52 protein-coding genes, 1 tRNA gene and 1 pseudogene (1 of these 54 cut by a window edge) are annotated in these 50,445 nt (G+C 66.3%); 19 read left to right on the top strand and 35 right to left on the bottom strand.

Annotation, left to right across the window (positions count from 1 at the left end; translation table 11 throughout):
* Both LC066_RS17160 and LC066_RS17155 read left to right on the top strand, forming a co-directional pair.
* Positions 1-104 (top strand): annotated as a pseudogene (locus LC066_RS17160) (IS5/IS1182 family transposase); the annotation flags it as partial.
* A gap of 917 nt (positions 105-1,021) precedes the next feature.
* On the top strand, positions 1,022-2,011 hold the full coding sequence (locus tag LC066_RS17155; RefSeq protein WP_224901505.1) for a Gfo/Idh/MocA family protein: 990 nt from the start codon (positions 1,022-1,024) through the stop codon (positions 2,009-2,011).
* A gap of 165 nt (positions 2,012-2,176) precedes the next feature.
* On the opposite strand, the gene LC066_RS17150 is transcribed toward LC066_RS17155, so the two are convergent.
* From LC066_RS17150 to LC066_RS17135, 4 genes are all read right to left on the bottom strand, one after another.
* On the bottom strand, positions 2,177-3,670 hold the full coding sequence (locus LC066_RS17150; protein WP_224901502.1) for a M81 family metallopeptidase: 1,494 nt from the start codon (positions 3,668-3,670) through the stop codon (positions 2,177-2,179).
* Between the two features lie 10 nt (positions 3,671-3,680).
* Entirely contained in the window at positions 3,681-4,490 is an 810-nt protein-coding gene (locus LC066_RS17145) for a carbohydrate ABC transporter permease (RefSeq protein WP_224901500.1), read from the bottom strand.
* Positions 4,487-5,395, bottom strand: a complete 909-nt coding sequence (locus LC066_RS17140; RefSeq protein WP_224901497.1) for a carbohydrate ABC transporter permease — start codon at positions 5,393-5,395, stop codon at positions 4,487-4,489. The genes LC066_RS17145 and LC066_RS17140 overlap by 4 nt, the downstream gene beginning before the upstream one ends.
* Positions 5,396-5,719: 324 nt before the next feature.
* Positions 5,720-6,817, bottom strand: coding sequence for an aldo/keto reductase (locus LC066_RS17135; RefSeq protein ID WP_224901494.1), 1,098 nt, complete (start codon positions 6,815-6,817; stop codon positions 5,720-5,722).
* A 235-nt stretch (positions 6,818-7,052) separates the two neighbouring features.
* Here LC066_RS17135 and LC066_RS17130 point away from each other — a divergent pair, with 235 nt between their 5' ends.
* The 3 genes from LC066_RS17130 (at position 7,053) to LC066_RS17120 (ending at position 12,955) form a co-directional block, all read left to right on the top strand.
* On the top strand, positions 7,053-9,191 hold the full coding sequence (locus LC066_RS17130; RefSeq protein ID WP_224901491.1) for a beta-glucosidase family protein: 2,139 nt from the start codon (positions 7,053-7,055) through the stop codon (positions 9,189-9,191).
* A gap of 28 nt (positions 9,192-9,219) precedes the next feature.
* On the top strand, positions 9,220-10,620 hold the full coding sequence (locus LC066_RS17125; protein ID WP_224901488.1) for a carboxylesterase/lipase family protein: 1,401 nt from the start codon (positions 9,220-9,222) through the stop codon (positions 10,618-10,620).
* Between the two features lie 493 nt (positions 10,621-11,113).
* Positions 11,114-12,955: an ATP-binding protein gene (locus LC066_RS17120; RefSeq protein WP_224901485.1), complete on the top strand. Its 1,842-nt coding sequence runs from the start codon at positions 11,114-11,116 to the stop codon at positions 12,953-12,955.
* Between the two features lie 403 nt (positions 12,956-13,358).
* Here LC066_RS17120 and LC066_RS17115 read toward each other — a convergent pair.
* A tRNA-Arg gene (locus LC066_RS17115) sits at positions 13,359-13,435 on the bottom strand.
* A gap of 106 nt (positions 13,436-13,541) precedes the next feature.
* Positions 13,542-14,966: a sensor histidine kinase gene (locus LC066_RS17110; protein ID WP_224901482.1), complete on the bottom strand. Its 1,425-nt coding sequence runs from the start codon at positions 14,964-14,966 to the stop codon at positions 13,542-13,544.
* A gap of 395 nt (positions 14,967-15,361) precedes the next feature.
* On the opposite strand from LC066_RS17110, the gene rpmH reads away from it, so the two are divergent.
* The 3 genes from rpmH to yidD all read left to right on the top strand — a co-directional run bounded on the left by rpmH (position 15,362) and on the right by yidD (position 16,440).
* On the top strand, positions 15,362-15,496 hold the full coding sequence (gene rpmH, locus LC066_RS17105) for a 50S ribosomal protein L34 (RefSeq protein WP_005980833.1): 135 nt from the start codon (positions 15,362-15,364) through the stop codon (positions 15,494-15,496).
* A gap of 111 nt (positions 15,497-15,607) precedes the next feature.
* Entirely contained in the window at positions 15,608-16,135 is a 528-nt protein-coding gene (rnpA, locus tag LC066_RS17100; RefSeq protein WP_412103253.1) for a ribonuclease P protein component, read from the top strand.
* A complete protein-coding gene (gene yidD, locus LC066_RS17095; RefSeq protein ID WP_224901480.1) occupies positions 16,132-16,440 on the top strand; it encodes a membrane protein insertion efficiency factor YidD in 309 nt (102 codons plus the stop codon). Before rnpA ends, yidD begins: the two co-directional genes overlap by 4 nt.
* Before the next feature lie 25 nt (positions 16,441-16,465).
* On the opposite strand, the gene LC066_RS17090 is transcribed toward yidD, so the two are convergent.
* On the bottom strand, positions 16,466-17,404 hold the full coding sequence (locus LC066_RS17090) for a YwqG family protein (RefSeq protein ID WP_224901477.1): 939 nt from the start codon (positions 17,402-17,404) through the stop codon (positions 16,466-16,468).
* A 49-nt stretch (positions 17,405-17,453) separates the two neighbouring features.
* On the opposite strand from LC066_RS17090, the gene ttcA reads away from it, so the two are divergent.
* The 5 genes from ttcA to yihA all read left to right on the top strand — a co-directional run bounded on the left by ttcA (position 17,454) and on the right by yihA (position 23,475).
* Positions 17,454-18,317: a tRNA 2-thiocytidine(32) synthetase TtcA gene (ttcA, locus tag LC066_RS17085; RefSeq protein WP_085890241.1), complete on the top strand. Its 864-nt coding sequence runs from the start codon at positions 17,454-17,456 to the stop codon at positions 18,315-18,317.
* A 103-nt stretch (positions 18,318-18,420) separates the two neighbouring features.
* Positions 18,421-19,920, top strand: coding sequence for a putative bifunctional diguanylate cyclase/phosphodiesterase (locus LC066_RS17080; RefSeq protein ID WP_318246723.1), 1,500 nt, complete (start codon positions 18,421-18,423; stop codon positions 19,918-19,920).
* A gap of 316 nt (positions 19,921-20,236) precedes the next feature.
* Positions 20,237-22,084: a membrane protein insertase YidC gene (yidC, locus tag LC066_RS17075; RefSeq protein ID WP_222480499.1), complete on the top strand. Its 1,848-nt coding sequence runs from the start codon at positions 20,237-20,239 to the stop codon at positions 22,082-22,084.
* Positions 22,085-22,825, top strand: a complete 741-nt coding sequence (locus tag LC066_RS17070; RefSeq protein ID WP_224901472.1) for an MOSC domain-containing protein — start codon at positions 22,085-22,087, stop codon at positions 22,823-22,825.
* Entirely contained in the window at positions 22,825-23,475 is a 651-nt protein-coding gene (yihA, locus tag LC066_RS17065; RefSeq protein ID WP_224901530.1) for a ribosome biogenesis GTP-binding protein YihA/YsxC, read from the top strand. The genes LC066_RS17070 and yihA overlap by 1 nt, the downstream gene beginning before the upstream one ends.
* A 50-nt stretch (positions 23,476-23,525) precedes the next feature.
* Here the strand turns inward: yihA and LC066_RS17060 are convergent, their stop codons facing one another.
* Positions 23,526-24,011: an outer membrane protein gene (locus LC066_RS17060; protein WP_224901468.1), complete on the bottom strand. Its 486-nt coding sequence runs from the start codon at positions 24,009-24,011 to the stop codon at positions 23,526-23,528.
* A 276-nt stretch (positions 24,012-24,287) separates the two neighbouring features.
* Positions 24,288-24,878: an outer membrane protein gene (locus tag LC066_RS17055; protein WP_224901466.1), complete on the bottom strand. Its 591-nt coding sequence runs from the start codon at positions 24,876-24,878 to the stop codon at positions 24,288-24,290.
* Positions 24,879-25,229: 351 nt separating this feature from the next.
* Here LC066_RS17055 and argB point away from each other — a divergent pair, with 351 nt between their 5' ends.
* From argB to LC066_RS17030, 5 genes are all read left to right on the top strand, one after another.
* On the top strand, positions 25,230-26,096 hold the full coding sequence (gene argB, locus LC066_RS17050) for an acetylglutamate kinase (RefSeq protein WP_085890200.1): 867 nt from the start codon (positions 25,230-25,232) through the stop codon (positions 26,094-26,096).
* Positions 26,086-26,769, top strand: coding sequence for a ferredoxin (locus LC066_RS17045; protein ID WP_224901464.1), 684 nt, complete (start codon positions 26,086-26,088; stop codon positions 26,767-26,769). The genes argB and LC066_RS17045 overlap by 11 nt, the downstream gene beginning before the upstream one ends.
* Complete coding sequence (locus tag LC066_RS17040) at positions 26,766-27,275, top strand: SixA phosphatase family protein (protein WP_318246722.1); 510 nt, start codon at positions 26,766-26,768, stop codon at positions 27,273-27,275. The genes LC066_RS17045 and LC066_RS17040 overlap by 4 nt, the downstream gene beginning before the upstream one ends.
* 167 nt (positions 27,276-27,442) lie before the next feature.
* Positions 27,443-27,877, top strand: a complete 435-nt coding sequence (locus LC066_RS17035) for a DoxX family protein (protein WP_222480513.1) — start codon at positions 27,443-27,445, stop codon at positions 27,875-27,877.
* 192 nt (positions 27,878-28,069) lie between these two features.
* The gene (locus LC066_RS17030; RefSeq protein WP_224901462.1) at positions 28,070-28,834 is read left to right on the top strand and encodes a hypothetical protein; all 765 of its coding nucleotides are present in this window, start codon (positions 28,070-28,072) and stop codon (positions 28,832-28,834) included.
* 69 nt (positions 28,835-28,903) lie between these two features.
* Here LC066_RS17030 and LC066_RS17025 read toward each other — a convergent pair whose 3' ends face one another.
* The 19 genes from LC066_RS17025 to LC066_RS16935 form a co-directional block, all read right to left on the bottom strand.
* Positions 28,904-29,692, bottom strand: coding sequence for an amino acid ABC transporter ATP-binding protein (locus LC066_RS17025; RefSeq protein ID WP_222480517.1), 789 nt, complete (start codon positions 29,690-29,692; stop codon positions 28,904-28,906).
* Between the two features lie 14 nt (positions 29,693-29,706).
* Positions 29,707-31,011: an amino acid ABC transporter permease gene (locus LC066_RS17020; protein ID WP_224901460.1), complete on the bottom strand. Its 1,305-nt coding sequence runs from the start codon at positions 31,009-31,011 to the stop codon at positions 29,707-29,709.
* 1 nt (position 31,012) lies between these two features.
* Entirely contained in the window at positions 31,013-32,269 is a 1,257-nt protein-coding gene (locus tag LC066_RS17015; protein ID WP_224901458.1) for an amino acid ABC transporter permease, read from the bottom strand.
* A 121-nt stretch (positions 32,270-32,390) separates the two neighbouring features.
* Complete coding sequence (locus LC066_RS17010; RefSeq protein ID WP_224901456.1) at positions 32,391-33,410, bottom strand: amino acid ABC transporter substrate-binding protein; 1,020 nt, start codon at positions 33,408-33,410, stop codon at positions 32,391-32,393.
* A gap of 251 nt (positions 33,411-33,661) precedes the next feature.
* A complete protein-coding gene (locus LC066_RS17005) occupies positions 33,662-34,372 on the bottom strand; it encodes an ATP12 family chaperone protein (protein ID WP_224901454.1) in 711 nt (236 codons plus the stop codon).
* Positions 34,372-35,052 (bottom strand): HAD-IA family hydrolase, encoded by a 681-nt coding sequence (locus LC066_RS17000; protein WP_224901450.1) that lies wholly within the window; start codon positions 35,050-35,052, stop codon positions 34,372-34,374. Before LC066_RS17000 ends, LC066_RS17005 begins: the two co-directional genes overlap by 1 nt.
* 10 nt (positions 35,053-35,062) lie before the next feature.
* Positions 35,063-36,115 (bottom strand): RluA family pseudouridine synthase, encoded by a 1,053-nt coding sequence (locus LC066_RS16995; protein ID WP_224901446.1) that lies wholly within the window; start codon positions 36,113-36,115, stop codon positions 35,063-35,065.
* On the bottom strand, positions 36,112-36,495 hold the full coding sequence (crcB, locus tag LC066_RS16990; RefSeq protein WP_222480528.1) for a fluoride efflux transporter CrcB: 384 nt from the start codon (positions 36,493-36,495) through the stop codon (positions 36,112-36,114). Before crcB ends, LC066_RS16995 begins: the two co-directional genes overlap by 4 nt.
* 100 nt (positions 36,496-36,595) lie before the next feature.
* Entirely contained in the window at positions 36,596-37,936 is a 1,341-nt protein-coding gene (locus LC066_RS16985; protein ID WP_224901444.1) for a replication-associated recombination protein A, read from the bottom strand.
* A gap of 1 nt (position 37,937) precedes the next feature.
* Complete coding sequence (locus LC066_RS16980; protein ID WP_224901441.1) at positions 37,938-39,317, bottom strand: trypsin-like peptidase domain-containing protein; 1,380 nt, start codon at positions 39,315-39,317, stop codon at positions 37,938-37,940.
* A 173-nt stretch (positions 39,318-39,490) separates the two neighbouring features.
* A complete protein-coding gene (gene rplQ, locus LC066_RS16975) occupies positions 39,491-39,913 on the bottom strand; it encodes a 50S ribosomal protein L17 (RefSeq protein WP_085890212.1) in 423 nt (140 codons plus the stop codon).
* A 202-nt stretch (positions 39,914-40,115) separates the two neighbouring features.
* Positions 40,116-41,132: a DNA-directed RNA polymerase subunit alpha gene (locus LC066_RS16970; protein ID WP_224901438.1), complete on the bottom strand. Its 1,017-nt coding sequence runs from the start codon at positions 41,130-41,132 to the stop codon at positions 40,116-40,118.
* Positions 41,133-41,248: 116 nt separating this feature from the next.
* Positions 41,249-41,641: a 30S ribosomal protein S11 gene (gene rpsK, locus LC066_RS16965; RefSeq protein WP_058245136.1), complete on the bottom strand. Its 393-nt coding sequence runs from the start codon at positions 41,639-41,641 to the stop codon at positions 41,249-41,251.
* Positions 41,642-41,656: 15 nt separating this feature from the next.
* A complete protein-coding gene (gene rpsM / locus LC066_RS16960; protein WP_222480532.1) occupies positions 41,657-42,025 on the bottom strand; it encodes a 30S ribosomal protein S13 in 369 nt (122 codons plus the stop codon).
* 355 nt (positions 42,026-42,380) lie between these two features.
* Positions 42,381-42,797 (bottom strand): hypothetical protein, encoded by a 417-nt coding sequence (locus LC066_RS16955; RefSeq protein ID WP_224901435.1) that lies wholly within the window; start codon positions 42,795-42,797, stop codon positions 42,381-42,383.
* Between the two features lie 140 nt (positions 42,798-42,937).
* Positions 42,938-43,516, bottom strand: coding sequence for an adenylate kinase (locus tag LC066_RS16950; RefSeq protein ID WP_224901432.1), 579 nt, complete (start codon positions 43,514-43,516; stop codon positions 42,938-42,940).
* Complete coding sequence (gene secY, locus LC066_RS16945) at positions 43,513-44,877, bottom strand: preprotein translocase subunit SecY (RefSeq protein WP_224901429.1); 1,365 nt, start codon at positions 44,875-44,877, stop codon at positions 43,513-43,515. Before secY ends, LC066_RS16950 begins: the two co-directional genes overlap by 4 nt.
* A 108-nt stretch (positions 44,878-44,985) precedes the next feature.
* Positions 44,986-45,456 (bottom strand): 50S ribosomal protein L15, encoded by a 471-nt coding sequence (gene rplO, locus LC066_RS16940; RefSeq protein WP_222480538.1) that lies wholly within the window; start codon positions 45,454-45,456, stop codon positions 44,986-44,988.
* Positions 45,457-45,653: 197 nt separating this feature from the next.
* The gene (locus LC066_RS16935) at positions 45,654-45,938 is read right to left on the bottom strand and encodes a hypothetical protein (protein WP_224901426.1); all 285 of its coding nucleotides are present in this window, start codon (positions 45,936-45,938) and stop codon (positions 45,654-45,656) included.
* Positions 45,939-46,120: 182 nt separating this feature from the next.
* Between LC066_RS16935 and LC066_RS16930 the strand changes: the two genes are divergently transcribed.
* Positions 46,121-46,969, top strand: coding sequence for a hypothetical protein (locus LC066_RS16930; protein WP_224901423.1), 849 nt, complete (start codon positions 46,121-46,123; stop codon positions 46,967-46,969).
* A gap of 9 nt (positions 46,970-46,978) precedes the next feature.
* On the opposite strand, the gene LC066_RS16925 is transcribed toward LC066_RS16930, so the two are convergent.
* From LC066_RS16925 to rpsN, 7 genes are all read right to left on the bottom strand, one after another.
* A complete protein-coding gene (locus LC066_RS16925; RefSeq protein WP_224901420.1) occupies positions 46,979-47,728 on the bottom strand; it encodes a gamma-glutamylcyclotransferase in 750 nt (249 codons plus the stop codon).
* Between the two features lie 181 nt (positions 47,729-47,909).
* Entirely contained in the window at positions 47,910-48,095 is a 186-nt protein-coding gene (gene rpmD / locus LC066_RS16920) for a 50S ribosomal protein L30 (protein WP_010137495.1), read from the bottom strand.
* 12 nt (positions 48,096-48,107) lie between these two features.
* Positions 48,108-48,680, bottom strand: a complete 573-nt coding sequence (rpsE, locus tag LC066_RS16915; protein ID WP_085890221.1) for a 30S ribosomal protein S5 — start codon at positions 48,678-48,680, stop codon at positions 48,108-48,110.
* Positions 48,681-48,875: 195 nt separating this feature from the next.
* Positions 48,876-49,235 (bottom strand): 50S ribosomal protein L18, encoded by a 360-nt coding sequence (rplR, locus tag LC066_RS16910; RefSeq protein ID WP_085890222.1) that lies wholly within the window; start codon positions 49,233-49,235, stop codon positions 48,876-48,878.
* An 11-nt stretch (positions 49,236-49,246) separates the two neighbouring features.
* Positions 49,247-49,780, bottom strand: coding sequence for a 50S ribosomal protein L6 (gene rplF / locus LC066_RS16905; RefSeq protein WP_085890223.1), 534 nt, complete (start codon positions 49,778-49,780; stop codon positions 49,247-49,249).
* Between the two features lie 11 nt (positions 49,781-49,791).
* Entirely contained in the window at positions 49,792-50,184 is a 393-nt protein-coding gene (gene rpsH / locus LC066_RS16900) for a 30S ribosomal protein S8 (RefSeq protein WP_085890224.1), read from the bottom strand.
* Positions 50,185-50,198: 14 nt separating this feature from the next.
* Positions 50,199-50,445, bottom strand: partial view of a 30S ribosomal protein S14 gene (gene rpsN, locus LC066_RS16895; protein WP_085890225.1) — the 3' portion only. The gene runs 59 nt beyond the window's last position; the window shows 247 of its 306 coding nt (coding positions 60-306); its start codon lies off the right edge, out of view; the stop codon is at positions 50,199-50,201.

Genomic DNA, 50,445 nt, shown 5'->3' with positions numbered 1-50,445 from the left:
GCAGGCTGAAGGATTGGCGGCGTGTGGCGACCCGATACGACAGATGCCCGAAAGTCTTCCTGTCAGCCATCGCCCTCGCAGCCCTCGTTATTTACTGGCTATGAGTCCTGACCCTAAGTAGCTCAAGGGCTTAGAAAAATGGTAGCGGGTCCGGTACTCGCCTCCAGCATCCAACCCAAAATTTTGTTACTAAAAGATATTTTGGGCGGATCGGTTTTAAACCAGCCATCCTACCCGCCAAAATATATGCACTCAAATTTTCTCAATTATTACGGATTGAGACAGGTCTAACTGGCGCTCTCGATCCGCGCTTTTCGCCGAAACCACCCGCTTCCAGAGGTCCAGGACTTATCCAACCCGCAAAAATCTTTGATTTTGTTCCTGCGTCGGCGCTTTGAAACCCAGTCACCTGCCTGTGTTTCATCATCTGCGGTGACCAGCGTCTCGCGCGGGTTGGAGCCTTCCTCCCTTGCTCGCCGCGCGAAGGCCGTGGGCCTGTGCGTCTCACCAGCTTCCAGGAATCTTCGGGCGTTTTCAGAGCGCCGTCCTGCTGGTATCCTCGTGGCGACCCGTCCCCTGAAGTACTTCACCGGCGGCCCGCCAGGCAGGCGCAAGGCCCTGCCCCCTCTTCCTTGTCGGCACCGGGTTCGACGGCCAGGAAATCCTGCTCGGACTTGCTGATCCCTCCGCTGCGCTTACAACGTATACAGAGGCGCCGGGGCGACTTGCCCGGCAGCCCCTCGCAGCCGCACCTGAGTACCGCTGCCTCCGGCTCCGACGTTTCCCTGTCCGGTCCCCGCGGATCGCCAGCACGGGCGCATCTGGCAGTTCAGGCCCGATCCATGGCCGCTACCGCCTTCCTGCCCAGGCGATCGGCAACGCACCGCACAGTGAGGCCCGGACCAGACTGGACAGGTGCTCTGCCTTGCACCGCTCCGACTGTACTCTAACAGACTCCTGACGGCCGCATGGCCCATGAGCCCGCCCCATATGGGGCGGGCTTCAAATATCCGGAGAACACATGACCCAATCCTGCAAGTGGGGCATCATGGCCACGGGCCTAATCGCCGAACGTTTCGTCAAGGACCTCACCCTCGCCGGGCTCCCCGTTACCGCGGTCGGTTCGCGCTCCGGAGCCAAAGCCCAGACATTTGCGCAGGAGCACGGTATTCCGAGCGCCCACGGCAGCTATGAGGCACTCGTGGCCGATCCCAATGTCGACATCATCTACGTTGCCACGCCGCATCCCTTCCACCTGGAAGGCGCGCGCCTTGCGCTGGAAGCCGGCAAGCACGTGATGATCGAGAAGCCCTTCGCGATGAACGCGGCCGAGGCAGCGGAGATCACCGCGCTCGCCAGGGCGCGTGGGTTGTTCGTACTCGAGGCGATGTGGACCCGCTTCCTGCCGCACATGACCCGCCTGCACGAGATCCTCGCAGCCGGCACGATCGGCCAGGTGCACACCCTCAAGGCGGACCACTCTCAGGACCTGCCCGACGCCCCCGAGCACCGGCTGAACAAGATGGAACTGGGCGGCGGTGCGCTGCTCGACCTCGGCATCTACCCGGTCTCCTTCGCTTGCGACATCCTTGGCCTGCCGGCCGAGGCGCAGGCCGTCGCGCGCTTCCGCGAGACTGGTGCCGATGCGGGTGTCGCGATTATCCTGCGGCACGAGAACGGCGCCATTTCGGAACTGAGCTGCGCCAGCGACTTCCAGGGACCGAACACGGCGACGATCATCGGCGACAAGGGCCGGATCGAGCTGGACGCCATCTGGTACGCCCCAACACGGATGTGCGTGTACGACAGCAAGGGGGAACTCGTGGAGGAGTTCGCGGCGCCCAACGAAGGGCGCGGCATGCAGCACCAGGCCATTGCCGCCGCTGCGGCCATCTCAGCGGGCGAGACGGGGGAGCCCCGCATGCAACCCTCTGAAACGGTGGAGATCCTCGGCACGATGGACAGCATCCGCGACCGGATCGGCCTGCGCTATGCCGCTGATCGCGACTGAGCACTCAGCGTGTTCCGGAGGCCTCGATCTGCCGGGGCCTGCGCACTCTCGTGACATTGAGGCAGGCCCATCTGATCTGATCGGCTGTCCCTGGAAACTTGAACGCGAGCCGGATTATTCCGCCTCGCGCCCAACGCCCCCGCCTTTGACGCAGCCACGCGGCGGTTACGGGGCGGAAAAGGCCACCGTTTCCGGGGTGTCGCCGACCGGATCCAGCGGGAAGGCCGGCCGGGCGACGCGCGAGAACTCCTGCTGGCGCAAATCAAGGTTCGCGCAGCCTTCCGTCAGCAGCACAATGTGGCGCGCCGCTATCTGTTCCAGCTGGGGCATGAGATAGCCGAATTTCACCACGTAAATGGCATAGTCGGTCGGATGAATACCCATTGCCTCGAAATGCTGCGGCGACGAGATCCCCACCCGGTCGGCATGGAACTTCGCCAGGACCCCACCGAAGTCGACCACGGCCCAGTCGATGCCACCGGCGGAAAAGCCGCTGCCCAGCGGCACGTCCAGTGTCGCGGCACAGGCGATCACCCGCCCCCGGACGACGGTGTCCGTGACCGGCAAGGTGCGGTGTTCGGCGCCAAGGGTCAGGGTGACCTCTGCCCCCTGACCCGCTTGCAGGCATTGCGCCACCGTGGCCGGTGCAAAAATCCCGGCGACCACGGCATCGGTGATGTCGGGCCGCGCGATACAGGCCTGAAGAACGGTGGTCAAATCGCCCCCTGCCCCGGCAGAGGTATTGTCGCCACTGTCGGAGACATAGACAGGACTATCGACGGAGGCCGCCGCGCACGCAAGGCCTTCATCCAGTTCCGCCGTTTCCATCTGCAGCCCAAACCCCACGCGGGCGTCCCAGATATCCTGCGCCAGCCGCGCCGCGGCGGCCTGCGCTGCGGCAGGGTTACAATCGGCCAGGATCATCGCCTGCATCCCCACCCAGGGGTTATCATTCCAGGCAAAGCCCACGAGGACTTCCGCGTTCAGAACGCCCTCGGCACGGGCGCGCGCCGCAAGGCCCGAGAACAATCCGTGCGCCGGCTCGTAGTCGGTCATCACCCATTCGCCCGGCATCAGCAATGGCACACGGACGCTGGCCCGCACCGGGGTGATCTCTCCGGCCATGCAGCGCAGCAATAATTCCCCCGCCCGGTAGGACGCATCGTGGTCATCGCGATGCGGCGCCTCGCGCAGGGCGGTGAAGACGGTCACGTGCTCCAGCAGCTCGGGCGTGACCTGGCCATGGTGATCGAAGGCGGTTGCATAGGGGATCTCGTCCCCGGTCACCTCGCGCATCAAGCGGGCGAAGTGGGTGTCCCCATGTTCGTTCAGCCCCTCGACCTCCATCGCCCCATGGTTCGCCAGCGCGACCGCGTCAAAGGGCCCCTGGTCGCGCAACAGCTGCTGCGCCTCGGCAACGAAGGCATCGTAGAAGGACCGCTCGAACCCGCCACCGGGCCAGGTCTTGGCGAAGATCAGTGGCACCGTCTCGACCCCGTCTTCCTCGGCCAGCCGGTCGATCATGCCCCGCACAAGGAAGGGCCGCTGCGCGATGATCTCCTCTCCGCGCAGCACGGTGGTGGTTTCCGCGCCCGTCGGGAACGGGCACGACAGCATGGCTTCGTGGATCACGCCCACAAGGGCGACACGTTTGGTCATCGTCTTCTCCTTACTTGGAGCTGCCACCGAGAAGCCCACGAGTGAAGGCCTTCTGGAACACCAGGAACACCAGCACCATCGGCAGAGTCGACACGATGGCCGATGCCATCAGCGGCCCCTCCTCGATCTGGAAGGCCCCGACCATCCCGTAAAGCTCCCGTGTCACGGGCGACGCATCGGGCGAGCGGGTCAGCGTCAACGCGAACAGCAGATCGTTCCACACGCCGCGGCTCTGGACGATCGCCAGGGCCGCGATCCCGGAAATGGAGGCCGGCATGAGGATCTTGAAGAAATAGCCGACCGCCCCGCAGCCATCGATCTGCGCCGCCTCCCACATGGTGCGCGGCACGGTGGCGAAGAAGTTCCGCATGAAGAAGGTGCAGAATGGAATACCCAGGGCCAGGTGCACAACCCACATGCCATAGATCGTGTCGTAGAAGCCCATGGCCCGGATGATGATGAAGATCGGGATCTGGATGATCTGGAACGGGATGAACATCCCCAACAGCAGGAAGATGTAGCCCCCCGGACCCGCCTTCGCCCCCATCTGGCTGAGGGGATAGGCCGCGAGGCACCCCACCAGGATGGACAGGAGCAAGGCCGGCACGGTGATCGCGACGGAATTGAGAAGCGGCCGCCACAGATCGACGAAGGCCTGCTGGTAATTACCCAGGTAGAATCTCTCCGGCAGCGCCAGTGGCGTCAGCATTTCCTCCGATGTCTTGAAGGAGGCAAAGACGGCGATCAGCATTAGGCCGATGAAGAACAGAGCGGCCAGGATCAGAAGCGCGTGCCGCCAGATATCGTTGTTACGGGTCATTCGCGGACGTCCTCGATACGGCTGGACATGTAGATGATGTAGGGAAGCACGATGACCATCGCGACGATCATCAGGCAAACGGCGATCGCCGCGCCGCGTCCCATCTGGAAACGCTGGAAACTGACGTCGTACATCAGCGTCGCAAGGACGTGGGACGAGTTGTAGGGCCCGCCCTGGGTCATGCCCTGGACAAGGTCAAACACCCGCATCGCGTCGATCCCCGAGATCCCCAGCACTACGATCGTCGTCGGCCACAGCATGGGGAAGGTGATGCGCCAGAAGATTACCCAGGGCTTCGCACCGTCAATCTGCGCCGCCTCGATGTAGTCCTGCGGGACAGAGCGAAGCCCGGCGAAGTAGAGCAGGAACGAGAAGCCGGTTTTCCACCACAGAGAAGAGAACATGATCGAGTAGGTCACAAGATCCGGATCGCCCAGCCAGTTCTGCTGCAGCGCACCGAGACCGATGGCGCCCAGAACATCCTCGGCCACACCCTTGCTGGGATCGTAGATCCAGCGCCGGAAGGCGGCGACGGCGATCGGGGTCATGGTGAAGGGCAGGAAGATCAACGTCTTGTAGATCCCTGCCCCCTTGAGCTTGTCGTTGAGAAGCAGCGCAAGGGCCAGGCCGAAGGCCGTGGGCGCCAGCAGTTCAAAGATCAGCCAGCGGAAGTTGTTTCCAAGCGCGGTCCAGAACCGCTCGTCGTCGAACAGGGAAGAGTAGTTGCCGAAGCCAATCCAGGTCCATTGCGGCGACATGCCATCCCAGGAATGCAGCGACATGGTGACGGAGTAGACGAGCGGATAGATGTAGACGGCGGTGAACAGGATCACCGGCAAGGCAAGGAAGGCGGCATAGGCCCACCGCGTCCGCTGGCGGTGTCCCTTGGCAATACGGAAAGGCATTCCGGTCCTTTCTGGAGACTTGGAAAAGGGCCCTGGGGCAGGAGAGGCGTATCGCAGGGAAGATATGCCGGGCCCGGGATGGATCGGACCCGGCAAGACCTGCCTGTCATTTCCTCGGCCGTGGCCGGGGCCTGGGGCGCGATGCGCTGTGCCGGGCTGGACGCCAGTGCTGCCACCGGCGGGCGACTGTGCGCGCCCGCAAGCGTCTAAGCCGGCGCTCGGGTCCGCCGCCGCACCGAAACCAGGTACCGCGTCTGCGAACGCTCGCGCCGGTCGGCCCGCTGCGGCGGGCGTGACGCCCCCCGGGAGGGGCCGCGCGGACCTTCAGCCGTTGCGGTCTTTCAACGGCGCCTCCGCGCCGTCCTTGACCACTTCGAAAACGACCTGGGCGCCCTTGTCGAGGAAGCGTTCGCGCTGCGCGACGCCGAAGTCACCGTAGGGGTAGGATTTCTGCGGCACGGGCCGGCTGAGCCGTTCGAGGCGATCAGCGGCCTCCGCCTCCAGCGTGAGTTCGGTTGCTGCGAGGTTTGCCGTCAGCTGATCCACGGTGCGCGCGCCAACGATGGGGGCCGCGACGCCGGGCCGGTCCATCAGCCATTTCAGTGCCACCTGCGCCGGGGTCGCGTCATGGGTCTTCGCGACCTCGCAAACCGCCTCGACAATGTCCCAGCCGCCCGGCGTGCTCAGGAACTCCGCCGTCGACCATTCGTAGAGCGGGCTGCCATCGCCGGTGCGCGTGCCCTCGGGCGCGGTCCCGCCGCGTTCGTATTTCCCGGTCAGGATGCCCCCGGCCAGCGGCGACCAGGGCAACAGGTCGAGAGTGTTGTGACGCGCGGCCGGCAGGATCTCGTACTCGATTTCACGGGACAGCAGGTTGTACTGCGGCTGCAGCGACACCGGCTTCGGCAGGCCGAGGCGTTCGGCGGTCGACACGAAGAGCTGCAGCTGCCAGCCGGTCACGTTCGACAGGCCGTAGGTATGGATCTTGCCCGCACGGATCGCGTCGGCCAGGAACTGCACCGTTTCCTCGACCGAGGTCAGCATGTCGGCCGCGTGCAGCTGGTAGAGGTCGATGGTCTCGACCTGCAGCCGCTGCAGCGACTCGTTCAGGGCATTGTGCAGGGCACGACGGGACAGGCCGTGGGCATTGATCTCGGGCCGGATCGAATAGCGGCCCTTGCTAGCGAGGATCGCGTGCTGGGTCAGGTCGCGGGGCCGGTCGGCGAACCAGCGGCCGATGATCTCCTCCGTCTCGCCGCCCGCATAGACGTTGGAGGTGTCGATCAGATTGCCGCCCGCCTCGATGAAGGCGTCGAGCACGGCAAAGCTTTCTTCTTCGGTGCTTTCGGCGCCGAAGGTCATCGTGCCCAGGGCCAGCTTCGAGACGCTGAGGCCGGAGTGTCCGAGGATCGTATACTGCATGGAGACGCCTTTCTGGATTGGTGGTCGGGCCGCGGATCCGCCGCCCTTGACTGCCCCGTCACCTAGCCAGGTCGCGGCCCCTGGGAAGGTCGGGCCGGGCGACTGACAGCCATGAAGCACGCTCATGAAACCTTCCGCTGACTTAAGGGGTTAGCCACGGAACCGGACCGGAATGGCGGGGCCGGAGCGCACCGGGCATTTCCTCCGCGCCGGGGCGCGAAGACGGAAGACGACAATGACGACCGATGATTTCCCCTGGCAGGACGCAACCCTCGATCCTGATACCCGTGCCCGGCTGGTGGTGGCCGAGATGACCGAGGAGGAGAAGTTCTCCTGGCTGTCCGCCCCGATGGCGATCCCGTTGGGCGACACGCCCAGGCCCGACGGGGCGCTCGGCTCCGCCGCCTACTACCCCGGCATCGACCGCCTCGGCATTCCCGCGATCCAGCAGGCCGATGCCAGCCTCGGGGTCAGCAATCTGGGCAACGTCCGTCCCGGCGACAATGCGACCGCCCTTCCGGCCTCGCTGCTGCTCGGGGCCAGCTTTGACATCGACATGGCGCGACGGACCGGGGAAATGGTCGGCCAGGAAGCGCGCGCCAAGGGCTTCAACGTGCAGCTTGCCGGCGGTGCGAACCTGGTGCGCGAACCGCGGGGCGGGCGCAACTTCGAGTACGTGTCCGAGGATCCGTTGCTGACCGGCTGGATCGCGGGCCATTCCGTGGCCGGCATCCAGTCGCAGGGGATCGTGTCAACCATGAAGCACTTCGTCCTGAACGCGCAGGAGACCGGGCGCGTCATGGTCAGTTCCGACCTGTCGGAGCCGGCCCTGCGGGAAAGTGACCTGCTGGCCTTCCAGATCGGGATCGAGATCGGCCAGCCCGGCGCGATCATGCCCGGCTACAACCTGGTGAACGGCGAGTACGCCTCGCAGAACGCCTTTGTCCTGAACACCGTGCTGAAGGGCGACTGGGGCTTTGCCGGCTGGGTCATGGCGGACTGGGGCGCGACCCATTCGACCGAGGCGATCCTGGCCGGGCTCGATGTGCAATCGGGCGCCAACCTCGATCCCGAACCGTTCTTCGGCGCGCCGCTGCGCGCGGCGGTGGCCGAGGGCCGCGTCCCGCAGGCGCGCATCGACGAAGCGGTGCAGCGCCAGTTGCGCAGCCTGTTCGCCGTGGGTGCGATCGACACCCCGCCCGCGCCCGGCGGCACGATCGACCATTCCGCCCACCGCCTGCTGGCGCAACGCGCCGCCGAAGGCGGCATCACCCTGCTGAAGAACGATGGCATTCTGCCCTTTGCGAAGGGCGCGGCCCGTCGCATCCTGGTGGTCGGGCACCACGCGGACAAGGGGGTTCTGTCAGGCGGCGGTTCGTCCAACGTGAACCCCGTCGGCAGCTTCACCACCGATGGCACGGACATCATGGGGATGCCGGTGCAGCGGATCTTCCACCCCTCGATCCCGGTCGAGGCCGTGCGGGCCGAGTCCGGCGCAGCCGAGGTGACCTTCCACGACGGCCGCGACCTTGGGGCCGCCTGCGCGGCTGCCCGGGACGCCGACGTGGTCCTCGTCTTCGCCGAGGAATGGCGCTCCGAGGGGCTGGACCAGTCCGGCCTGGCCCTGCCCGACGATCAGGATGCCCTGATCGCCGCCTTGGCCGGGGTAAATCCCGAGACGGTCGTCATCCTGGAAACCGGCGGCCCGGTGCTGATGCCCTGGCTGGCGCAGGTCCGTGCCGTCCTCGCGGCCTTCTATCCGGGTCAAGGCGGCGCCGAGGCCATCACCGGCATCCTCTGGGGGCGCGTCTGCCCGTCCGGCCGGCTGCCCGTGACCTTCCCGGCGTCCGAGGCGCAGCTGCCGCATCCCGCGCAACGCGACCCGCAGACCACGACCTCGAACCCGGGCATGGAGCGCATCGGCGAGATCTTTCATGTCGACTACGACGTCGCGGGCGCCGACACCGGCTATCGCTGGTTCGCCCGCGAAGGCCACGTGCCGCTGTTTCCCTTCGGCTTCGGGCTGTCCTACACGACCTTCTCGCACAGCGCGCTGCGGATCGAGGCACGCGGGCGCAACCTGACCGCCCATGTCACGGTGACGAACACCGGCAGGGTCAGCGGGTCCGAGGTGACCCAGATCTATGTGTCCGCCCCGGGCCTGACCCGACGTCTCGCGGGCTTTGCCAAGACCCACCTCGCCCCCGGACAGTCCCGCCTGATCTCGGTCCCGCTGGAGCCGCGCCTCTTCGCGCACTGGCAGGACGGGTGGCATATCGCGGCGGGCACCTATTCGGTCTGCGTCGGCGCCGACGCGGCGACCATGACCCTCTGCACGGAAGTTTCCCTGCCGGACCACGCCTTCCGCCCGTAGGGGCCAGGCAACACCCAAGGAGTAGAACGTGAGATACGCAAGCATCATCAGCCTGATCACCGTCGGACTGATCGGAATGGGAGGCACGGCCATGGCAAATCCAACGGCCCGGATTGCAACCGGCGACATCGCGGGCAAGATCGACGACGGGACCGAGGCCTTCCTCGGCCTGCCCTATGCAAAGCCCCCCGTCGGCGCGCTGCGCTGGAAGGCGCCGCAGCCGGTGGAGCCGTGGTCCGGCACCTATGATGCGACCGAGTTCGGGCATGACTGCGCGCAGAAGCCCTTCCCCTCCGACGCCGCACCGCTGGGCACCGAACCTGCCGAGGACTGCCTGTACCTGAACGTCTGGCGGCCCGACGGCATCAGCGAAGGGGACGAACTGCCCGTCATGGTCTGGATCCATGGCGGCGGCTTCATCAACGGGGGCGCCTCGGCGCCGGTCTATGATGGCGCTGCGCTGGCGCGGGACGGCATGGTAGTCGTCAGCATCAACTACCGCCTCGGCCGCTTCGGCTTCTTCGCGCATCCTGCATTGGCCGAGGGGGCGGCCGACGCGGAAGCGGGCGGCAACTTCGGCATCCTCGACCAGGCGGCGGCGCTCAGCTGGGTCAAGGACAACATCGCGGCCCTTGGCGGCGATCCGGAGCGGATCACCCTGGTCGGCGAAAGCGCCGGGGGCCGGTCGGTGCACATCCTGCTGACCTCGCCCCTGACCGCGGGCATGGCCTCGGCCGCGGTGATCCAGTCGGGCGGCGACGGCGGCAGCGGCATGTCCGCCAGCCCCGAACAGGCAGCCCGGGCGGCGCGGACCTTTGCCGAGGGCAAGGGCATCGACGGCACCGGACCGGAGGCCGCCGCGGCCCTGCGCGCCCTCGATGCTGCGGACGTCATCGACGGGCTGAACCTCGAAGTGCTCTTCTCGCGCGATCACGCGACGCCGCCGGACTTCCACATGCCGGTGACCGACGGGGTAACGGTGGTCGACACCACAAGCGCCTACGACAGCGGTCGTTTCGCGGAGGTTCCGGTGATGATCGGGGCGACATCCGCGGACATCGGCGGCCCGGACGGCATGATGCTGCAAGGGGCGCGGGACCTCGCCGCCCTGATGACGGACAGCGGGATGCCGACCTGGCACTATGTCTTCGACTACGTGGCCGAGACCCAGCGCGGGGACCATCCGAACGGGGCGGCACATGCCTCCGAAATCCCCTTCTTCTTCGGAACCCTGGAGCCGCGTTTCGGGCCGGATGTCACGGAGCTCGACCGCAGGGCCAGCGAGACGGCCAAGGGCACGCTTTCGGCTTTCGTCAAATCTGGCACACCGAATGCGACCGGCACGACTGAATGGCCCCGCTTCGGGCGGGAAGCCACGACGCTGACCTTCACACCGGACGGCGGCGCGACCGTGACCCGGAACAACTGATCAGAGCCCCTGCCAGACACAGGTCATGGCAGGGGCCGCCACCGCCGTACGACGCGACCCTGTCTGGCTTCGACAGGGCCAGGGCGTAAGTAAGCCGCAGGAAGACCTGCCGTTCAGACCGCCCCTGCTGATGAGGCGACCGCGCTGCACGGTGCGCAGGGCGCGGTGTCTCAGTAAACAAGGGGGCCAAACGTGCCATCGGCGCATCGGCCAGCCAGCAGATACCGCTGATGTCACCGCCTCTTTTCGGAGCCGTTTGTCGCGCAGCTCCATGAGAGTAAGACTTCCAGCCCCTCGGATAGGCCGGGCAAGGGCACTGCGCCGGAAGGCCAAGCCATCAGAAGCAATCTTTCCTTCCCCTCACTTCCCAGCAACCTTCGACGGGTTTCCGGATCACACAGCTTCCCATGCCCTCGCCTTCCCAATACAGGGTCCTTGGACAGAACCTCAGCAATTGCTACTTTTTCCAGCAGTAGTCAGCCAAGGCAAAGACATGACCCAGCGTTTGACGGCCTCGCCCGCGGACCATCCCTATTTCGACGAGAAATATGGCCCACGCCCGCTGTTCGAGCGATACGCCCACGCCCGCATGCGCCAGCTGCTTCTGCGGCAGATCGCGACAGCTATTGGCGCGGCAGCGGTGTGGTACTTCGTCGGCGCCGTCGCCGCGGCCTTCTGCGTGGGCATCACCCTGCTGGGCGAGGGCATCGACGCGCTGGCCCTCAAATTCGCCCTGGCACGGTCGAAACAGGAACGGCCCCTGCCCCCGCTTCTGAAATTGACGGCCCTGTCCGCCGCGCTGCAGTCGGCCACGATCGGCTCCTGTGTCCTCGTGCTGCTGTTCGGGGCACCGACGGGCGAGTCCGTGCTGATCGCGCTATGCTTTCTGATGGCCGCAACGATCAACGCCGGCTTCGTGATGAGCCACCACCCCCTGGCCGCCCGGGCCAAGCTGGTGATCCTGGCCTGCGCGATCCCGATCTACGTCGCGCATGTGCTGTCCTCGCCCGCCCCGCTCGACAGCACCTTCTGGGTGCACATGCTCGAAGTGCTGCTGCTTGGCTATCTCGCCTACACCTTCGTCGGGTTCGGTCTGCGCAGCTGGCACAAGCGCCTGCTAAACGAACGGCAACTGATGGAATTCACGGCCTACCTGGAGGCCACGAACAGGGAACTGGAGGCCGCACGGCTGGAGGCCGAAGCCTCCGTCCAGGCGAAATCCACCTTCCTGGCCACCATGAGCCACGAGATCCGCACGCCGTTGAATGCGATTTCCGGCATGGGGGAGCTGCTGCAGAACCGCGATCTCGATCCCGAGGCCGGCCGCTACGTGACGACCATCCGCGATGCCTCGAAATCGCTGCTGCGGATCGTCAACGACGTGCTGGATTTCTCCCGCCTCGACGCGGGCCAGCTGACGCTCGAACACCGCCCCTTCTCGCCCCGGGACGCCCTGGAAGCGACCAAGCGCCTGATGCAGCCTCTCGCCGAGGAAAAGGGCCTGCGCTTCAGCCTGGTCCTGGACGGCTCCCTTCCCGCCCATGCCGTCAGCGACGAAACGCGGCTGAAGCAGATCCTCATGAACCTGACCAGCAATGCGATCAAGTTCACCGAAGAAGGCGAGGTCAATGTCCACGCCAGCGCCACCGAAAACGAAGGGGGCTGGCGCCTGCGTATCCTGGTGTCGGACAGCGGCATCGGGATCCCGCAGGACAGTCTGGAAAAGGTCTTCGACCCCTTCTACCAGGGCAACAACGCCTCGACCCGCCGCCATGGCGGAACCGGGCTTGGCCTTTCGATCAGCCGCGCGCTTGCCCGGCGCATGGGCGGGGATCTGCAACTGCTGCCCCCGGGGGCGTCGACGGGCACCCGGCTGGAGCTGACGCTTCAGCTGGAGAAAGTGGCGCAGGATTTCACCGGCGGTGAGACCACCGAAACCTTGCCGGCAGCGTTGACACCGATGACTGTGCTGATCGCGGATGACAACGCGATCAACCGTGTCCTGGTGGAGCAGTTCCTGAAGACAACCCCGGTGACAGTGATCACCGCCGAAGACGGCCGCCAGGCGGTTGAGACCACACTCTCCCGGCAGCCCGATGTCATCCTGATGGACCTGTCCATGCCGGAGCTGGACGGGCTCGACGCCACGCGCGAAATCAGGGGACTGGAGATACGACAACCCTACATCATCGCCCTGACGGCGAACGCCTTCTCCTCGGATCGGGACGCCTGCATGGCCGCGGGAATGAATGATTTCCTCAGCAAGCCGCTCAGCCAGCGCGACCTGCACAGGGCCTTGGCTCTTACGGCAAGCTCCCTGGACCTGCGGGACTAGCAGCGGAGGACTCCGCCTCACGCTGCCTGACTTCGGTCAGGCGACCGGTTTGACTCTGACCACCTCCCAGGGCTTCATCGGCGGCAGCGCCTCGGAGACCTGGTGCGCGGTCGGCCCCCGTAGAGCCGGAAAGTATCGCGCAGTCGCGTCCGCCCCGACGCGGGTCTCACGGGGCGGAGCGTCCACCGCATCAGAAACACCGTGCTTCGGTCTTCAAGCAGACCTGCGCCACGCGTGAACAGCGCATGGCGGTTCCCGGACAGCAAACGCAAAGCAAGGCCGCTCGCCAAGGCGGCAGCGCGGACCTTCAGAAGATCATATCGGGAATGGAACGTACCAACTCAGCCGAACCGAAGGCTCAACCCGGGCAAGTTATCCAATGTTTCAAAGCCGGTTGGGGAAGTGGCGCACCGGGGAGGATTCGAACCCCCGACCCCCTGATTCGTAGTCAGGTACTCTATCCAGCTGAGCTACCGGTGCGTCGTGGGGCGTGATCTACAGTTGAGGCCGGAGGGGTGCAAGCGAAAAATCGAAATTTTCGTGACAAGTTTTTCGCGCCCGCGTTCGCCCCCGGCCAAAGCCCTTGTCATGCAGGCGCATCGGCCCCAGCGCCGGAATTCTCGGTCGCCGGCCCGACCTCTTTCGGCAGGCAGATGAGGAAGATCGTGCCCTCGGGCCCGGTGCGTTCCAGGTCCAGACGCCCGCCATGGCCGCGCAAAAGCTCGGCGGCGATGGCCAGACCCAGGCCGGTGCCGCCCTTGCGCGCGCCGCCGGTGAAGGGGGTGAACAGATGCTCCTGCGCCTTGGGCGGCAAGCCGGGGCCGGTGTCGGAAATGCGGATCAGCCACTGGCTGTCGCTTTCCTCGGCCGACACGGCGATCTCGCCCGCGCGGCCCGTGGCCTCCAGCGCCTGGCGGGCATTGCGCACCAGGTTGGCCAGCACGCGGTGCAGCTGCTCGGGGTCGGCGCGCAGGCGCAGGCTGGCTGGTACGTCCTCGGCGAAGGAAATGTCGGCCTCCTCCGCCACGGCCAGCCGTTCGCCGTCGATCACGTCCCCCACCACGTCGGCCAGCGACAGCAGGCTGAGACGCGGCGCGGGCTCCTCGGCGCGGCCGAAGGCCAGCGTCGCCTCGCAGAGGTTCACCGCCCGGCTGACCGAGTTCACCACCTTCGGCGCCAGCCGTTTCACCGTGGGATCGTCGGAGGCCTCCAGCCGGTCCGCGAAAAGCTGGGTCGAGGTCAGGATGTTGCGCAGGTCGTGGCTGATCTTCGCCACGGCGGAGCCCAGCTGTGCCAGGCGTTCCTTCTGGCGCAGGGCGCTGGTCAGCTGCGTCTCCATCTCGTGCAGGGCCTCTTCCGCGTCGCGGATGTCCGAGACCGAGGCCGAGGGCGTGATGATGCGCCGCCCGTCCTCCGGGTCCTGGGCGTAGGCGCGCATGTGGCCGATCACCCGTTTCATCGGCCGCAGGATGAAGGACCGCACGGCGATGAACAGAAGCAGCGCGGTGGAGACCGAGAAGAGGGTCGAGATCATCACCATGTAGCGCATGTATTCGACCATGGCCGCGCGCAGGGGCGCCGTGGGCATGGTGACCTCGATCAGCAGACCGGCCTCGCGCACCGGGTTGCCGATCACCCGGATCACCTCGTCCCCGTGTTCGAAGAAGGTCAGCAGCGCCTCGCGGACCAGTTCGCTCATCGTCGGGTCGCGCAGGTCGAAGGTGTCCACGACAGGCCCCGGCACCGGCGAGGACAGCACCAGTTGCCGCGCCTCGTCCCGGCGCAGCACGACGTTGTAGACGCCGGCGTTGCGCAGCAGCTCCTCTTCCAGGTCCTCGGGAATCATGTCATCCGCGAGCAGCGTCAGAGAGGCGATCTGGGCACGTTCGAGACGCGAGATCAGGTAGTCTTGCCGGAATTGCGCGACGGATGGCACGAGGATCAGGACCTCGGCCAGAATGACGAAGATCCCGGTCAGGATCAGCACGCGTCCGGAAAGCGAACGGAACATCAGGGGCGCATACCTCCGGCCCGGCATGGCGGCCAGGGCCGCAATTGGATCAATAACTGCCCTGAAACTAGGGCCTTGCGTGACAATTTCCCAGTGCAGGCGGCGCTGTCATGGTGAAAAGTGCCGATCTTGCCGGTTCCCCCCCTGATCCGGCCCCCGATCTCCCCCCAGCCGCGGCAGAAAAACCCCGGCTTCGGGGCGGATGGGTTTGACAAGACGGGCGGGCGTTCTTATAGCACGGGCTTCGAACACCAGCGGGGCCGGGCCGATTCCCGGAACGAACCCGTGCAGCATCGCGTCGGTATCGCGCAGGCCCCTGGCCTTCCGGCATCGCCGCCGTGCATCTGAACAGAAACCCCGGTTGCCACCGCGGGAATAGAAACGGAGACGGAGCGATGAAACGCACCTACCAACCTTCGAACCTGGTCCGCAAGCGGCGCCACGGTTTCCGCGCCCGCATGGCCACCAAGGCCGGTCGCAAGATCCTGAACGCCCGCCGCGCCCGCGGCCGTAAGTCGCTGAGCGCGTGATCGCTGCCGGCGCGGGTCTTCCGCGCCGACCGGACGATTTCCCGTTCCTCGCTTGACGCCCGGCGGCCCCGGTTCCCGGAGCCGCTTTCCAGGCAGACAGGTCGCAAGATCATGACACCGCCGAAGGTCACGCCCGACATCGCCGAACCGGCGCAAAGGGCAACGACCTCGGCGGTTTCGTCGTGCCCGGGTCCTGTCTCCGATGCGGCCACACCCGAGACCGCCATGCCCGACACGCCTGCCCCCGCGCTGAAGATCCTCGCCAAGCGGTCCCAGTTCCTGGCCGCCGCCCGCGCCCGTCGTCAGGGCGCCGGGTCGATGATGGTGCAGGCCCGTCGCCGGGCCGAGGATGAGCCCGAGGCGCCGGAGGCGATCCGGGTCGGCTTCACCTGCTCGAAGAAGGTCGGCAATGCCGTGGCCCGCAACCGCGCCAAGCGCCGGATGCGCGAAGCCGCCCGCGCCGTGTTGCCCCTCCAGGGGCGCCCCGGCTGGGACTATGTGCTGATCGGCCGCAAGGACCAAACCGCCGACCGCCCCTTCGAGCTGTTGAAGCAGGACCTGGCCCGCGCGCTGGAGCGGCTGCACGCCGAACGCGCGCCCGGACCGAAGCATCCGCGCAAGGACGGCGCGCGGGGATGAGCGGCCGCCGCCTCAGCCCGGCGGCCTGGGTGCTGGCGCTGCCGATCCGGGTCTACCGGCTGATCTTCTCCCCCTGGGTCGGGCACAATTGCCGTTACGACCCCACCTGCTCCGCCTACATCCTGGAAGCCCTGGAAAAACACGGTGCCCTGCGCGGGTTCTGGCTGTCCCTGCGCCGGGTCGCCCGCTGTCACCCCTGGGGCGGCATGGGGGTGGACGACGTGCCGCCCGCACGGGGCGCCCGGCACCCCGACGGCGATCAAGACGCCGCCGCGCAGGCCGAGGACCGCGACCCCGAGCGGTGAGCCCGGGCGCCCGCTGCCTGCCCGCCTAATAACTGTCGTAGTGATACAGCGCCTGGTCGAAGCGCCGTGGCCCAAGGTCCTTGGGCTTGATGAGGACATTCGCCGCCCCGCCATCGCCGAAGCTGACCGCGCGGTCCCCCGCCCCCAGGCGCCCCAATTGCAGCAGGACCTTCGCATGGAACCGCTGCCGCCCCGTCCGCACGTCGCCCTGAGCGAAAACGGGGTAGCCGCCATAGGTGATCGCCCCCGCGCGGCCCGCCTCCAGCACACGGTCCAGGGCGGCCTCATCCACCTCACGGCCCGCCTCGGCCCAGCCTTTCTGCAACGCCGCCACCTCGCGCAGCGCGGCCCCGGGCAGGTCGTGCACCGCCTCACCGGTCAGCACCGCGCCCTCGGCCCGCAGGGTTGTGCCCAGCGGATCCGGCCCCTGCGGCGCATCCGGCGGATCGCGGCGCTGGCAGGTCGTGGGATCCTCCAAGTAGAGACTGCGGAACCCCGCCTGATCGAGTGAGGGGAAGGCGCAGCCGTGGGTTTCCCCCTCGGCCACGAAGACCGACAGCAGGCCGGACGTGGGATAGCCTTCGAGGGGCGGCATCTCGGCATAGTTGATCTGGGCGAGAAACAGCATGGGCCGCGCGTCGTCCTCGGGCCAGTCCATGCCCTCGGGCAGGCTGGGCCGTCCCCCGAGGGACGACACCGGGGCCTCTGGCACCGACGCGCCGGATTGCGGCACAAGGCGGATGGCCGGCATGGCCAACGCCTCGATCTCGGCCAGGATGTCGGGGGGCAACGCGGCGGGGGCATCGGACGACGGCGCCTCCGCCTCGGCAGGCTCCGGTTCGGGCGGCGCGCTGACCAGCGCGGGATCCGCCACCAGCGGCGCGGCATCCGCCGGACGCTCCGGCGCCCCGCCCTGTTTCCTTTCGCCCTGTTTCTTTCCGAAAAGACGCCCCAGCCAGCCCATGACGCACCCCGCCCTTGTCCGCTTACGCGAAACGATCTATGGGCCGAGCATGCGTGATGAATGTGACGAAATCCACCCGCTGTTCCACGGCGCCCCGCAAAGCACCGAGTTTCGGAAGCTGCGCAAAAGGATTGTGCGCTACACACGCGAGGCGATCGAACAATACGGCATGATCGAACCCGGCGCGCGCTGGCTGGTCTGCCTGTCGGGCGGCAAGGATAGCTATACCCTGCTGGCCGTCCTGCATGAGCTGAAGTGGCGTGGCCTGTTGCCCGTCGACCTGCTGGCCTGCAACCTCGACCAGGGGCAGCCGGGTTTCCCGGCCACCGTCCTGCCCGAGTTCCTGGAAAAGATGGGTGTCCCGCACCGGATCGAATATCAGGACACCTATTCGGTGGTCATGGACAAGATCCCCCAGGGCCGCACCTTCTGCGCGCTGTGTTCGCGGCTGCGGCGCGGCAACCTCTACCGCATCGCGCGGGAAGAGGGCTGTTCGGCGGTCGTGCTGGGCCATCACCGGGACGACATCCTCGAGACGTTCTTCATGAACCTCTTCCACGGCGGGCGCCTGGCGACCATGCCGCCGAAGCTGGTGAACGAGGAAGGCGACCTGTTCCTCTATCGCCCGCTCGCCCATGTGGCCGAGGCGGATTGCGAGAAATTCGCCACCGCGATGAACTATCCGATCATTCCCTGCGACCTGTGCGGCAGCCAGGACGGGCTGCAACGCCAGCAGGTGAAACAGATCCTCGACGGATGGGAAAAGAACAGCCCCGGACGGCGGCAGGTGATGTTCCGCGCACTGATGAACGCGCGGCCCTCGCATCTGCTGGATCCGAAGCTGTTCGATTTCGCCGGGCTGACCCTGGGCGCCGCGCCTCAGGAAGAAGATTCGATTCCCAGCCTGCGTTAAGCCGCTATTGAACTTCTGGACGTAGCGTCACCGCCCATGACACATGGGATGACCTGCAATGCCGGGGATCAGGGCTAAAGACGTCGGACGCGTTCGGGCGCGGTTGCGTCGGGCCCTGTGCGGCCCGCAGATGGTGGCCGTGCTGCCGGCGATCTGCCTGACCGCCTTCTGGGTCGCCGGGGAGGCGGCGCTGATCCTGACGGCCCTGCTGCTGCCGGTCTTCTACAGTTTCGCCGGGTCCGATCCGGCGCCGCGCCCCTCGGGCGATCCGCGCGATCCGGTCACCGGCCTGCCCCTGCGCGACAGTCTGGAACGGGCGCTGGACCATGCGCTGCAAGCGCGCGAAGGCGCCATCGGCAAGACCGCCTGCCTGCTGCTGCAACTGGACGACTTCGACGCCTACCGCGACCGCTACGGGCCCGCCGCCGCCGATGACGCGCAGTATCGAATCGCCACGCGGCTGCGCGGCGCCCTGCGCGATGACGATACGCTCTGCCGTCTGGGCGATGCCAGGTACGGCATCTGCGTCGGCCCCGTGACCCAGCTGGACCTGGAGGCGGCGATTCAGCTGGCCTCGCGCCTGCAGGCGGCGGTGGAGGAACCGCTGTCGCTGGATGCGACCACGGTCTACCTCTCCTGTTCCATCGGCTTCTGCCTGGGCACCCGCAGCCCGCAACCCAGCGGCGCCTCGCTGCTGGCCGCGGCGGACACTGCCCTGCGCGAGGCCGGGCGGTTCGCCCCCTCGGCCATCCGCTCCTTCTCGGTCGACATGCAGGGCCGTCGGCGGTCCGGCCCCATCCCGGCGGACGAGATCGAGACGGCGATGGAGGCGGGCCAGATCCTGCCCTTCTTCCAGCCGCAGGTGTCCACCGATACCGGGCTGGTCACCGGCTTCGAGGCGCTGGCGCGCTGGTGCCACCCGCAGCGCGGCATGATCTCCCCGGCGGAGTTTCTGCCGATGGTGCAGCAGGCCGGGCTGATGGAACGGCTGGGCGACCTGATGCTGGTGCAATCCCTGATCGCCCTGCGTCGCTGGGACGAGGCCGGGGTGAACGTGCCCCAGGTCGGCGTGAACTTCGCCAATGACGAGTTGATGAACCCCCAGCTGGTCGAGAAGATCCGCTGGCAGCTGGACCGCTACGGGCTGACACCGGGACGGCTGACGGTGGAGGTGCTGGAAACCGTCGTCGCCGCCTCCCCCGAAGATGTGATTTCGCGCAATATCAACGGGCTGGCCAAGATGGGCTGCCGCATCGACCTGGATGATTTCGGCACCGGCCATGCCTCCATCTCCTCCATCCGGCGCTTCTCGGTGGAGCGGCTGAAGATCGACCGCAGCTTCGTGATGAAGGTCGACCGCGACATCGAGCAACAGCGCATGGTGGCCGCGATCCTGACCATGGCCGAACGGCTGGGCCTGACGACCCTGGCCGAAGGGGTGGAAACGCCGGGCGAACACGCGATGCTGGCGCAACTGGGCTGCGATCACGTCCAGGGGTATGAAATCGCACGGCCGATGCCCTTCGACCAGACCATCGAATGGATGCGCGCCTATCACGCCGGCCTGACCGAGGCGCCGAAGTTCGGCCGCCGCAGCGGCTGACCAGCGCGAACCACGACCCCATCGGATTTGATCGCTGATCGCGCCTTGCCCCGCATCAATCGGGTGCTTGGCCCAGAACCGCGCCTCCCCGTCAAAGCCGCCCCCCCTCGACAGACCGCGGCCCCGGTATGGGCCTGCAGTCCCGACGGCCCCCAGATGACCCATCTGCCGCTCGCAACGCGCCGTTTCCCGCACACAACCCCGCGACCCTTAGCCCTGTAAAAGAGGGAAGCCCCTTGACCTTTGGCCCGGTGACAGGTTGAACGCCCAAGACCGAATTTCCGAATATTGCAACGACCAAGGGTGGCGCAGCGCGATGGACGATCAGAACAAGAACCTCATCCTGGCCACGGTGCTCAGCTTCATCGTTGTCCTTGTCTGGTTCCTTCTTTTCCCGCCAGAGGAACAGGCCCCCGGCATCGAGACCGCCGAGGAGCAGACCCAGGTTGAGGGCACCGCCGGTGCGCCGACGACCAGCGGCAGCGCAGACGGCGCGCTTGGCCCGGGCGGCGACGGCGTTGCCACGGCCCAGACCGAGGCTCCCGCCGCCGAGGCGGAGGCCGAAGCGCCCCGCGTCACCATCGACACGCCCAGCCTGGCCGGCTCGATCTCGCTGGGCGGCGGCCGTATCGACGACCTTCAGCTGAAGGACTACCACGTCGAACTGGCCGACGACTCCCCCGAGGTCACCCTGCTGCGCCCGCAGAGCGAACCCGAAGGGTACTACGCGCTTTACGGCTGGATCGCCGGCACCAATGCCGACCCGGCCGCCGTGCCCGGCGCCGACACCCTGTGGTCGCTGGAAAGCGGCGAGGTGCTGACCCCCGACACCCCCGTCACCCTGTCCTGGGACAACGGCCAGGGCCTGATCTTCCGCCAGACCTACAGCGTCGACGACAAGTTCATGTTCCAGGTCAGCCAGTCGGTTGAAAATACCAACGACAGCGCCGTCAGCCTGCGCCCCTACGGCCTGCTGCGCCGCCATGGCGAACCCTCCGACCTGCAGAACTTCTTCGTCGTGCATGAAGGCCTGGTGCGCATGTCCGACGGCGAGCTGGAAGAAGCCGGCTACGACGACCTGACCGACTATGACGTGGACCCCCGCGAAGGCACCCCGGCGGAACGCATCGACGTGGCCGAAAGCGGCTGGATCGGCTTCACCGACCACTACTGGATGGCCACGCTGATCCCCGGCGACCGTCCCTTCCGCTCCACCGCGAAATACTACCCCAACCCCGACATCTACCAGACCGAGACCGTGCTGGAGACCGTCGAGGCCGCGCCCGGCGAGACCGTCTCGGTCGAGACGCAGCTGTTTGCCGGTGCCAAGGAAGGTGAGACGATCAAGGACTACGAAGATGCCGGCGTGACCCGCTTCTTCGACTCGATCGACTGGGGCTGGTTCTTCTTCATCACCAAGCCGATCTTCTGGCTGATCCACTGGCTGCACAGCTTCATCGGCAACATGGGCTGGTCGATCATCGCGATGACCATCTTCCTGAAGGCCATCCTCTTCCCGCTGGCCTACAAATCCTACGCCTCCATGGCGAAGATGAAGGAGCTGCAGCCGCGCATGGAAGAGCTGAAGGAGAAGGCGGGCGACGACCGCCAGAAGCTTCAGAAGGAGATGATGGAGCTCTACAAGAAGGAAAAGGTGAACCCCGCCGCGGGCTGTCTGCCCATCCTTCTGCAGATCCCGATCTTCTTCTCGCTCTACAAGGTGATCTTCGTCACGCTTGAACTGCGCCATCAGCCCTGGATCGGCTGGATCCGCGACCTCTCGGCGCCGGACCCCTCCTCGATCCTGAACCTGTTCGGCCTGCTGCCCTATGCCCCCCCGGGCCCGGAAAGCATCTTTGCCATCGCCAGCCTCGGTGTCCTGCCGATCCTGCTGGGCATCTCGATGTGGCTGCAGCAGAAACTGAACCCGGCGCCCGCGGACCCCGCGCAGCAGATGATCTTTGCCTGGATGCCCTGGGTGTTCATGTTCATGCTCGGTAACTTCGCCAGCGGTCTGGTCCTCTACTGGATCACCAACAACACGATCACCTTCATCCAGCAGTACACGATCATGCGGATTCACGGGTTCAAGCCCGACGTCTTCGGCAACATCAAGTCGTCGTTCAGCCGGAAGAAGAAGGCCGAAGCAAAGGGCAAGAAGTAAATGAGACGCGTCGCGCAGATCTGGCGGCACCCGATCAAGGGGATCGGGGCCGAGCCGCTGGACAGCGCGGCCTTCTTGCCCGAACGGCCCCTGCCCGGTGACCGGGCCTGGGCCATGCTGACCGGCCAGGCGCAGGATACCGGCGCCTGGCAATCCTGCCGCAACTTCGCGCGCGGCTGCTACGGCCCCCAGCTGATGGCGATCACCGCCCGCACGCTGGAAGATGGGCGCATCCACCTCAGCCACCCCACGGCGGGTGAGATCGAGGTCGATCCGGCCCGCGACGGTGCGGCGCTCTCGGCCTGGCTCGCCGCGCTCTGGCCCGCCGAACGTCCCGCCCTGGGCGCGCTGATCGCGGCCCCCGCGGAAGGCATGTCGGACGCCAACTATGCCTGCGTGTCGATCCTGGGCCGTGCATCCCTGGGCGCCCTGTCGGAGGCCTGCGGCACGCCCCTGGACCCTCGTCGGTTCCGCGGCAACATCTGGCTGTCGGGTCTGGAACCCTGGGAAGAGCTGGACTGGCCCGGGCGGCGTATCCGCCTGGGCGATGTCGAACTGGATGTGGTGGAGCGGATCACCCGCTGCCGCGCCACCCAGGTTAACCCCGAGACCGGCCAGGACGACGTGCAGACGCTGCGCACCCTGCGACGGACCTGGGGCCATGTTGATTTCGGCGTGAAGGCGAAGGTGGTCACCCCCGGCACCATCGCCACCGACGCGCCGGTGGAGGTCCTGCTATGATGCCCCTTCCCTTCCCCCTGGCCGAAGAGCCCGATGCCCACATGGCCGAAAAGGGCCGCCTGCTGTTTGCCGGGCCGGTGGATTTCGTCAAGGGCGTAGTCGCCATGAACGGCCTGCCAGAGGCCGACCGGCTGGAGGTCTGCTTTGCCGGCCGTTCCAACGTGGGCAAGTCCAGCCTGATCAACGCGCTGACCGGCCGCAAGGGCATCGCCCGCGCCTCGAACACGCCGGGCCGGACGCAAGAGATCAACTATTTCACCCTCGGCGAGGAACGCTACCTCGTCGACCTGCCGGGCTATGGCTACGCCAATGCGCCGCTGTCGGTGGTGGAGAAATGGCAGCGCCTGCTGAAACAGTACCTGCAGGGCCGCCAGACCCTGCGCCGCGCCTTCGTGCTGATCGACTCGCGCCACGGCGTGAAGGCCGTCGACGAGGAGATCATGACGCTGCTCGACAGTGCCGCCGTGACCTTCCAGGTCGTTATGACCAAGGCGGACAAGGTGAAGGAGAAGGACCGGCAGAAGGTCCTGGACCAGGTGCGCGGCGCCCTGTCCAAACACCCCGCCGCCTTCCCCGAGCTGGTGCTGACCTCTTCGGAAAAGGGCGACGGCATCGCCACGCTGCGCGCCATCATCGCCGGGCTGGACTGAGCCCGGCCGCGCATGCGCGGCCGCCTCGCGGCTCTGGCAGCAGCTCCGCCTCAGAAGCGGTAATTGAGCCGCCCGGTCAGGGTGTTCATGCTGAAACGCTCGCCGGTGCCGTCGAAATCCGACACCTGATGGTGTAACAGTTCCCCGCCCAGCGTCACGTGCTCCGTCAGGTGGGTTTCCGCCCCTACCCCCAGCACGAACCCCGTATCGCTGCCGAACCGGCCCTGCATGTGGGCCAGCCCCGCCACGGCATAGACATGGACCTCCCTGCGCACCATCCCCAGGCGTCCCTTCACCCGGGCGATCTTGTCCACCGGGCCTGCCGGGCTTCCGATGTCGGTCTCCGCCAGCTCAAGCTCCACCCCGTAGGTGGTGGTGCCCCTCTGTTCCAGGTAGCCGCCGTGCAGGCTGCGCATCACATCGCCGTCGGCATCGGTCGCGACCCCAAGCGAGGCGCCGAGATAGGCGCCGGTCCAATCGTCGTCCAGCGGCTGGCCCCGTGCCGTGGTGGCCATGAGCAGAAGCGCCGACAGCATGAGTGCCAGAGATCCCGCCGCGGTCCGGACGGCTTGCCCACCCAGGGCGGTGATATGAGCGCGGTGCTGTTCCATCACAAACACAACACGCCAGACGCACTAAAAGTTCACTAAAATCACGCCGAACCTTGCCTGATGGCCGCCCCTTGCCATTCAGACTTTCTGAAAATGCGAGGTAAATTGCGCCTTTGGCGCTGGCCCGCCGCGCAGGCCGCACATGAAAAAGGCCCGGGAGATCCCGGGCCTTTCCAGAGTGTTGATCGCGGTCGGACCGGATCAGAAGCGGTAGTTCACACGGGCCGCCAGGGTGCTGCCGTCGATGTCGATGTCGCTATCGTCGAAGTCATCGAACTGGTGGTACAGGTATTCGCCGCCGACGGTGACGTTGTCGGTCAGCTTGTAGTCTGCGCCAACGCCCAGGATCCAGCCGTTGTCGTCGCCCAGATCGGATTCGGCGTGCGCGGCACCGGCGACACCGTAGATCAGGGTCTGACCGGCGTCGTAACCGGCGCGGACCTTCAGGCGGGTGATCGAGTCGAGGTCAGTGCCGTCGAAGTCCAGATCGGTCGCGCTGTAGTCCAGTTCACCACCCAGCACGAAGGTGCCGAAGTCGTAGTCGTAACCGGCCTGCACACCGTAGACGGTGCCGTCGGCACCTTCGCTGGCGGAACCCAGCTCGGCGTCGAGATCGCCATAGCCCAGCGATGCACCGGCGTAGGCGCCGGTCCAGTCGGAACCCGAGAAGACCGGGGCCGGTGCGGGTGCGGGGACGACCGGGTCTGCGGGGGCTTCCTGGTAGGAGCCTGCAAAGGCGGGGGCGGCCACTGCGCTGACGGCCACTGCTGCGATCATGGTTTTGCGAAGCATTCTTTTTCTCCTTCGTTTCTTTCCAGGGACGGCTGGGGATGACCGACCCTGCTGAGACGCTCCCTTCGGGCATGCGCCGCGAACGCACCTCCGACAGAGGGCGTTCTCGCCGGATCAACACACCGAAACGGCGAAGAGTTCCAATCACATCGCATCACTGTCACGGGCGTCGGCCATCGGGCGCCGTCAAGGCAGCGCAACGAAGGCAATTCCCCGCCGCTTGCGGCTGGCTTCCGCAAAATCCTTCGTGATCACCCTTGAACTCGCTCAGCGCCGCAGTGCGGCACGGGTCGGACTTGGCAGCGCGCCGGGCAACGCGTATCAAGCGACGAAACCAAGGACGCCCGAGACATGAAGAAGCAGACCGCCATGAACCAAGACTGGATCGCCACCGCCCGCACCCTGTCGGAGGCCCTGCCCTACCTGCAGCGCTACGAAGGTGCCATCGTGGTGGTGAAATTCGGCGGCCATGCCATGACCGATGCCGACGGGCTGGAGAATTTCGCCCGTGACATCGTGTTGATGCGGCAGGTCGGCGTGAACCCGGTGATCGTCCATGGCGGCGGCCCGATGATCAACGAGATGCTGGACAAGCTGCAGGTGAAATCCGAGTTCGTCCGCGGCAAGCGGGTCACCGACCAGGCCACCATGGACGTCGTAGAGATGGTGCTGTCGGGTCAGGTGAACAAGCGGATCGTCCAGGCGATCAACGCCCAGGGCGGCAAGGGTGTGGGCCTGTCCGGCAAGGATGCCAACCTGATGGTCTGTCGCCAGGACGACCCGGAACTGGGCCTGGTCGGCACCCCGGACGAGATGGACACGACGATCCTGCACTCGATGTTCCGCAGCGACATCATCCCGGTGATCGCCCCCATCGGCATGGGCCGCGAGGGCCAGACCTTCAACGTCAACGGCGACACCGCCGCCGGCGCCATCGCGGGGGCCCTGCGTGCCGACCGGCTGCTGCTGCTGACAGATGTGGCGGGTGTGAAGGACGGCTCGGGCGAGGTGGTGACCGCGCTGACCGCCCAGCAGATCCGCGACATGACCGCAGACGGCACCATCGCCGGTGGCATGATTCCCAAGACCCAGACGGCGCTGGATGCGATCGAACGCGGCGTGCGCGCGGTGGTCATCCTGGATGGCCGTGCCCCCAATGCCGTGCTACTGGAGCTGTTCACCGAACACGGGGCCGGCTCCCTGATCCGTGCCAGCTGAGGCACCTGCCGATCTCGACAGGCTGGAACGGGCCGCGCAGGCCCGCCAGCTGACGGTTTCCTGCGGGCTGGATGCGCGGGCCTGTACCGCCCGCGACGACCTGCCCGGCGGCACGCGCAGCCTGCTTCTGCTGTCACCCCATGAACCGGCCTTCTGGCCTGCCTTCACCGACAGCCCGGAATGGCGGGACGGTGCGCCAGATCCGATGGACCGCTGGTCGACCCGCGTGATCGGCGCCTGGGCGGCGGAGATCGGTGCGATCCCCCTCTATCCCTTCGGCGGCCCGCCCTTCGCCCCCTTCCTGGCCTGGGCGCTGGCCAGCGGGCGGGTCCACAGCTCCCCCATCGGGCTGCTTGTGCATCGCGGCATGGGACTTCTGACGTCCTTCCGGGGCGCCCTGGCCCTGAGGTGGGAGTTGACGGTGCCGCCGCCCCTGTCCTCCCCCTGCGACGGCTGCGCCGCCCCCTGCCGCACCGCCTGCCCCGTTGGCGCCCTGGGGGGCGCGGGCGGCTATGACGTGCCCGCCTGCAAGGATCACCTGCGCCAGCCCGAGGGCGCGCCCTGCCTGACAGCGGGCTGCCTGGCACGGCGCGCTTGCCCGGCGGGCGCCGGCCATGGCAGGATCGCGGCACATTCCGCCTATCACATGCGGCAATTCCTGGGGGATACGTGACAGAGCAAGAGCCGGGCCGGCGCCTGATCCTGATGCGGCACGCGAAATCCGCCTGGGACGATCCGGCCCTGTCCGATCACGCCCGCCCCTTGAACTCGCGCGGTCAGCGCAGTGCCGAGGCGCTTGGGCAATGGCTCGTCGAGCGAGGGCACCTGCCCGACCAGGCGCTGGTGTCGGACGCCAAACGCACGCAGGAGACCTTTGCCGGTCTGCACCTCGATATCGCGCCGGACCTCGACGCGAAACTCTACCTGGCGGAGCCGCCCCGCTTGCTGTCCGCCCTAAGGGCGGCGCGGGGCCACTGCGTCCTGCTGATCGCGCATAATCCCGGGATCGCCGCCCTGGCTGAGGCGCTTCTGGCTGACCCGGTGCCCCATCCGCGGTTCACCGACTACCCCACCGGGGCGACACTGGTCGCGGATTTCCCCATCGACAGCTGGCGCGATCTGGAACCACACACGGGCCGGGCGGCGGATTTCATCACGCCGCGAGAGCTGACCGACTGAGCACCGGACGATCCCGGCGCTCCATGGCCTGAGGGGCCGCTCCACATTGCGCCCATTTCAGCGAAGGTCATTCCACATCATCGCCATTTCATGGAAAGTGCGACAGGTCTATCTCTGCCTCAACACAACGGACAACGGCCCACGGGGCCCCTGCTGAGGACAAGACAATGATCGACCTTTCCACCAACATCCTGGGCGCCGCCGGCGCCGGTTCCGACACCGCCATCGCCATCGCCGCCCTGCTGCTGCGCGTCACCCTGGGCGGGCTGTTCCTGGCCCACGCCTATCTGAAATACTTCATCTTCACGCCGAAAGGCGCCGCCGGCTTCTTCGCCTCGCTCGGCGTGCCGGGGTGGTTCGCCTATATCACCATCGCCGCCGAGACCCTGGGCGGGCTGGCCCTGATCCTGGGCTTCCAGACCAGCCTGGTGGCGCTGCTGCTGATCCCGACCCTGCTGGGCGCCGCCATCCTGGCCCACGGCAAGAACGGCTTCTGGTTCAACAATGAAAACGGCGGCTGGGAATATCCCGCCTTCTGGGCCGTGACCCTGCTGGTGCAGGCCCTGCTGGGCGGCGGCGCCCTGGCCCTGACCCAGGGCTGAGGCCCAAGACCAGGACGGACACCTCGCCTTCCCTCCCTATCTGCCCTTGCCCCCGCCCGCCCCCGTGCAGGCGGGGGTTTTCGCAGGTCCTACGACCTGAGGCGCATTCCCGCACCGCCCGGGCCGTGCTACCCTTGAAGCGTATTTTCTACGACCGAATTTCAACCTGTGATTTATCCCATGGAGTTTACCATGACCGATGCCCCATCCGCACCGGAGCGCCCCGCGTCCGAACACCGGGTTCTCAAGGAAATTGTCGATGCCTCCTGCTTTTCCCTGAAATGGGGTGTCTTCGGGGTAGTGCTGATCATGCTGCTCAAAGCCGCCGGCGGCCTGGGCCTGTCGATCAACAAGCTGTCCTTCTTCGGCGCCGAGGTCGAGATCAGCGGCCAGAATGTCGGCCTGAAGACCGCCGTCGCCGATGCCACGGTGGAAAGCCAGAAGAACAAGGACCGCATTGCCGAACTGGAACTGGCGTTGGAAACGCTGCTCGGCCGCCTTGCCCCGGGAAGCGCAGCAGAAGCCTCCACTGCAGCTCTTCTGTCCGGGCTCGGCCCGGATAGAAGCGACAGCGCCACGGCGCAGGCCGTGGAACAGGGACCAGTCACCGATCCAGTGGTCTCGCTGGCCTCGGTCAGCGAGACCGGGGTCATCTGGCTGGGCAGTTTCGACGCGGCCTCAAGCCGTTGGACCGACACGATCCTGGCCAATGCTGCCGACCTGCCGCCGCCCGACCAGATGCAGGGGCAAAGTTTCCAGCTGGCGGGCAATGTCAACGTCCGTGCCGCCCTGCCCCGCCCGGTGGACGAGGGCTATTTCAGCGGCATCGAGGTGCTGGGCGTGGCCCATATCGGCACCCAGGTTGCGATCAAGGGGCCGCCGCGGGTCTATCAGCGCGAGACCGGGCCGCAAGTCTGGGCCGAGGTGCGCACCGCACTGGAGCCCAAGGCGCGCTGAGAACCGCTTCCGCCCCAAGACAAAAGGCCCCGCCTAAGCGGGGCCTTTCCAATCTGGGCCTTCGGGCGCTCAGTGCCCTAGGATCTGGCTGAGGAACAGCTTGGTGCGTTCCGAGCGCGGGTTGTTGAAGAACTCTTCCGGCTCATTCTGTTCAACGATCTGGCCCTGGTCCATGAAGATCACGCGGTTTGCCACCTGGCGGGCAAAGCCCATCTCGTGGGTCACGCAGAGCATGGTCATGCCCTCTTCCGCCAGCTCGATCATGGTGTCGAGCACCTCCTTGATCATCTCCGGGTCCAGAGCCGAGGTCGGTTCGTCGAACAGCATGATGCGCGGCTTCATGCAGAGCGACCGGGCGATCGCCACACGCTGCTGCTGACCGCCCGACAGCTGGCCGGGGTACTTGTTGGCCTGCTCGGGGATCTTCACCTTTTCCAGGAAGTGCATCGCGGTCTCGACCGCTTCCTTCTTCGGGGTCTTGCGGACCCAGATCGGCGCCAGGGTGCAGTTTTCCAGGATCGTCAGATGCGGGAAGAGGTTGAAGTGCTGGAAGCACATGCCGACCTCGGACCGCACCTTGTCGATGTTCTTCAGATCGCTCGTCAGCTCGGTCCCGTCGACGATGATCTTGCCCGCCTGGTGTTCCTCCAGGCGGTTGATGCAGCGGATCATGGTGGACTTGCCCGAGCCCGAGGGACCCGCGATGACGATGCGTTCGCCCCGGTTCACCGTCAGGTTGATGTCGCGCAACACGTGGAACTGGCCGTACCACTTGTTCATCTGGCTGATCTCGATGGCGACCTCGTCAGAGACTTTCATCGCGGCAGGAGTCGGGGTTTCGACTGCGGTATTGGTCATTTGGTATTACCTCCTCAGCGATGGCCGGTCTGAAGCTTGCGCTCCAGGTACATCGAGTAGCGGGACATGGAGAAACAGAAGATGAAGAAGACGGCACCGATGAAGATGAACAGCTCCCAGTAGATGCCGTTCCAGGCGGTGTCGGCGCGGATCCCGTTGGCCAGGCCCAGCGGGTCGATCAGGCCGATGATCGACACCAGCGTGGTGTCCTTGAACACCCCGATGAAGGTCGACACGATCCCCGGGATCGAGATCTTCAGGGCCTGCGGCATGATGATCAGCCGCTGCGCCTTCCAGTAGTCGAGGCCAAGCGCATCGGCCGCCTCGTACTGGCCCTTGGGCAGGGCGGCAAGGCCCCCGCGGATCACCTCGGCCATGTAGGCCGACGCGAACAGCGTCACCATGATCATCACCCGCAGGATGATGTCGAAGTTGGTGCCCGGCGGCAGGAAGATGTTCAGCAGCACCGAGGCCACGAACAGCAGGGTGATCAGCGGCACGCCACGGATGAATTCGATGAAGCCCACGCAGAGGATCTTCACCAGCGGCAGGTCGCTGCGGCGGCCAAGCGCCAGGACGATCCCGATGGGCAGCGAACAGCCGATGGCGGTGACGCCGATGGTGATCGACAGCATGAAGCCCCCGAAGTCGCGGCTGGCCACAGGCTCCAGCGCCAGCGGCAGGACCGAGGCGATGCCATGGGCGACCGGCGCGGCCAGCAGCACCCACCAGAGCACCGCAACCAACGCCGCGGCGAAGATCGAGATACCGGCGTTCAGCACCCGGCTGACCAGGGTGAAGACGACAAACCCGATGGCAAAGCCCGCGGCCGCCATCAGCGGCATCCAGACGGTGCCACCCCAGAGCAGCCAGGGCATCAGGAAGGGGAAGGCGGCCGAGAAATACAGCAGCTTGGGCGTGACGTAGTCGGTGTAGAGCACCGGCGCCAGCGCCACCAGCAGCAGGACCAGGGTCAGGATCGGGCGCCAGTAGAGCTCCGGCGGGTAGAACCCGAACAGAAGCTGTTGCCAGCGATCGCGGATCACGCCCCAGCAGGCGCCTTCGTGCCCGTCCAGGATCTCGCGGCAGTTGGACAGCGAGGTGCCGTCCCAGGTGGGCGAGACGAACCACGGGATCAGCCGGTACAGCAGGTAGGCGATGAAGAGGCTCGACAGCACCGTCAGAGCCGTGTTCAGCCAGCCCGAGAACAGGTTGTCCTTGGCCCAGCCCACGGGGCCCACGGTCGAGGCCGGGGGCTCCTGCTGGTCCAGCATGGTGTCGCGGACGTAAAGAACAGTATCAGCGTGCGTATTGCTCATCTCACCGCTCCACCAGTTTCTTGCGTTCGTTGTAGACGTTCATGACGCTGGAGATGATCAGGCTGATCACCAGGTAGATCGCCATGCCCAGCAGAACGGTCTCAAGCTCGCGCCCGGTCTGGTTCAGGGTGATCCCCATCAGCGTGCCGGTGATGTCCATGTAGCCCACGGCGATCGCCAGCGAGGAGTTCTTCGTCAGGTTCAGGTACTGGGAGATCAGCGGCGGGATGATGACCCGCAGGGCTTGGGGCAGGATGACCAGCGACATGATCCGGTTGGACCGCAGGCCAAGCGCGGCTGCGGCCTCGGTCTGGCCGGCGGAAATGGCCATGATGCCGGCGCGCACGATCTCCGCCACGAAGGCGGCGGTGTACAGCGACAGGGCCAGCCACAGCGCGATCAGCGAGTTGCGCATGTGCGTGCCGCCCTGGAAGTTGAAGCCGCGCAGTTCCGGATAGCCCAGGTGGAAGCCCAGGATGCCCAGCAGGACCACGGTGGGCAGGATCACCACGGCGGTGCGGATGTGCCAGGTGGTGGGGCGGATGCCGGTGGCTTCCTGGGTGGCATCCGCCTTGCGGCCGATGCGTTTCGACACCCAGATGGATCCGATGAGCACCACGATAATCGCGATCAGGTCGACGCTGATGTCGAAGGCGCCAAAGAAGGAGATGTCGCCCAGCCCGCGGGAGAACAGCGGCTCGGGGATGTAGACGCCTCGGTTGGTCAGCGCGACACTGTCGAAGAGCTTCATCGTGGAGTCGGGATCGTCGCCGCGGAAGGCCGAGGGGGCCGGCAGGCTTTCGATCAGGACAGCCATGGCCAGGATGATCCACATCAGCACGGGGACGTTGCGGAACATCTCGACATAGACGGTCATCAGGCGCGCGATCAGCCAGTTGCCCGACAGACGCAGCACACCGACGATGACGCCGACGATGGTGGCGGTGATACAGCCCAGGACAGCGACCAGCAGCGTGTTCAGCAGGCCGACGAAGGCCGCACGCAGGTGGGTGTCCTGGTTGTCGTATTCGATCAGGCGCTGGTTGATGTCATACCCGGCGGGATTGCCGAGGAAGCCGAAGGAGACTTCCTTGCCCAGGTCGTTGAGGTTCTGGACCGTGTTCAGCGTCAGCCAGCCGAAGAACAGCAGGAACGCGATCAGCGCGATGATCTGGAAAGTGATGGACCGATAGCGCGTGTCGTAGACAAGCATGGATAGCTTGAACGACTCCGCCGGCGGATCAGTAAGCGTTGTCATTGTGAATCTTCCCCGTGTCCGGCCAGTTCTGGGATGCGTCTACGCGCGGGGCCGGTAACTGCCCCCGAGGGGGCCGATGGCAGGAGGGCGCGGCCAGTGCCGCGCCCTCCGCCGTTGGATCTTAGCGGAACGGCGGGCTGTAGAGCAGGCCGCCATCGGTGTATTGGGCGTTCAGGCCACGGGCGAGACCGATCGGGGTGTTCTCGCCGATGTTCTTCTCGAACAGTTCACCGTAGTTGCCGCCGGCCGCGATCGCGTCCACGGCAAAGTCGGCTTCCAGGCCCAGCATGGCGCCCAGTTCACCTTCGGTGCCCAGCAGACGGTTCACTTCCGGGTTGTCGGTCGGCGCGGAGGCCAGGTCGGCAACGTTGGCGGAGGTGACGCCGTATTCCTCGGCAGCGATCAGGGCGTTCAGGGTCCAGCGAACCACGTCACCCCATTCGTCGTCGCCATGACGGACGAGCGGGCCGAGCGGCTCTTTCGAGATGATTTCGGGCAGGACGGCATAGTCGCCCGGGTTCTCGAAGGTGGCGCGGGTCGCGGCCAGGCCGGAGGCGTCGGTGGTGTAGACGTCACAGGCACCGGCCAGGAACTGCTGCTGCGCTTCGGCATTGGTCTCGATCGGGACCGGCTCGTAGCTGATGTTGTTGACGCGGAAGTAGTCGGCCAGGTTCAGCTCGGTCGTGGTGCCGGTCTGGATGCAGACGGTGGCGCCGTCGAGTTCCTTGGCCGAGGACACGCCCAGCTCTTTCGGGATCATGAAGCCCTGGCCGTCGTAGTAGTTCACGCCGACGAAGGTGAACTTCAGGTCGACATCGCGCGAGAAGGTCCAGGTGGTGTTCCGGGCCAGCATGTCGATCTCGCCGGAGGCCAGAGCGGTAAAGCGGGTCTTGCCGGTGGTCGGAACGAACTCGACCGCGCTGGCATCGCCCAGGACGGCGGCGGCGACGGCACGGCAGACGCCGACGTCAAAACCCTGCCACTCGCCGTTGGCGTCGGGGTAGGAAAAGCCGGTCAGGCCGGTGGAGACGCCGCAGTTCAGCGTGCCGCGGGCCTTCACGTCGTCCAGGGTGGCTGCGCCGGCAACGCCAGCGGCCAGGCCGGCGACGGTCAGCGCGCCAAGAAATACGGATTTTTTCATGTTTACCTCTTCCTGATTTTCCGCCTTGTCTGCATCCATGTCTGCAGCGGCGGTTCACCGCCCCTTTTGGGGTCGGAGACAAAAAGCGCTAGAGGTGCTCCCCCTAACAGTGCCTAAACAGTGAGCGGATTCATCGCGGTGGGTCAACCCATTCATCACGGAAAGCGAACGATCCCATCTGCGACAAAGGCACAGGTCGGGCGCCGCGCATCATCGCAGGCGCGCCCGTCCAAGAGGTTCTCTAGGCAATCTTACCGATGCAGAAGCGCAAGGAATCGGCGCGCATCGTCAAAAGATGCCCTTTTCAGGGCTTCGATCTGCCGTGCTTCCTCGTCGGTCCCCCATTGGGATTCCTGCCAGCGCTCGTCGAGGCGCGACACTTCCCAGATCTCGTCTGCGGACCGGGTGGTCAAAAAAGCGGCAAAGCCCAGCACCAGAGAGCCCGTGAGCGCCACCAGATCGTGGAAGGCGGCCAGTTCGAAGGGGTCGAGCGTATGGACTCGCTCCCGCAGGACCTCCAGCGCGGCGGGATCCTGCGGCGCATGGATGATTCCGGTGCGCGGGCTGAGTCGCGCGCCCAGCTCGGCCTCGGCCCAGTCCAGCATCGGGTCCCAGTGCGCCGCCTGCCGGTCGACCAGTTCCGCCGGGCTGTCGGCCCGGTAGCACAGCAGGTCGCTGTCGCCGTAGGCGGCCAGCATTTCCGCCACCTCGGCCCGCTGCACGGCCACCTTGTCGATGGCGGAATTGGCGGTGCGGGTCATCGGCATGGTGGCCGGGTCGACCACCTCTTCCTGGGCGTCCCATTCGGCCGCCAGCGCCTGGGCCAGCGCCTCGGTCGGCACCACCAGCGCGGCCTTGGCCGGGGTCTTCACCGGGCGCTTGTCCAGCTGCACGGTGTAGCCGCCGGTCACCGGCAGGGCGGCGGCCTCGGTCCAGAAACGGCGGGGCTTCCAATCGCTCATCAGGTCTTGTCTCCGGTCGTCAGGGCGTCGATGGCCCGGGCCAGGTCCGCGGGCGTGTCGACCACCACGTCAGCCTGGGCCAGTTGGTGGGCCGGGTGATAGCCCCAGGCCACGCCGATGGAGGGAACGCCAGCGGCGCGCGCCATCTCAAGGTCGTAGCTCGTGTCGCCGATCATCACCGCGCGGGAGGCGTCCACGCCGGTCTCGGCCAGGGCAGTCATCACCATCGACGGATGGGGTTTCGAGGGGTGATCGTCGGCCACCTGGATCGACTGGAAGAAGGGCCGCAGCCCGTGGGTGTCCAGCAGGGCCTCCAGCCCGCGCCGCGACTTGCCGGTGGCCACGGCCAGCAATGTCTCGGGCTCCGCTGCCAGGCGTTCAACCAGGTCGCGCATGCCCGGGAAAAGGGGCGAGTGATCCGGCCCCGCCGCCAGGCGTTGTTTCTGGTAGGCCGCCTTGTAGCCCGCCACCAGCCGCGCATGGGTGGAGGCCGGGGCCTCCTGCGCCAGCTGCGGCATGGCCTCTTCCAGGGACAGGCCGATGATGCCCATGATCCGGTCCCGGTCGGGGACCGTCATGTGTTCGGCGCCAAAGGCCGCTTCCATGGCGCCGACGATCTCGCCCAGCGAGTCGGACAGGGTGCCGTCCACGTCGAAGATGACCAATCGCAGATCTGCCATGGCGCGGTCCTCAGTCCAGCGGTTCGTCGAGGTCGAAGGGATCCTTGCGCACGGTATCCTCGGACCAGCCGAAGTGATCCCAGCTGCGCTTCATGTGGTCGGGCAGCGGCGCTTCCAGCTCGACCTCTTTCCCGGTGAAGGGATGGGTGAAGCGCAGAAGCCGGGCGTGCAGGTGCAGCTTGCGGCTGATCTCGCCCCCCAGTTGCGCACCCCAGCCATCGCCGAGGTTCTCCTGGCTGGATCCGCCATACTTTCCGTCGCCGATGATCGGATGGCCCATCTCGGCCATATGGGCGCGCAATTGGTGCGTACGGCCCGTGACCGGCACCAGGCCGACCCAGGCGGCGCGCTGGCCCAGGCGCCACAGCACCGAGTAGTCCGACACGGCGCGTTTCGCACCGGGTGTGCTGTCGACATCGCGCGGATGCACGCAGATCATCTTCTCGCCCTCGCCGCCGGAGCCATGGCCCGGGGCCTTCACCAGGCCGAACTTGATGGTGCCCATGTAGGGCTGCGGCACACCCGCCACCAGCGCCCAGTAGATCTTGCGCGTCTCGCGCGAGCGGAAGGCGCCGGTCAGCTTCGAGGCCGCCTCGCGCGTGCGCGCCAGCAGCAGCAGGCCCGAGGTGTCCTTGTCGAGGCGATGCACCAGCCGGGGCTTCTCGTCGTAGTCGAAGCGCAGCGCCTCGGACAGGCCATCCACATGGCGGGTCTGTTTCGAGCCGCCCTGCACCGGCAGGCCGGCGGGCTTGTTCAGCGCGATGATATGGTCGTCCATCCACAGCACGGCGTCGCGCATCATCTTGGCGTCGTCGTCGCTGATGCGCGGCCCGGCCTTTGGCGCGGGCGCCTCGCCCTCGGGGATCGGCGGCACGCGCAGGATCTGGCCGGGCGCCAGCCGGGTGTTGGATTTCACCCGCCCGCCATCCACGCGCAGCTCGCCCTTGCGGCACATCTTCTCGATGCGTCCCTGCGTCAGCTGCGGGAAGGTCCGCCGCATCCAGCGGTCCAGCCGCATGTCGGCGTCACCCGCCGGGATCTCGATCTGCTGCACACCGCTCATACCAATACCGCCCGCATCGCGTAGGTGCCCGCGACGATGGCCGCGAGCGAAAGAATGACATTGATCCCGACATAGACCGCCGCCAGCGCCGGTTCCCCCCGCTCGTAGAGCGTGAAGGCCTCCAGCGAGAAGGAGGAGAAGGTGGTGAAGCCGCCCAGGATCCCCGTCGCCAGGAAGGGGTTCCAGTGGCCCAGGCTCCGGTCCGCGATCAGCACCACCAGCGCCCCCATCAGGAAGGAGCCGAGGATGTTGACGAAGATCACGCCCACCGGGATCGGCAGGCCGGGCCCGAAGACGCGCATCAAGCCCACCCCCGACAGGTATCGGAGCGAGGCACCAATGGCGCCTCCGGCAGCAACTTGAAGAACGGTCAGGATCATCCGGCGTCTGTCGCGCGCGGGCCCGCGGTTGTCAAGTTTTACAAGGGTGTCGGCGAGGTATTAGCCGGGTTGCGCAAGACGCCCGGCCCCCTGCCCGGCATCAGGTCCCGGGGTTGCCCGCGCGTTTCGCCCGCAGCTTGGCGAAATACTCGATCCGCTTCTTCAGGTCGCGCTCGAACCCGCGTTCGACGGGCTGGTAGAACTCCGTCCGCTGCATCTCCTCGGGGAAGTAGTTCTGCCCCGAGAAGCCATCCTCGGCATCGTGGTCATAGGCGTAGTCGGCGCCATAGCCCTGCCCCGCCATGAACTTCGTCGGCGCGTTCAGGATATGCTTGGGCGGCATCACGCTCCCGGTCTTGCGGGCCTGGGCGCGGGCGGCGAGATAGGCCATCTCGGTCGCGTTCGACTTGGGCGCCAGGGCCAGGTAGATCACCGCATTGGCCAGCGCCTGTTCCCCTTCGGGGCTACCCAGGCGTTCGTAGACCTGCCAGGCATCGAGGCAGATCGTCTGCGCCTGCGGGTCCGCCAGGCCGATGTCCTCGACCGACATGCGGGTCACGCGACGGGCGATGTATCGCGGGTCCTCGCCGCCCTCCAGCATCCGGCTGAACCAGTAGAGCGCGGCATCCGGGTCGCTGCCCCGGACGGATTTGTGCAGCGCCGAGATCAGGTTGTAGTGCTCATCCCCCGACTTGTCGTATTTCGCCGCCCGCCGCATCAGCCGCGCCGACAGCTGTTCGGGCGTCAGGGGCTCCTTCGTCTTCCAGGCGGCGGCCTGTTCGACGAGGTTCAGGAAGGCGCGGCCATCGCCGTCGGCCATGGCCAGCAGCGCCTCGCGCGCCTCCGCCGTCAGTGGCAGCTTGCGGCCCAGGGCCTCTTCGGCGCGCTGCGCCATCTGTTCGAGATCCTCCATCGACAGCCGTTCCAGCACCAGAACCTGCGAGCGCGACAGAAGCGCGGCGTTCAGCTCGAAGCTGGGGTTCTCGGTGGTGGCGCCGACCAGAAGGATCGTGCCGTCTTCCATGTGCGGCAGGAAGCTATCCTGCTGCGCCTTGTTGAAACGGTGGATCTCATCGACGAACAACAGCGTCCCCTGCCCCATGCGGCGGTGCTGCTTGGCCGTCTCGAAGACCTTCTTCAGGTCGGCCACGCCAGAGAAGATCGCGCTGATCTGGACGAAATGCAGGTTGGTTTCATGGGCCAGCAGACGCGCCATGGTGGTCTTGCCGGTGCCGGGCGGCCCCCAGAAGATCAGCGAGGACAGCGAGCCCGACTCCAGCATCACGGTCAGCGGCGCATCGGGGCCGATGACCTGTTGCTGGCCGATCACCTCGGCCAGGGTCTGCGGGCGCAACCGATCGGCCAGCGGGCGCGGTGCGCTGTTGCCGCCGCCCTCTGCGCTGGCCGTTCCGTCGGCCCCGTTGTCAAAGAGATCCACCATGTCAGAGCCGGAAGCGCAGGGACAGGCTGCGCCCGTCGCGCAGCACGGTCAGTTGCAGGAAGACGTTGGCCCGGGTCAGCGCGACCTCGGCCATGGGGGCGCCGTCGACCACCGTGTCGTTGACGGCCTGGATCACGTCGCCCCGTTGAAGACCTGCGCGGGTGCCGATGGCGCCGGGGTCGTCGATCATCGCGCCCCGGGCGTCCTGCGGCAGCTGGTTTTCCGCGATCACGGCAGGGTTCACGGTGATCAGCCGCATGCCCGGCAGGGCGGAGGCCTGGTTGGTGGTCACCGGATCTCGCGGCGGATCCTCGGGCGGCGGCGCCAGGGTCACATCTATCTCGCGCTCCCGGCCATCGCGCAGGCGCGTCACCTCCACCGCGTTACCAAGGCCCGCGACGGTCATGCGGAAGATCATCTCGGGCGGTGACGACACCGGCATGCCATCGACCGCCAGGATCACGTCGCCGGGCTGAAACCCGGCCTCGGCGAAGGGCGAGGCCGGGTGCATCTGGGTGATGGCGATCCCCTCGGGCCGGTCGAGCCCGAAATGCGCCGCCATGTCCGCGTCGACGCTTTGTCCGGTGATGCCCGCCCAGGGGCGCTGGAAACGGTCATTGCCGGCCTCCGCCTGGTCCAGCACCTGCGCCACGAGGCTGGCGGGAATGGCAAACCCGATGCCGTTCGAGCCGCCCGAGCGCGACAGGATCGAAGTGTTCACCCCGATCAGATCGCCGTTGATGTCGATCAGCGCGCCGCCCGAATTGCCCGGGTTGATCGGCGCATCCGTCTGGATGAAGTAGCCACGTTCGTTGCCCGTGGCCGTGCCGGAGCGCGCCAGTCCCGAAACGATGCCCGAGCTGACGGTCTGGCCCACGCCGAAGGGGTTGCCGATGGCCAGCACCAGCTCGCCCACCTCCACGGTGTCGCTGTCGCGCAGGTCCAGGTGCGGCATGTCCTGCGCGCCCTCCAGCTTCAGGATCGCCAGATCCGCCTGGGGGTCCGACAGAAGGACCGTGGCATCGAATTCCCGCCGGTCATTCAGCACCACCTTGATCTCATCCGCCTGGCCCACGACGTGGTAATTCGACACCACGTAGCCGTCGTCGGACAGGATCACCCCCGAACCGAGCGAGTTCTGCACCCGCGGCCGCGAAGGCGCGAAGTTGCGGAAGAACTCGGAAAAGATCGGATCGTTGGCAAATGGCGACGACCGTGTTTCGACGATCCGCTTGGCATAGATGTTGACCACCGCCGGCGTCGCCTCCTTCACCAGGGGCGCGAAGCTGAGGGTGATCTCCTCCTTCGAGAACGGGATGCGGGCCTGGGCGGGCAGCGCCAGGGCGCAGGCGAGGCAGAGGGCGGCAAGAGCTCGGAACACCTGGGGGCCTTTCTCTGTGCGTGGGGCGTGGCCCCAGATATGCGGAGCGCGGGCGGGAATGGCAACCCAGGCGAACTCACCAGCGCGTGCGCAAGGGCGGGCGGCGCGGGGCAAAGGAAAACCCCCGGCGCCTGGGGCACCGGGGGTTCGGAAATCAGGTCGGAAGGCCGGAATTACTCGGCGGCTTCTTCCGCTTCCAGGCGGGCCTTGTCGGCTGCGCCCTTGGCGTCGACGTCGCGGTCGACGAATTCGATGATCGCCATCGGCGCCATGTCACCGTAGCGGAAGCCGGCCTTCATGATGCGGATGTAGCCACCCTGACGGTCGGCGTAGCGCGGGCCGAGGACGTCGAACAGCTTCTGGACCAGGGCGTCCTGCTTCAGCTTGGACGCGGCCTGACGGCGGGCGTGCAGATCGTCACCGCCACGCTTGGCGAGGGTGATCAGCTTCTCGACGATCGGGCGCAGTTCCTTGGCCTTGGGCAGGGTGGTCTTGATCTGCTCGTGCTCGATCAGCGAGCCGGCCATGTTCGACCACAGGGCCTTGCGGTGTTCGTGGGTACGGTTGAGGCGACGGTAGCCTTTTGCGTGACGCATGTGTCTTACTCCTATGTGCCCTCTACGGGCGGTTTTGCTTTGTCCGGCCGGCGATGCGTGTCACCGACTCTCCTTGGGGCGGTTGCCCGAGGGCGCCCGGATAGCCCGGTCCGCCCTTTTGTGCAACAGCGAGACGGGCCCGTTGTCGCGAAAAAGGCAAGGCGGGGATCCCCCCGCCCTGCCCAAGTTCCGGTCGCTGACCTCAGAAGTGATCTTCGAACTTCTTGGCCAGGTCCTCGATGTTGTCCGGCGGCCAGTCCTCGACGTCCATGCCCAGGTGCAGGCCCATGCCCGACAGCACTTCCTTGATCTCGTTCAGGGACTTGCGGCCGAAGTTCGGCGTGCGCAGCATCTCTGCTTCGGTCTTCTGGATCAGGTCGCCGATGTAGACGATGTTGTCGTTCTTCAGGCAGTTTGCCGAACGGACCGAGAGCTCCAGCTCGTCGACCTTCTTCAGCAGCAGCGGGTTGAACTCGAGACCGTCGTCCTCGTCCTGGCGGCCGGCGGATTCGGGCTCTTCGAAGTTCACGAAGATCGACAGCTGGTCCTGCAGGATGCGGGCAGCATAGGCCACGGCATCATCCGGCGTGATCGAGCCATCGGTATCGATCTTCATGGTCAGCTTGTCATAGTCCAGCACCTGGCCCTCACGGGTGGGCTGCACGTCGTAGGAGACCTTCTTGATCGGCGAATAGATCGCATCGATCGGGATCAGGCCGATCGGCGCATCCTCGGGCTTGTTGCGGTCGGCGGGGACATAGCCCTTGCCGGTGTTCACGGTCAGCTCCATGAACAGGTCCGCACCTTCGTCGAGGTGGCAGATGATGTGATCCTTGTTCAGGACCTCGATCCCCGCGCTTTCGGAGATCTCGCCGGCGGTGACGGCCCCCGGACCCTTGGCGGAGATCGACAGGCGCTTCGGCCCCTCGACATCCATCCGCAGGGCGACGCCCTTCAGGTTCAGGACGATGTCGGTGACGTCTTCACGCACACCGGCAACGGAGGAGAACTCGTGCAGGACGTTGTCGATCTGCACGGAGGTGATGGCAGCGCCCTGAAGCGACGACATCAGAACGCGACGCAGCGCGTTGCCGAGCGTCAGACCGAAGCCGCGTTCCAGCGGTTCGGCAACGACGGTCGCCTGGCGCGCCGGGTCATTGCCCGGCTTCACGTCAAGCTGTGTCGGCTTGATCAGTTCGGCCCAATTCTTGTGGATCATGCGTGTCTCCTCAATTCCTGTCCCGACCCCATGTCCGAAGGTCGGCACGCCCGAGGTTTAAAAAGACGAAAGAGAGGCCGCGCCGTGGCGCGACCCCCCGAAATGGGTATATCCGATCAGACGCGACGGCGCTTCGGCGGGCGGCAGCCGTTGTGGGCGATCGGGGTCACATCACGGATCGAGGTGATGTTGAAACCGATTGCGGCCAGGGCGCGCAGTGCGGATTCACGGCCCGAACCGGGGCCCTGCACTTCGACTTCGAGGGTCTTCACACCGTGTTCCTGTGCCTTCTTGCCTGCGTCTTCGGCAGCCATCTGAGCGGCATAGGGGGTGGATTTCCGCGAGCCCTTGAAGCCCATGGTGCCGGCGGACGACCACGAAATGGCGTTGCCCTGCACGTCAGAGATCAGGATCTTGGTGTTGTTGAAGCTGGAGTTAACGTGTGCAACGCCAGCTGCGATGTTCTTGGAGACCTTTTTCTTGCCCCCACGACGGGTATCACGTGCCATGTCTGCGTACTCCCCTTACTTCTTCTTGCCGGCGATCGGCTTCGCGGGGCCCTTGCGGGTCCGTGCGTTGGTGTGGGTACGCTGACCGCGAACCGGCAGGTTGCGGCGGTGACGAAGACCGCGGTAGCAGCCCAGGTCCATCAGACGCTTGATGTTCATCTGCGTCTCACGGCGCAGGTCGCCTTCCACGGTGTAGTTGGCGTCGATGTGCTCACGGATGGAGAGCACTTCGGCGTCGGACAGCTCGTTCACGCGACGGGTCAGGTCGATGTTCACGGCTTCGCAGATGGCTTTGGCCGAGGAGGGGCCGATACCGGTGATGTAGGTGAGGGCGATGGGCACCCGCTTTGCAGTCGGGATGTTAACGCCGGCGATACGTGCCAATGGTCACTTTCCTTCGGTTGCGGATCCGTAGCTCCAGATCCTTTTTTCACAACAGGATGGCCCGAGGTACGGTGACCTTGGGCCATGTCTGAATACGGACTACTGGGCATATGCGGGAATCGCGGACGCCCTTGTAGATAGGGCTGCGTAGGGGGGAATGGGCGGGGGGTCAACCCCTTTTTCACCGTTACGTGCCACCCCGCGCGACATGGCGCGGGTGTGCAGGGACGGGAACGCTGCGGCATGGTCCCTGAACCGCAGGTCACCGAGGCAAGGTACATCGCCCGCCGGGCGGGATCAAGGGGAGCGCGCAGGCCGGGGCCGGTTCACTGTTCCGTGGCGCTTACGCCGGGTGTCAGTCGCAGGGATGGAAGGTCAGCCGCCGGGGCATCCGGCCGGGCACCTCGACCACCACCCGCCCGTCGTGAAACCGGCGTCCGGTGATGTCGGTCTGCCAGGACCGCGCTTGCGGCAACGCCTGGGCGTCTTGGCAGAGCGCGCCGGGCACGGTGAAGCGCGCACCGCGTGGCAGCGGCCAGGGCAGCGGGCGACCGTCCCAGCTGCAGCCGCCGTAGTGGTTGCCCAGGTGTTCGGGCTCCATCACCTGCGGCTCCCGCTCTTCCCACTGCGCCACGGTCGCATCGCAGTAGGCGGGATCTTCCACCAGGTCGACGGGGCCCCAGGGGGCATCGCCCACGGCATCGGCCAGGGCCGGCGGGGCGGCAAGGGTGGCGATCAGGCAAAGGACGGGGAGGCAGGGGGACAGACGCATGCCCTACCCTGCCCCGCAGGTCGGGCCATAGCAAATGACAAGCGCCGTCAGAAAGGGGCGGGCACCGCAGCCCGGCTGCCAGAAACGCAACGGGGCGCCCGAAGGCGCCCCGCAGGCAAAGATCGCGATGTCGTGCCTGGTCAGGCGTCGAGGATCGCGCCGATGGAGGCTTTCACCACATCCATCTCGGCCAGGCCGTCCACACGCTTCAGGTTGCCCTTCGCGTGGTAGTAGCCGAGCAGCGGCGAGGTCTTCTTGTAGTACTCCATGAGGCGCTTCTTCAGGCTTTCCTCATTGTCGTCGGCCCGGGCGGTGCCGCCGGCGGCCACGGTTTCGCGGGCCCGGCCCACGATCCGGTCCACCAGCACCTCGTCCCGCACGCGCAGTTCGATCGCGTAGTCGAGCGTCTGGCCCTCTTCCTCCAGCAGCGCCTGCAGCGCGTCTGCCTGAGCCAGGGTGCGGGGGAAGCCGTCGAAGATGAAACCACCCTTCTGCGGGCCTTCCAGCTTCTCGCGGATCAGGCCGATGACGATCTCGTCGGTGACGAGCTCGCCCCGGTCCATGACCTCGGCGACCTTTTTGCCCATTTCCGTGCCCGAGGTGCGGGCCTCGCGCAGCATGTCCCCGGTGGACAGCTGGATCATGTCCCGCTCTTTCACCAGGAACCCGGCCTGCGTGCCCTTGCCGGCGCCCGGCGGTCCAAGAAGAATGATATTCATCGGCGTGCAGCTCCTCCCTTGCGTGCGCGGCGCTTACCTTTACCGCGCAGCTGCGATTTTTCAATCAGGCCCTCGTACTGGTGCGCAAGAAGATGCGACTGGACCTGCTGGATCGTGTCCATGGTGACAGACACGACGATGAGCACCGAGGTGCCGCCGAAGTAGAAGGGCACCGCGAACTGGTTGCGCAGCACTTCGGGCAGCATGCAGACCAGAGCCAGGTAGCCGGCGCCGAGCACCAGGACGCGGTTGACCACGTATTCCAGGTATTCGGCGGTCTTGGCGCCCGGGCGGATGCCCGGAACGAAGCCGTTCTGGTTCTTCAGGTTGTCCGCCACGTCGTCGGTCTTGAAGGCGACGTTGTGGGTGTAGAAGTAGGCGAAGAAGACGATCATCGCGACGAAGAACAGCAGGTAGAGCGGCTGACCGGGGCCGAAATAGGCCAGGATCGTCGACATGACGGGACCCGAGTCGGCACCCGAGAAGGTCGAGATCGTGGTCGGCAGCAGCAACAGCGAGCTGGCGAAGATCGCCGGGATCACGCCCGCCGGGTTCACCTTGATCGGCAGGTGCGAAGAGCCGCCGTCATAGACCTTCATGCCGACCTGGCGACGCGGATACTGGATATGGATCTTGCGCAAGGCGCGTTCCATGAAGACCACGAAGGCGATCACCGCGATCACCATGACGATCACGCCGACGATCACCGCCGGGCTGATGGCGCCCGAACGGCCCGAGGCAAAGAACTGCGCCAGGGCTGCGGGGACCTCGGCGATGATGCCGACGAAGATGATCAGGGAAATGCCGTTGCCGATGCCGCGGGCGGTGATCTGTTCACCGAGCCACATCATGAACATGGTGCCACCCACCAGGGTGATGACCGCCTCGATGCGGAAGAAGAGCCCCGGATCGGAGGCCAGGTCGCCCGCTTCCAGCGACACGGCCAGGCCATAGGCCTGCAGCGTGGCCAGCAGAACGGTGCCGTAACGGGTGTACTGGTTGATCTTCTTGCGGCCCTGTTCGCCTTCCTTCTTCAGCTGTTCCAGCGCCGGGACCATGGCGGTCATCAGCTGGACGATGATGGAGGCGGAAATATAGGGCATGATGCCCAGGGCGAAGATCCCCATGCGGCCCAAGGCGCCGCCGGTGAACATCGACAGCATGCCGCCGATCCCCTGGCCCGCGCCTTCCATGAACTCCCGCAGCGCGGCACCGTCGATGCCGGGAACGGGAATGTAGGTGCCCAGGCGGCAGATGATCAGCAACCCGATGGTGAAGAGGATGCGCTTGCGCAGCTCCGTGGCCTTGCCCAGGGCAGACCAGGAGGTGTTGGCAGCCATCTGTTCTGCTGCAGATACCATATGGCTCTCTTTCTTGGCAAAGCGCCGCCGAAGCCATTTTCAGGCTCGGCGGCGCTCAATGAGAAATGACGTGGCAAGATGTAAGCCGCCCGGAGGCGGCTCACAACCTTATTCCGCGGCTGCGGCAGCCACCTTCAGCGAACCACCGGCCTTTTCGACGGCCTCGATGGCCGACTTGGAGGCACCGGTGACTTCCAGGTTCACGGCGGTGGTGATATCGCCCTTGGCCAGGATGCGGACACCGTCCAGCTTGCGGCGGACCAGGCCGGAGGCAACCAGCACGTCTTCGGTCACGGGAGCCTTGGTGTCGATCTTGCCGGCTTCGATGAAGGCGGCGATCAGGCCGAGGTTCACCACGGCGAATTTCTTGCGGTTGGGCTTGTTGAAGCCGCGCTTCGGCAGGCGCTGGTAGAGCGGCATCTGGCCGCCTTCGTAGCCCTTGATCGCGACGCCGGAGCGGGATTTCTGACCTTTGATACCACGGCCACCCATCTTACCACGGCCGGAACCCGGGCCACGGCCGATGCGCTGCTTGCGCGGGGATGCGCCGGGATTGTCGCGAAGTTCGTTCAGTTTCATATCGCTTCTCCTTGGCCGGAAACGCCCCCGAAGCGGTTGGGACGAACGCGGCTTTTCTTGGTTGGTTGAACGCGGCCCCGATTCTGCGAACCGGGCCACCGGGCGCGTATAGGGCCTGTGCCTTCACGATGCAAGGCCAGCAGCAGCCCGCCGGCCCTCAGAGGACGCCATTGGGGTTCGCCCGCGCGGGGCCCGGTTCAGCAGCGCGCCTCCAGGTCCACGGTACGGCTGTTGACGCCCACGCCCAGGGTGACCGGGCGCGGCTGGCGACAGACCGAGAGCGTCAGGTCGGTGTTGGTCACCAGACCCTTGCGGTTGTTGACGCCGACGCCGACCGTACCGTGTACGCCGGTCTGGGTCTCATAGGCCGGGGCGGGCCGGTAGCTGCTGCCGGAACAGGCCGACAGGGCCAGCAGGGCCGAGAGGGACAGCACCAGAAGGGATAGGGCCGGTGCGACGGCGGAACGGGTCGGGCGGGGCATCGGCATCTCCTCTGGGCTGATCCCTATATGGCGCCTGCCCTTCATCCGGGCAAGAGTGCCGGGCGAAACCCTACGGTCGGGTATTCCCCGTTGATCGGTGCGCCACCCCGGTGCAATCTGTCGCAGGCGGGGCGGCACACCCAGCTAAGATTTGACCCGTTTCATTTCCAGGACATGCCACCATGCGCCCCTCTCTTCGATTCGCCGCCACCCTGCTGGCCGGGCTGGCCACCCTCGCCGGTCCCGCCGGCGCCCAATCCGCCTATCCCGACATCATCGACGCCGTGCCCACCCAGGGCCGCGAGGTCCTGCGCTATGGCGAGGCACGCGGCTGGACCGTCGGCCTGGGCCATTCCCCCGCAGGCGCCCCGATCTACTGCGCCGCCACATCCGGGCCGAACTGGTCGGAGATGACCATCGGCTACGCCACCAGCCAGTGGCAGCTGATCCTGCCGGTCACCTCCCGCCCCGACTGGGAGGGCACCCTGACCATCGACGGCCAGGGCACACCAGTCAGCGGCACCGCCGTGGACGGATGGACCATCGTCTGGCTGGCGGCCTGGGACGTCGAGGCCCTGATGCAGGGCAGCCAGTTCCGGGTGCAGATGGACAACCAGGTTTATGCCCGCCCGCTGACCGGCTCTGCCGCCGCCATCCTGAAGATCGACGAATGCGCCGCACGCAACGGGCTGGGCGGCGGCATGTTCAGCGAGGCGCAAGACCAGAGGCCGCGCCCCGGTGGAGTGGATCTGTCCTTCGGTTGTCCTGAACCGGGCACGGTGCGCTCGGCCGACGGGGGCACGCCCTTCACCGCGACCTTCCGCTACGCGGCGCAGAACCGGCCGATGACGATTTACTGGCTGGACCATGCAGGCCAGCCAGTGCCGATCGGGCCTCTGGGGCCCAATGCGCCGGTGCTGACGGTCGATACCTACGGCGGGCATCATTTCATTGCCGTGGCCGATAGCGACCAGACCTGCCCGGGCGTCATCACCGCCCTGCCCGACTACGCCGACATCCCGGTGCGCTGAGGCGCGGGCTCAGTCCTGCGTGGCAACCTGCGCAGGGCTGGGCCAGGCGTCGACCTCGGCCAGCAGGGCGTCGAGATCGGGATCGTCGATCCCCAGCTCCCGACAGCCGGCAATGACGTTTTCGAGGTATTCGCGGCTGGTGCCCAGGAACCCCTCGCCGGTGGCGAGATAGCGGACCCGTTCCGCGTGGGGCAGATCTGCCTCGATCATCTCCGCCTGCGGATCGGCGACGAAACAAAGGGCCTGTACCACGCCCTGCGCGGTGTCTACCGGGGCGAAGACGGCGTGGTAGCAGGGCGCGACCATCTCGCGACGCCAGATCACCTCGGTCTCCTGCTCGGCGCAGGCGGCGGGGACGCGGAAGACGAGCCCCTCGCAGCTGCCCCCCTGGCCGAGGCCCGCCATGGCGCCGGGCGCGTCCGCCGTGCCGCGCGCCCCGCTGCGGTCCACCAGGCAGAAGGAGCGGTGATAGCCCGGCAGGGTGGCGCGCCGCAGCTCGGCAAAGTAGATCGCCGGATCCCACATCAGCGACCCGTAGGCAAAGACCCAGATGTCCTCTCCATAATGCGGTGCCAGGGTGGCGTGGCGCATCGCCTCGCGCTCCTCGTCGGTGTAGAGCGCGATCGGCTCTCCGCCCCGGCGCAGGGTCTCGGCCTCCAGGTCGGCGGGGACCATGGTGCGGAAGAAACTGTCCTCCGGATCACGGATCTTGCCGATGAGGCCGGGATGGTGGCGAAAGGCGTCGGGGTCGAGGGGCATGGAATCTCCTGGCCGTCGGAAGCTCGGAACGGCTGGCCCATTGGTAGAAGCGGCACGCCAGCGGGGCAACCGCAGCTCCCGCAGGTCGGTTGTGCGGGCCGGCGCGTCGCGCGCCCTGCGCACAGAAAAACGCCCCGGCCTTGCGACCGGGGCGTCCTGTTCACTCACCGTGAAGAAAGGCTCAGGCCTTCTCTTCGACGATCTCCACCAGGTGGGGGATCTTGCGGATCATGCCGCGCACGGAGGGGGTATCCTCCAGCTCGCGGGTCTTGTGCATCTTGTTCAGGCCCAGGCCGATCAGCGTCTGGCGCTGGATGGCGGGGCGACGGATCGGGGAGCCGATCTGCTTGACGACGATGGTAGCCATGTTGAAGCCTCCTTACGCCTCTTCTGCGACCTGGGAGGAAGCGGCGGGCGCTTCGTCACGGGACGGCAGGATGTCGGCGACCTTCTTGCCACGACGCTGAGCCACCTGACGCGGGGAAGATTCCTTGGTCAGGCCGTTCAGGGTGGCGCGAATCATGTTGTAGGGGTTCTGCGAACCGGTCGACTTGGCGACCACGTCCTGGATGCCCAGCATCTCGAAGACGGCACGCATCGGGCCACCTGCGATGATCCCGGTACCTTGCGGCGCGGTGCGCATGACGACCTTGCCGGCACCGTGGCGACCTTCGATGTCGTGGTGCAGGGTGCGGCCCTCTTTCAGGGGAACGCGGATCATCTGGCGCTTGGCCTGCTCGGTCGCCTTGCGGATGGCCTCGGGGACCTCCTTGGCCTTGCCCTTGCCGAAGCCGACGCGGCCCTTCTGGTCGCCCACGACGACGAGCGCGGCGAAGCCGAAACGCTTACCGCCCTTGACGGTCTTGGACACGCGGTTGATCGCTACCAGGCGATCGGCGAATTCCGGTGCTTCGTCGCGGTCGCGGCGGCCCCGGTTGTCATCTCTTGCCATGAGGCAATTCCTTCACTTCATGGGCGTGTCCTGTGACCGCCCGGGTTATCCAATCCAGGTGAGGCGCGTGAGCCATGGCCACGGCGTCTCCCGGATCATCGGGGCACCGAAGTGCCCGCAGCGGGGTCGAAAGGCGGGGAAGACCCCGCCCATCGGTAGATCGAAGGAGGCGGGGTTGCCCCCGCCTCCCGATGATCAGATTTTCAGGCCGCCTTCGCGGGCTGCGTCTGCCAGGGCCTTGATCGAGCCGTGGAACAGGAAGCCGCCACGGTCGAAATAGGCCTCTTCCACGCCGGCTTTCTTGGCGCGTTCGGCAATCGCCGCGCCGACCTTGGAGGCCGCCTCGACGTTGTTCTTGCCGACCATGCCCAGGTCCTTCTCCAGCGAGGAGGCGGAGGCCAGGGTGACGCCCTGAACATCGTCGATCAGCTGGACGCTGATGTTCTTGTTCGAGCGGTGCACGGAGAGACGCACGCGACCGGCGTTCACCTTGCGAAGCTTGTTCCGGACGCGCAGACGGCGCTTCAGAAACAGGGTACGTTTCGTATTTGCCATTTGTCTGGTCCTTACTTCTTCTTACCTTCCTTGCGGAAGATAAACTCGTCCTTGTACTTGATACCCTTGCCTTTGTACGGCTCGGGCTTGCGCCATTCGCGGATGTTCGCCGCGACCTGGCCCACAAGCTGGGCGTCATTGCCTTCGATCACGATTTCCGTGGGCTTCGGGGTCGTGACGGTCACGCCCTCCGGCACCGGGAAGTCGACGTCATGCGACAGGCCGAGGTTCAGTTTGACGATCTGACCCTGTGCCTGGGCACGATAACCCACACCGTTGATCTCCAGCTCTTTCTTGAAGCCGGTGGTCACGCCCTGGATCATGTTCGCGACCATGGTGCGCGACATGCCCCATTGCTGGCGCGCCCGCTTGGACGTGCCGCGGGGGGTGACGGTGACGGCGTTGTCTTCGACAGCGATCGTCACATCGTCAGTGGCGGTGAAGGTGTGGGTGCCCTTCGGCCCCTTCACTTCGACGGTCTGGCCGTCCAGCGTCGCGGTGACGCCGGAGGGCAGCTCGACCGGTTTCTTACCAATACGAGACATTACAGACCTCCTTAGAAGACCGTGCAGAGAACTTCGCCACCAACATTGTTGGAGCGAGCCGCTGCATCGGACATGACGCCCTTGGGCGTGGAGACAATCGACACACCCAGGCCCTGACGGACCTGCGGGATGTCCTTGACGCCCATGTAAACGCGACGGCCGGGGGTCGAAACCCGCTTCAGTTCGCGAATGACGGGAGCGCCTTCGTAGTATTTCAGGCCGATTTCCAGGGTCGGGTGACCGTGGGCGTCGGTGCCTTGCTCATAGCCGCGGATGTAGCCTTCGTCCGCCAGCACATCCAGCACCCAGGCGCGCAGCTTGGAAGCCGGCGTCGAGACGGTGGATTTGCCGCGCAGCGACGAGTTGCGGATACGGGTGAGCATATCGCCGATAGGATCGTTCATAATCTATGCCCTCCTTACCAGCTCGATTTCACGAGGCCGGGAACGAAACCGTTCGAGCCCAGTTCGCGCAGCATGATCCGCGACACCTTCAGCTTACGGTAATAAGCGTGGGGACGGCCGGTCAGCTGGCAACGGTTGTGCAGACGCGTCGGGGACGAGTTCCGCGGCAGTTTGGCAAGCTTCAGGGAAGCGCGGAAACGCTCTTCCATGGGCTTGTCCTGGTCGTAGATGACCTCTTTCAGTTCAGCGCGCTTAGCGGCG

This window comes from Pseudooceanicola marinus, from assembly GCF_020177265.1.
Classification (GTDB): domain Bacteria; phylum Pseudomonadota; class Alphaproteobacteria; order Rhodobacterales; family Rhodobacteraceae; genus Pseudooceanicola; species Pseudooceanicola marinus_A.
Note: the sequence above shows the minus strand (reverse complement) of the source record. Positions and strands in the feature narration are given on the sequence as shown.

Excerpts from the sequence above, each read along its gene's own strand:
- LC066_RS17155 (WP_224901505.1), top strand. The coding sequence starts at position 1,022 with ATGACCCAATCCTGCAAGTGGGGCATCATGGCCACGGGCCTAATCGCC.
- LC066_RS17150 (WP_224901502.1), bottom strand. The coding sequence starts at position 3,670 with ATGACCAAACGTGTCGCCCTTGTGGGCGTGATCCACGAAGCCATGCTG.
- LC066_RS17145 (WP_224901500.1), bottom strand. The coding sequence starts at position 4,490 with ATGACCCGTAACAACGATATCTGGCGGCACGCGCTTCTGATCCTGGCC.
- LC066_RS17140 (WP_224901497.1), bottom strand. The coding sequence starts at position 5,395 with ATGCCTTTCCGTATTGCCAAGGGACACCGCCAGCGGACGCGGTGGGCC.
- LC066_RS17135 (WP_224901494.1), bottom strand. The coding sequence starts at position 6,817 with ATGCAGTATACGATCCTCGGACACTCCGGCCTCAGCGTCTCGAAGCTG.
- LC066_RS17130 (WP_224901491.1), top strand. The coding sequence starts at position 7,053 with ATGACGACCGATGATTTCCCCTGGCAGGACGCAACCCTCGATCCTGAT.
- LC066_RS17120 (WP_224901485.1), top strand. The coding sequence starts at position 11,114 with ATGACCCAGCGTTTGACGGCCTCGCCCGCGGACCATCCCTATTTCGAC.
- LC066_RS17110 (WP_224901482.1), bottom strand. The coding sequence starts at position 14,966 with ATGTTCCGTTCGCTTTCCGGACGCGTGCTGATCCTGACCGGGATCTTC.
- rpmH (WP_005980833.1), top strand. The coding sequence starts at position 15,362 with ATGAAACGCACCTACCAACCTTCGAACCTGGTCCGCAAGCGGCGCCAC.
- rnpA (WP_412103253.1), top strand. The coding sequence starts at position 15,608 with ATGACACCGCCGAAGGTCACGCCCGACATCGCCGAACCGGCGCAAAGG.
- yidD (WP_224901480.1), top strand. The coding sequence starts at position 16,132 with ATGAGCGGCCGCCGCCTCAGCCCGGCGGCCTGGGTGCTGGCGCTGCCG.
- LC066_RS17090 (WP_224901477.1), bottom strand. The coding sequence starts at position 17,404 with ATGGGCTGGCTGGGGCGTCTTTTCGGAAAGAAACAGGGCGAAAGGAAA.
- ttcA (WP_085890241.1), top strand. The coding sequence starts at position 17,454 with ATGCGTGATGAATGTGACGAAATCCACCCGCTGTTCCACGGCGCCCCG.
- yidC (WP_222480499.1), top strand. The coding sequence starts at position 20,237 with ATGGACGATCAGAACAAGAACCTCATCCTGGCCACGGTGCTCAGCTTC.
- LC066_RS17070 (WP_224901472.1), top strand. The coding sequence starts at position 22,085 with ATGAGACGCGTCGCGCAGATCTGGCGGCACCCGATCAAGGGGATCGGG.
- yihA (WP_224901530.1), top strand. The coding sequence starts at position 22,825 with ATGCCCCTTCCCTTCCCCCTGGCCGAAGAGCCCGATGCCCACATGGCC.
- LC066_RS17060 (WP_224901468.1), bottom strand. The coding sequence starts at position 24,011 with ATGCTGTCGGCGCTTCTGCTCATGGCCACCACGGCACGGGGCCAGCCG.
- LC066_RS17055 (WP_224901466.1), bottom strand. The coding sequence starts at position 24,878 with ATGCTTCGCAAAACCATGATCGCAGCAGTGGCCGTCAGCGCAGTGGCC.
- argB (WP_085890200.1), top strand. The coding sequence starts at position 25,230 with ATGAAGAAGCAGACCGCCATGAACCAAGACTGGATCGCCACCGCCCGC.
- LC066_RS17035 (WP_222480513.1), top strand. The coding sequence starts at position 27,443 with ATGATCGACCTTTCCACCAACATCCTGGGCGCCGCCGGCGCCGGTTCC.
- LC066_RS17030 (WP_224901462.1), top strand. The coding sequence starts at position 28,070 with ATGACCGATGCCCCATCCGCACCGGAGCGCCCCGCGTCCGAACACCGG.
- LC066_RS17025 (WP_222480517.1), bottom strand. The coding sequence starts at position 29,692 with ATGACCAATACCGCAGTCGAAACCCCGACTCCTGCCGCGATGAAAGTC.
- LC066_RS17020 (WP_224901460.1), bottom strand. The coding sequence starts at position 31,011 with ATGAGCAATACGCACGCTGATACTGTTCTTTACGTCCGCGACACCATG.
- LC066_RS17015 (WP_224901458.1), bottom strand. The coding sequence starts at position 32,269 with ATGACAACGCTTACTGATCCGCCGGCGGAGTCGTTCAAGCTATCCATG.
- LC066_RS17010 (WP_224901456.1), bottom strand. The coding sequence starts at position 33,410 with ATGAAAAAATCCGTATTTCTTGGCGCGCTGACCGTCGCCGGCCTGGCC.
- LC066_RS17005 (WP_224901454.1), bottom strand. The coding sequence starts at position 34,372 with ATGAGCGATTGGAAGCCCCGCCGTTTCTGGACCGAGGCCGCCGCCCTG.
- LC066_RS17000 (WP_224901450.1), bottom strand. The coding sequence starts at position 35,052 with ATGGCAGATCTGCGATTGGTCATCTTCGACGTGGACGGCACCCTGTCC.
- LC066_RS16995 (WP_224901446.1), bottom strand. The coding sequence starts at position 36,115 with ATGAGCGGTGTGCAGCAGATCGAGATCCCGGCGGGTGACGCCGACATG.
- crcB (WP_222480528.1), bottom strand. The coding sequence starts at position 36,495 with ATGATCCTGACCGTTCTTCAAGTTGCTGCCGGAGGCGCCATTGGTGCC.
- LC066_RS16985 (WP_224901444.1), bottom strand. The coding sequence starts at position 37,936 with ATGGTGGATCTCTTTGACAACGGGGCCGACGGAACGGCCAGCGCAGAG.
- rplQ (WP_085890212.1), bottom strand. The coding sequence starts at position 39,913 with ATGCGTCACGCAAAAGGCTACCGTCGCCTCAACCGTACCCACGAACAC.
- LC066_RS16970 (WP_224901438.1), bottom strand. The coding sequence starts at position 41,132 with ATGATCCACAAGAATTGGGCCGAACTGATCAAGCCGACACAGCTTGAC.
- rpsK (WP_058245136.1), bottom strand. The coding sequence starts at position 41,641 with ATGGCACGTGATACCCGTCGTGGGGGCAAGAAAAAGGTCTCCAAGAAC.
- LC066_RS16955 (WP_224901435.1), bottom strand. The coding sequence starts at position 42,797 with ATGCGTCTGTCCCCCTGCCTCCCCGTCCTTTGCCTGATCGCCACCCTT.
- LC066_RS16950 (WP_224901432.1), bottom strand. The coding sequence starts at position 43,516 with ATGAATATCATTCTTCTTGGACCGCCGGGCGCCGGCAAGGGCACGCAG.
- secY (WP_224901429.1), bottom strand. The coding sequence starts at position 44,877 with ATGGTATCTGCAGCAGAACAGATGGCTGCCAACACCTCCTGGTCTGCC.
- rplO (WP_222480538.1), bottom strand. The coding sequence starts at position 45,456 with ATGAAACTGAACGAACTTCGCGACAATCCCGGCGCATCCCCGCGCAAG.
- LC066_RS16935 (WP_224901426.1), bottom strand. The coding sequence starts at position 45,938 with ATGCCCCGCCCGACCCGTTCCGCCGTCGCACCGGCCCTATCCCTTCTG.
- LC066_RS16930 (WP_224901423.1), top strand. The coding sequence starts at position 46,121 with ATGCGCCCCTCTCTTCGATTCGCCGCCACCCTGCTGGCCGGGCTGGCC.
- LC066_RS16925 (WP_224901420.1), bottom strand. The coding sequence starts at position 47,728 with ATGCCCCTCGACCCCGACGCCTTTCGCCACCATCCCGGCCTCATCGGC.
- rpmD (WP_010137495.1), bottom strand. The coding sequence starts at position 48,095 with ATGGCTACCATCGTCGTCAAGCAGATCGGCTCCCCGATCCGTCGCCCC.
- rpsE (WP_085890221.1), bottom strand. The coding sequence starts at position 48,680 with ATGGCAAGAGATGACAACCGGGGCCGCCGCGACCGCGACGAAGCACCG.
- rplR (WP_085890222.1), bottom strand. The coding sequence starts at position 49,235 with ATGGCAAATACGAAACGTACCCTGTTTCTGAAGCGCCGTCTGCGCGTC.
- rplF (WP_085890223.1), bottom strand. The coding sequence starts at position 49,780 with ATGTCTCGTATTGGTAAGAAACCGGTCGAGCTGCCCTCCGGCGTCACC.
- rpsH (WP_085890224.1), bottom strand. The coding sequence starts at position 50,184 with ATGAACGATCCTATCGGCGATATGCTCACCCGTATCCGCAACTCGTCG.